The organism is Caballeronia udeis (assembly GCF_044909315.1).
Taxonomy (GTDB): Bacteria; Pseudomonadota; Gammaproteobacteria; order Burkholderiales; family Burkholderiaceae; genus Caballeronia; species Caballeronia udeis_A.
On sequence record NZ_JBIYEB010000023.1, the window covers coordinates 57,672 to 115,342 of the forward strand.

Here is a 57,671-nt window from a genome sequence, read left to right on the forward strand (position 1 = left end):
TCGGCGCGGATTGAGGTGCTGTTGCGCAGACGTCATCGAATCATGTCGGAAGGAAACATGTTACGGGTAGGCGCATTGGAGCTTGATCTTCTCAAGCGGAAGATTCGCGCCCGGCAACGCGAGATAGCACTTGAACCCACAGATCCGCGTGCTAGAGTTCATGAGGTACTTACACGGGCCATAGTCCTTGAGGCCGTGTGGGGCTTTCATTTCGATCCACAGACCAATCGTATTGACGTGCACATTGGAAAACTACGAAAGAAAATCGGTGTGCTTAGTGATAGTCCGATGACCCGCGCTATTCGAGGAGCTGGTTATCTGCTTTCGTGACGTTTAATCATATAGGCCTGCATAAATCCTCAATGATCTGAAACTGTCTTGCCCGATGGAGATTGTGGGCCTCTGGTGGGTGCTTTGCGCGAATGGAGATTGGGGAGATCGCCAATTCATGGAGGACAACAACGTCTGCATGCCAAAGTTCCAAACAAACGTAAGCGCGTCTTCCGGCTTGCACGACGACCGCTCCTAGCCAATGTCCGCGGTCAGCAGATCGAGGAATGCCCGCATCTTGGCCGACGGCAGCCGGCGCGACGGGTAATAGACATAGAGCGGTAGCTGTTCCTGAGCCCATTCCGGAAACAGTTCGACAAGGCTGCCGTCGCCGAGCCATTGCTGCGCCCCAAGTTCCATCGTTTGTGTGATGCCCAGACCAGCGGCACAAGCACTCAACTTTGTAGCGAGATCATTGACGATCAGTCGTCCCGACACGGGCACAGTTAGGACTTCGCCATTGCGATGGAATTCCCACGGAAATGGCTGACCGGTCGACGAATCCCGAAATAACAGGCATTCGTGCCGGCCGTCAGCGAGCTCGAGTGGATGCGCTGGCTGTCCGTGCCGCGCGAGGTAGCCGGGCGAACTACAGGTCAGGATGCGAGTACTCAGAAGGGGGCGTGCCACGAGCGACGACGCTTCAGGTGGGCCAAAGCGTACCGCGGCGTCGAAACCCTCCGCTACCAGATCCCCGAGCCTGTCGCGAATCACCAGTTCGACATGAAGCGACGGTTGCGCCGATAAAAACTTCTCAAGTTTGGGGGCCAATATGAAGCGGGCGAACCAAGGGTCTGCATTAATGCGTAGTCGCCCCCGGACTGTGACGGATGAGCCTGCCGTCTCGGTCGCTGCGTCCTCCATTTCGGCTAGGAGCGGCGCGACGCGCTCGTAGAAGCGTTGTCCCTCGTCGGTGAGCTTGACCGCGCGGGAGGTGCGATCGAATAGCCGTATTCCAATGCGCTGTTCCATCCGGGCCACCGCGCGACTGATCGCGGAGGCGGTTACACCGAGCGCTTCTGCGGCATGCACGAAGCTGCCACCTTCGACGACTGCAGCGAGAACGCCAATACCATTCAAGAGACGTGTATCGAAGGCCATGGTTATCCGTGAATTTATGTCACCGTGATTTTGACACGGATGCGCTTTTTGAATCAGATCAGGAACCCTATACTGCGCGAGGTCGAGTTAAAACAGGAGCTGGCTATGCAGATCAAGGGAGCAACCGCGCTAGTGAGCGGTGCCAATCGCGGGTTGGGGCGCGCTTTCGCGCAAGCACTCCTTCAAGCTGGAGCGGCAAAGGTATATGCCGGGGCGAGAGATCCCTCACGAGTCACGGATCCTGGTGTGATTCCAGTTGCACTTGACATCACAGACCCCAACGCTGTGATCGCAACGGCTCGGGAATGCAGCGATGTGACACTGCTGATTAACAATGCGGGTGTCATGTGGATGAGCCCGTTCATCGCAGCGCCGTCGATGGAGGCCGCGCGAGACGAAATGATGACCAACTACTTCGGAACACTGTACATGTGTCGCGCGTTTTCGCCGGTGCTCGGTGCTAACGGAGGCGGGGCACTGGTCAATATGCTTTCGGTCGTCAGCTGGTTTACACATCCGATGAACGGTTCCTACTGTGCCTCCAAGGCAGCTGAGCGCGCGCTGACAGATGGGCTGCGCCTGGAATTGGCAGAACAGGGCACGCTGGTCGTGGGCGTCTATGCGAGCTTTATCGAAACGGATATGGCAGCGGTCCTGGACGTTCCTAAAACAAGCGCGGATGCGATTGCACGCAGCGCGATCGAGGGCGTTGCCAATAAACAGTATGAAGTGTTTGCTGACGCGCGTAGCGCCGAGATCAAGGCCGCGCTCGCCCGCGACGCCGACGCATTCTATGCGGGCCTTGCGCGAAAGTCGTAGGCAATGCGCACGAGTGGGGACAGCCGCGGTTGCCTGCCAGGTTCTGCTTTCTATACTGCTGTTGCACCCACGATGGCAGCACTATTCGACAATTCTTCATAGGGTCACACATGTTTGCGGTTCTCGGAATAACCGGTAAGGTTGGTGGAGCAGTGGCCCGATCGCTTCTTGTGGCAGGACAGCCAGTTCGCGCGATCGTGCGCAGTCAGGAAAAGGGCTACGGCTGGGCGGAGCGTGGATGTGAGGTGTGTGTAGCGGACCTGGACGATCAGGAGTCACTGGTCACCGCGTTCCACGCCTCAAGAGGGGTCTTTATCATGCTGCCGTCGAATTTTGATCAAGCCGACGGATTTCCCGAGACGATTAGCATGGTGAAGTCCATTCGTCATGCACTCGAGGCGACACGCCCCCAGAGGGTGGTCTGTCTGTCGACAATCGGCGCGCAGGCGACACAGTCAAACCTGCTGAGCAAGCTTGGAATCATGGAGCGGAGCCTCAGTGTGCTACCGGTACCCGTCACGTTTTTGCGCGCTGCGTGGTTCATGGAGAATGCGGCGCGCGACATTCAGACGGCCATGACTACCGGAACGATTGCCAGCTTTCTGCAACCGCTCGACAAGCCGGTGCCGATGGTTTCCACGGAGGACATCGGACAGGTCGCGGCGGAACTACTCCAACGGGACGAGGCGGCACGCCGCGTTGTGGAGCTTGAAGGGCCGCACCGGGTGACCCCTGCCGAGGTCGCGATCGCGCTTAGCAAGCTGCTCGCACGGCCAGTGCGTGCCGAGGCGGTGCCAAGGCAGGCGTGGGCCGACCTGTTCCGCTCGCAGGGGGCGTCCAATCCCGATCCACGCATACGAATGCTGGATGGCTTCAACGAAGGATGGATCGAGTTCGACAGCGGCGAGTCCGCGATAAGAAAGGGTTCTATCACGATCGATCAAGCACTGAAGCGGTTGATGCAGCGAATATCACAATAAAGTTGTAACGGCCGGCAAATGAATTTTCCTTGCGTCCATACGATCCACCATCACTATTACTGTTTCAGGATTCTGCGTATGGTCAAGAAAACGCATGTTGTTTGGAAACTGATACCGTTTTCTGCGGTAGCGTTTCTGGGCTTTCTTGCGGTTGGTCTTCCGTTACCCGTGCTGTCGCTCTACGTTCATGAAAGATTAGGTTTCGGCACTCTTATTGTCGGAAGCGTAATTGGCCTACAGTCGCTCGCTACGCTTCTGACGCGCCAGTATGCCGGTCGGCTGTCCGATACACGTGGCCCTAAGCTGACTTCGCTGGTGGGGCTCCTTTTCGCGTCCGTAGCCGGTCTGTCTTATCTGGCCGCCGGCGTCCTGGTTCAGCACCCGGTGGAAAGTCTCGCACTACTTTGCGTTGGGCGTTTACTTCTCGGGTTGGCAGAAAGCCTGTTCATTACGGCATTGGCCGCGTGGAGTATAGGTCGTGTCGGTTCCGAACACGCAGGCCGAGCGATGGCATGGTCAGGCATTGCGATGTATGCAGCACTTGCTGTTGGCGCTCCGGTGGGGTTGGTACTCTATCGTGCTGCCGGCTTCAGTGCTGTTGCTGCTTGTGCGGTTCTTGCACCACTTGTTGGTGCAGCGACTGCAAGCACATGGAAAGCCTTCGCCGTCGAACGGATGGCGGCGCGTACTTCCTTTTTGCGCATGTTGCGCATGATATGGGCACCCGGACTCGGCATGGCGCTGGCGTCTTCCGGCGTCGGTACGATAAGCGCGTTTTTACCGCTGCGCTACAGCATGGCGGCATGGCCTCATGCGGGCTTCACGCTTGCAGCCTTTGGCGCTGCCTATATTGCGATGCGTCTCGTTCTGGGCGGACTTCCTGACCGCCTGGGTGGGTATCGAACGGGTCTCGCTTCGCTTTTTGCCGAGACCATTGGGCTTGGACTGATTGCATTGGCGGGTACCCCCTTGACGGCGCTGGCTGGAGCCACCATCACAGGGCTGGGTTACTCGCTTGTCTTTCCATCTCTCGGCGTTGAGGCAATGAGGCGCGTGCCGGGCGAAAATCGCGGTCTCGTGATAGGTGCATATCTGGCGTGCTTCGATCTGGGACTTGCGATTGCTGGTCCCGGCGCCGGCGCGGTTGCACGATCCTACGGCATACCCGGTGCGTTTGCGGCAGCAATGGCAACTGCACTCTCTGCGTTGATACTGATCTGCGTTGACTCGCGATGCCTGAGGAAGTCCGTGCCGATCGGAAATCAAATCTAACGCAATTGACACGATGACACGATGAAATGCAGTCGCCAACTTATGGCGTACCCGTGCCGTCATCGCTGTGAACGCGGAACTCAATATCGCACATGGTTGCAGACTGGCTTTAATCAAGGAGACTGACATGCTGAATCGACGAACGATGATCAAAACCGTAGGTGCACTTTCTCTTGCCGCCTCGGCCCTGACAACAAAGCCTGCGTTGGCGCAAAGAAATACTGCCGCACTGGCTGACGCTTCCCGCGCATCTGAATTGCCGCGCGGTGTTACGCTGCTGTCCATTCATCAGCAAGATGGCTCTGAAACACTCGGCGTTAAGACTCCAAATGGGATCCTCGACGTGGCAAAGGCCAACGCATTGCTTAACGCGGGCGTCCCCGTTACGCTAGAAGCATTGTTACGTAGCGGCGATGGAGCGGAATTGACGTCGCTGATCGCAGCCGCTGCTCGCAATCCAGCGGCTGCGTCCGTTTACCGCGAAGAATCGTCCATACGATACGGCAGACTTTTTACTTCGCCCGGAAAGATCGTCTGCGTCGGATTGAACTATCGCGAGCACGTGGAAGAAACGCACGAAGCCTTACCCAAAGTACCGATACTGTTCAACAAGTACAACAACACGCTTGCAGCACATCGATCAACAATCAGGTTGCCTCCACGCGAAGTGTCCTACCGGTTTGACTATGAGACGGAACTTCTCATTGTTATGGGCAAGGCTGCACGCAACGTGGTCGAAGCAGACGCGCTTGACTACGTTGCCGGCTACGCGGTGGGTCATGACTTCTCGGCGCGCGATCTGCAGATGGATACAGGAGGGCAGTGGATGGTGGGCAAGACACTGGATGGCTTCGCGCCGATCGGGCCATATTTTGTGTCAGCCGATCTCGTTGGTAATCCGAACAACCTTTCACTTGAAACCCGGGTCAACGGGCAGGTCCGGCAACTGAGCAACACGAGTCGTTTCATCTTCAATACGCAGACGATGATCGCATATACGTCGAAGCTATTCGCGCTCGAACCGGGTGACATTATTTTCACGGGCACGCCCCCCGGAGTTATCCTCGGCAAGCCAAAGGATCAGCAGGTCTGGCTTAAGGCAGGAGACAAGATCGAAAGTACGATAGAAAAACTGGGCACCTTGCAGTTCGATCTGGCGTAATGGCTGTACGCGAGGTGGGAAAACATCTCGCGATTTTCGCGGCTCGACGGGTGATCTGGTCGATCTCGCTCTCCGTCATTATCTGAATGTGAATTCGCGTAGGCGTCCCCCGGCTGCGAGAGGCAGGTCACGGATCCGCCTACCGGTCGCATCAGCAATCGCATTGGAGACAGCGGCAGACGTCGGTCCTTGCGACGCCTCTCCGGTACCCAGGAACGGTGCACCGGGCCGGTCAATGAGATGGACCTCGACATGCAGCGGCACCTCCGAAAACCGCATGATCGGATAGCCGCTCCAGTCGTAGCTGCGGATGCGTTCGCTGTCGTATTGCACCTGCTCATACATTGCCCAACTGGCTGACTGCAGAATGCCGCCTTCGACCTGGTTGCGTACGCTGTCCGGATTGACGATCTGGCCACAGTCGATCGCCGCGATGGCTCGTTCGATCTGCACGTCTCCGGTTTCCGGCACTACGCGAAGTTCCACGGCGATCGCCAGATAGCTCATCAGGTTCTTGTACTGCGCGAACGCGAATCCCACGCCGTGGCCGGCGTGACGCGCCCGTCTCGGGTTCCAGCCAAACTGCCGCGCTGCCAGTTCGATAACGTCGCGACCGCGAGCGTTGTCGAGATGCTGCAACCGGAATTCAACTGGATCGACCTGGGCGGCGGCGGCCAGCTCATCCATGAAGCTCTCGATCGTGAATACGTTCATGAAAGCGCCGAGTCCACGTTGAGCGGAGACGCGCAGCGGCATGTCCGGCAAGAAGTGATGCTGGATGTTGAAATTCGGGAAGCTGTAGAGCGGTATGCTGTTGCGGTCGCCACCGCCCTCCGGCATCGGGATGGGTTTGGGCGGGGCGGGCGCAAGGGGTTGCGCAAGATATTGTGCGCCGAGCAATCTCCCCGCGTTGTCGATGCGCTGATTGTGCGAATTGCTCCAGATCTCATATTGCCAATCGATCACGTGGCCAGTCGCGCTGAGCGATGCGCGTACATCGGTCACCATTGCCGGGCCGAACAGATCCCACGTATGTTCCTGCTCGCGCATCCATTGGACACGTACCGGACGGCCGGGAACGGCCCGTGCGATGAGCGCGGCGTCGGCGGCGGCATCGTCGGCGGGATTGTGGCCGTAGCAACCGGCGCCGGGGACATGGATGCAGCGGACGTCTTCCGGCTTCATGCCCAGCATCTCCGCGAGCCCGCCGCGCAGCGGGAATACGCCCTGTGCGTGCGTCCACACGGTCAGCTTGCCCCGATCAAGATGCGCGACAGCACACGATGGCCCGATCGATCCATGGCACAGATACGGCTTCGTGAACCTGCCGTGTAGCGTCCGCACGGCAGACTGCGCCGGGCCATGTTGTTCGGCTACCTGAATTTCCCGCCGTGGGAGCGTGAGCAGCGTCTCGTAGATCGTCGCTGGCGTCGGCAGCTTCGCGGACGTTTCCCAGAGAGCGCTCCGCTCGAGTGCACGCATCGCCTGGATCGCCTGCCATTCGTCCTCGGCGACCACGGCAAGGTAACTGCCGTCGCGGACCATCTTGACGACACCTGCCATTCTTTCCACCTGGCTATCAATGGAAATCAGCCTCGCGCCGTACGAAGGCGGACGCACCGCCCGAGCGTGGAGCATGCCGGGCAGGCGCATGTCCTGCACATAGCTCGCTCCACCTGTGACTTTGCCCGGAATGTCGATGCGCTGTATCGACTGTCCGATGACGTGGTGTCGAGTTGGCGCGATCAACTGTGACTGCGGTTCGGCGTTGCGGCGAAGGTCGAGACCGCTAACGGCTTCGCCGAACGTGAGCGTGCGGTTATCCGGCGCGGCAATGATCCCATTGCGGATTCGCAACTGTTCGGCTGACACCCCCATCTTCTCGCCGGCGGATTCCAGCAAAAGCACGCGTACCTGAGCGGAGACATGCATGATGGCTGTGCCGCTGTCCGCAGTGGAGTGGCTGCCCGCAGTGTAGCCCTCGTTGGGCGTCGAGCCCGTGTCGGCCGTGATCAGGTGAATATCTTCGGGACGAACCTGAAGTTCCTCGGCGGCGATCTGGATAAACCCGGTGCTGATCCCCGTGCCCAGTTCCGCCTTGCCGGTATACACGGTGATCTCGCCACGTTCGTCGATCCGTATCCACGCATCGAGTAAGGGCGTCCCGGCCAAGTTGCCAGGCAAGCCGCCCAATGCGGCGCTGGTGGCATCGGGTGCGGCGTCTTCCGTTGCCCGCTGGGCCAAGACGTCCGCAGCAGGAAACAGCGCGAAGCTCACGGTCAGGGAGCCGGCGACGAGCAGGCGTCGGCGGCCTGGGTTCGTTGGTGCGTCTGGATTGAAGCGGATACGCACGTTCATGCGTCGGCTCCCTGCGCGCGGTGTTGTTCACGCATTGTCTGCGAGGCTTCCACGATGGCACTGATGATACGCATGTGGGTACCGCAACGGCACAGGTTAGGCTGCATATGTTCGCGAATCTCGATTTCGGTAGCAGCGGGTTTCTGGCCGAGAAGCGCCTGCGCGCGCATGATCATTCCCGCGATGCAGTATCCGCACTGCGCGGCCTGCTTGTCGATGAAGGCCTTTTGCAGCGGTGACGGATTGTCTATCTTGCCGAGACCTTCGATCGTCAGTACGGGCCGGTTCTTTAAGGCGGAAACAGGTATCAGGCACGAAAACACTGCGCGCTCGCCGACGACGACCGTGCAGGCTCCGCACTGTCCGAGTCCGCAGCCATATTTCGCACCGTTGAGCTTTAAATGATTCCGTAATGCATACAGAAGCGGCATGGTCGGGTCAATATCGAGGTTGTGCTCGACGCCGTTGACTGAGAGCGTAATCATGGTTGTGAAATCTCCTTGCGGATTGTGGCGGTCGTCCGAGATACGTCCTTCCATGCAGGTCGCTGCGCATACCTGGTGCGCACGTAGGCGAGAATGTCGGCAATTTGTTCGTCACTGAGAACGTCGGCAAACGGAGGCATGTAATGTGCAGTTCCGGAGCCGTTCCACGGAATACCCTGCAACACGAGATGGATCGCATTGCGTGGATCGTCGGAGGTGAATACCGAACTAAGGCCGAGCGCTGGGCGACCGCCGATTTCGCGCATCGGTGCACCGCTCGCATGACAGCCGGCACACGACGATGCGAACAACGCGCCGCCTGTACGGATGACCCGTGCGCTTGCATCGTCCGTCGCGGAGGCTTCTTCGTGGGATAACGCAGGTTGCACTGGTGCGGGCGGCGGTCGCAACGACATCAGGTACGTGGCGATGGCCTCAACATCAGACTCCGGCGCGTTGCCCAGGTGTTGCGTGACGGGCAGCATTGGACCGGCCGCGGCGCCGTGCTCGGAGGCAAGCCCGGTACGCAGGTAGTCAACGAGCTGTGCCTGGGTCCACGGCTTTGGCGCACGTGTCAGGGCATTGAGCGGTGGCGCGTTCCAGCTGTCAATCAGGTTGCCCGCGAATGCTTCGCCGCTCTTTTCCGCACCCAACGCGTTCATCGGCGTGTGGCACGATGCACAGTGGCCAGCCCCTTCCACGAGATAGCGGCCCCGCAGCCATGCCACCGATTCCGGTCTGTCCGGCGGCTGAAGTTCGCCCGTCTTGAGGTACAGCAGGTTCCACCCGGCCACGAGCGGCCGGAAGTTGAGCGGAAAGCGCAGATCGTTCGGGTGCGCCGGCGCACTGACTGGCGCGAGTGACATTAGATAGGCATAGAGCGCGGCGATGTCGCTATCGCTCATCTTCGTGAAATGCGGATACGGAAAGGCGGGGTAGAGCAGATGGCCGTCGCGCGAGACGCCTTCGCGCAGCGCACGCGTGAATGCATCGAGCGGCCAGCGACCAATGCCGGTATTCGGATCGGGCGTGATGTTCGTGCTGTAGATCACACCGAACGGCGTATTGAGTGGCATGCCCCCTGCGAACGGCTCTCCGCGGTTGGCAGTATGACAGTACATGCAGTCACCCACTTCTGCGACCTGCGCGCCGCGGGCGAGCAGCGCCTTGTCGGCCCCTGCCGACACAGGGGCCAGCAGCGGCTCAATTGAGGGTTCCCATGCGTAACGGATTGCACATGCAAGGACGACAGCCGCCACTCCGAGCATGATCAAACCGAGCTTTCTAGCTTGCACCATCAGAACTCCCGGGCGAAGGTGAGGTCGTCTCAAATTCACGGCACGTCTAACATGACACCAGCACGATGATTAGTGTTCTTCGGAAACCCACTTTAGCGTAGCAAGCCATAGATCATGGCCGCGGTGCATAAGACTCTCATCGGTCTCGCGGAGATGAACTGCATCGGTACCCTTGCCCACTTCGTCCATCACTACACGACAGGAATTCCCCGCAGGCGCCAGATACCACGTGTGGTAGAAGCTGGGCAGGGTACCTGGTACATAACCGTACCACCCGATACGCGTGTACGGAACGAATTCGTGAATTCTGCTTTCCAGTTTCAGGCCAAATGTTGTCCAACGAAAAACGGAGTCGCGAGTGAGGACGGGACTGTCACCGATGATGCGGACATCTTTCGAATTCGGATACCACTGAGGCCATTCGGTTGCATCGACAATGTTGTCCCATACGCGTTCGCACGACGCATGGATGACGGTCTCATTATGCGAAAACAAGTCCGCTGTCTCCGGATTGAAGCCCTCGGGCCAGTGGATCTCGTGTGAACGGTGTTGGAGATCGAATTGCATCGTTTTGACGTCGTTTGGCGTCGGCTGACCAGGGGGCGACATGCTGCCCTGGCTAAATGCGGGGAATGCTGCAAGCGCGACCCCTGCAATCGCCAACAATGCGAGGGTGCGGGGACCAGTAATATCGCCTTCAGTCATGGTGTCATCCTTTCTTCGTTCTCACATAAAAGAAATGGCGGCTTCGTCGGGACCCTGCCTGGCAGTCGCGACGTGCGCCTAGCATCCCGTCAGTTTGCCTTGTCGTGTTCGGCCAAGCCGACGGTCCAACTGACCACCTCGACCCCAGTCGGGAGGAATGCCTTATAGAGCCCCTGTTTCGCGAGCCGAGCGTTAAGCTCACCAAGTGGGCGGGATTGGTCGTGCCGCAGGGAAACCTTGAGCAGTACCCTGTTGTCGAGTGTCGCTGCGGTTGAGCCGATTTTTGGTGCGGCAACGGTCTGGGCGTTCGAAACATCGCTCCAACACCAAGGACTGGCTAATGCGGAGAGCGCGCGCGGCAGCCGCGCTGAGCAGAGCAACCTGTTTGTCATCTGCATGAGATCCTCCTCGAGCGTAACCGGCGCAGATTCCGGGCACGAATCCGGCTTGCTGTGGGATCAGATACGGTCTTTGTCATGAAAGCGCTGCATCCAGTGCGGAAACGATACGTCTGGTTGCGAGACGTGATTGAGTCGGTCACGGTGCACTGGCAAGAGCACGAGTTGTGCTGCCTGCAGATTGGTCCTAAGCTGGTCTTCCGAACTTGCCCCGACCATCACGGTTGCCACCTCGTCGCGCCCGAGCAACCCAGCGCTACCTCTGCCGAACGTTATTACGCCAAGCGGGAGACGGGAAATACGCAGCCCGGAGCGGGTGAATGTGCCGTAGTTTCATGACCGAAAATGCCTTTTATGTCGAGAACAGATCACACAATACGGTTTCGACGATAGGTCGCCTAGAGCGTAAGACGTGAAGACTCTTTTCGGTCTGAGCGAGTAATTGGATGCGTGTTGATCAGTTGGCGGCCATGCGCCTGTTTTGCGCACTATGCACACGGGCTCTTTCGGTAAGGCTGCCTGATCAACGGACATGTCTTCTTCGAAGGCAACCGGACGGATGGCTCGCCTTGAGGAAATCCTTGGCTTGCGACTATTGGCCCGCACGACGCGTGCGTTTTCCCCTACCGAGCGGGCTCAATTCTGCCAACGCCTGAACGGCCAGTTTCTTGCGCCCCCCAGGCAGCTTCGCTGCCGCGCCAGCGGATCGACTTATGCACGTGTCACGACTGAAAAAATGGGCTGCCATTGTCGACCATTGCGACTTCATCTGGCGCCTTGCGTGTCCCCTGCAGTTGAACCACGTCGATACGCGAGCTTCTAGGGAAATATTGCGAATGACGTATTTACTATCGGCGCGAACATCGGTCTATGTACAGATCGCGTCCTTGCAAAACAGCCGCAGTGGCGTGTACTTAATGACAAGTGCTGGCGGTGCTGTTCCTGCTGACGGCATGAAACAAACATGCGACTATGTTCGGATTCGACGTAAGTTCCGGATGAATTACCGACATATCTCAGTGCGCCAGGACGAGTGTGTCGCGCAGATCTTAACGGTCCATTCGTTCTCGCAGCAGTTCGATAAACGCCCGCAATGCCGCCGACACGTTGCGCCGATCCGGGTAGTACAAACACAAAGCGGCCGAGGTGACCGTCCAGTCATTTAGCACGGCAACAAGCCGCCCCGCCGCGAGTTCGTCCGCGACGGGTGCGTCCCACAGATACGCGACGCCCGCGCCCGCGATCGCAGCGTCGCGCATCAACGTTGGGTCATCGACCGTCAGATCGCCAGGTACGTCGAGCGCGAGTTTCTCGCCCCGTCGCTCGAACTCCCAACGGTACAGCGTGCCGCTCGGCCAGCGCGCTCGTATGCATTGATGCGACATCAGATCCATTGGTGTGCGCGGCTTCTTGTATTTGGAAAAATATGATGGCGCTGCGACGACGGAAAAATTCAATGCACCGCCAAACGGCACGGCGATCATGTCGCGAGGTACATCATTGGCGGTACGGATGCCGGCATCAAACCCCTTGCTGACGATATCGACGAAGTGCGCCTCGGTGACGATGTCGACACTCATCGTGGGGAAACGACGCAGATATTCCAATACGACGGGAACAAGGATAGCTCGCGCAGCGCCGACCGCGCAGTTCAGTCTTAAGGTGCCTGTTGGCGTTGCGCGGCGACTGTTGACAGCGGACATCGCCTGCTGGATTTCAGACAGGGCTGGACCAACGGCTACGACGAACTGTTCGCCAGCCTCGGTAAGCGCGACGCTACGTGTGGTCCGGTTGAAGATCCGTACACCCAGTCGATTTTCGAGTTGTGCGATCGCGCGACTTAGCGCCGTCGACGACATGCCCAGTTCGCGAGCCGCCACACGAAATCCTCCAAGGCGCGCGACGGCGAGCACGACCTCCAGTTCGATCAACCCTGATTTGTACATTGTCCCGATTTTCGGATCACATCATGCAAGTTTATCCGACTTATCAACTCCGATGCAGTTGACTATGCTGAGAGCCATGAACATTTGATTGGAGCATACATGTATAGCATTGAGCGTATCTATATCGACGGCCAGTTTGTGCAACCGCACGGACAGGAGTGGTTCGACCTCTACAACCCTTCGACAGGCGACGTAATCGGTCGGGTACGTCTTGCCGACGCACAGGACACAGAAGACGCGATCGCCGCCGCGCGCCGTGCATTTCCGGCATTTTCGCGCACGAGCAAGGAGCAGCGCATTGCGTGGCTTAAGCGCCTATATGAAGCCGTGTTCGCAAATGTCGATCGCCTCACCGCCGCAACGATCGAGGAATATGGCGCGCCCGCGACGCGTGCCGGTTGGGGAGCGCGTTACGCCGCCGAGTCGTTTTTGCACATGGCACACACGCTGGAGAAGTATTCGTTCACGCGACGGATTGCGTCGACGGAAGTGGTGATGGAGCCGGTCGGCGTCGCTGCGCTGATCACACCATGGAACGCGAACGCCGGTTTTATCTGCAACAAGCTCGCAACGGCGATTGCCGCGGGCTGCACGGCAGTCGTCAAACCAAGCGAAATGAGTGCAATCCAGACGCAGATTGTCACCGAAGCACTGCACGACGCGGGTCTGCCGGCAGGTGTGTTCAACGTCGTGACGGGGCGCGGCGATGTCGTCGGTGCGGAACTGAGTGCGAGCCCGCATATCGCGAAGATCTCCTTTACAGGGTCCACTGCGGTCGGTAAGTCGATCTTGAGAGCTGGCGTGGACACGATGAAGCGGGTAACGCTCGAACTAGGCGGAAAATCGCCGACGCTGATTCTTGACGACGCCGATCTCGAGATAGCAGTGCCGCTCGCAGTCACGTCCGGATTCCAGAACAGCGGGCAGGCGTGCATTGCGGGTACACGCATTCTTGTTCCGGAGGGCAGTCTTCAGGATGTAATTCGGCTGGCGAAAGAAGCAGTGTCGGCGGTGAAGGTCGGTCGCTTACATGACGCTGATTCGGCAATCGGGCCAATGGTCAGCCAGCGGCAATATGAACGGGTGCAGGGATATATCCGGCGCGGCGTGGAAGAAGGCGCAACACTCGTGATTGGCGGCGAAGGACATCCAGACGGGCTAGCCGGCTATTACGTGAAACCCACGGTGTTCGCAGACGTGACGAACGACATGAGCATTGCGCGCGAAGAAATTTTCGGACCGGTGCTGTGCATTCTTACCTATCGCAGCGAGGAAGAGGCGATCCGGATGGCGAACGACACTGTCTACGGGTTGCACGCGTACGTGATTTCATCAGATATCGACCGGGCGCGCGCTGTGGCGTCGCAGCTGGAAGCTGGCCGCGTGAGTATAAACGGCGCGCCGCATGAACCGTTTGCGCCGTTCGGCGGTTTCAAGCAGTCCGGCATCGGGCGGGAATACGGAACATTTGGACTCGAAGCGTTTCTTGAGACCAAGGCCGTACTCGGCGCAGTAGGATTGAAGCCGCAATGAAGGAATCCATGGAACGAGGCCTTGCTGCATACGAGCAGATGCGCGGGGCTGAGCGAGCTCGGAGCATAAAGGCCTCGATCGACAGTGGAACGTTTGGTTCGTCGATGGCCGCCCTGTCGATGGACTTCGTATTTGGAAGCGTGTGGGCACGCGAAGGCCTCGATCGTCGTGCACGCTCTTTGGTGACGCTCGGCATCCTGATTGCGCTGCGCCAACGCGACGAGCTGAAAAACCACATCCGCATCGCTTTGACTAATGGTCTAAGCGTGGTCGAAATCGAGGAAGTGATGATTCAGGCGTCTGTATATGCAGGTTTTCCGGCAGCGCACACTGCCAGCAACGCCACATCAGAGGTGCTCGAAGCGCTTGAGTTCGAACGAGGCACTGTAGGAAGCGAGCGCGGCTCCAATGCAAATAAGGCCGGCGAATCGGTCAGAGTTGCCGGAGCAAAACGAGCCGATGACTCGCGATGAGCAAGCTGAAGAATCTGGAGGAGTTGTTCAGTGGACGCCATTTTGATCGGGAGATCATCATCATTCTCTGTGTTCGCTGATCGAGCAGGACCATCGCCACATCAAGTCCAAAACGAACGTGATGCCCGGTTTCAAACGGTTCAGGAGTGCCGCGCGGTTTCGGACCTTAAGGTGATGTATGGTATTCGCAAGGGTCAGTTCGACCTTACGAAGCTCGACTTCCAAGGATGCCGCTGTGCCCCTCGTATGGAATGCTGTCCACTCCAATCCATAAGGTTTCCTCTCAATGGGAAACTTCTCGACTAGCTTATCCATTTTACCGGTCGTAACGGTCGTTTTATTTGGAGTACCTCCGACGGAGAATCCGTACATCCCGCGCGATGAGACACGCAGTAGCATCAAGTCGCGCTATGCCGATGTCGCCTTTGTGATGAGCAACACCGTAATGGAGAGCCGGATGCGCTGCGAGGTGCAAGTCCGGTTGTGCGTCCACTGAAGGCTGGCGTGTCCAGCGGGAGTCAGTCCTGCGGGGATAGAAGTCAGAGGCCTCGTAGCTTGGATAGCGGGGTGGCGGGAAACCAGGACCTTGAAGCCTATCGACAGGCACTTTCTTGGGGAATGCGCGAGTCGTCGGGCCGTAACAAAAGTGAACGTAGATGTGGCCTAAAAAATTAAAAACTCCGAGGGCTGAGCCCGCAACCGTGAGCGTGAAGGCAGCATGGGTAGCTCAAATCCGACCGATACGGCTATTCCACCTCGGCCAATCCAGTGTTACGCGGTTGGGTGAATTGCTTCGCTGTTGGACATTCCAGCGAGTGCTTCAGCTTCATCAAAGACTGGATGGAAAAGAAGATTCAATGCCACATGGGTCGATCTCGGAATCGACGGGGCTTCGGTTGGGAGAGGTGGAGTAGGCGCTTGCTTTATGAAGAATTGAAGCTGTTTGATAGATACCGGGTTCGTCTAACTGCCGCGCCAAAAGGATCTCCAGCGTGATAGGTCTCGTAACCCTTGGGGTGAAGCAAAGAGGAGAGCGTAGTGCCGGAAATCGGCAAGCTGCGTTCGACGTAGCTGGAGTTGGAAACGCGACTATGGTTGCTGGATTGCGGGCCGTGGCGAAAGCAGGTGAATCACCACCGGCGCCTACCGATGCGCGGGCCAGTTCTCGACCCTACGAGGAGGAGAGGCAGGGAGATAGCTCGCAACGCCCTGTCTCTTACTCCACTCAGGATTAAGGATGAATAGAGAGACCAATACGCTTACTGTGCCATAAAATACTACGTCTACTATAATAAAGACACCGTGACTCGCGGGCTTAAATAATGAGCGAAAATGTCGACGAATTCGACAGGTATCTTGGTCATTTAGCGCAGGAGTTGGGTCATTCCGATCGGATCGCCGGCCTAAGGGGTTTTTGCACTGGGCTTGTTCTACCGTGTCACGCAGGAGCGAAGAGCCGATCGTGGCGCGTATCGACCCGATACATGAACGCGCGAAATACCAGGCGGTTCATCACTTTGTAGCCAAAGCGGATTGGTCAGATGCGGCACTGATGTAATGCGTGCGCAAAAGGGATGTTTCTGCATTGGCGACATACGCAGCCGATGAGGCTGGCTACTACTGGATCATCGACGACACGGGTTTTCCGATGAAAGGCAAGCGCTCTATCTGCGTGGCCCGTCAATATTGCGGTCAACTCGGCAAGCAAGATAATTGCGAGGTAGCGGTAAGTCTTCGCTCGCTTCGCAGCGCGGTAGCTTGCTCATTGCCATAGCTCTATCTTCCTCATGAATGGATCGACGATCCTAGTTGCACGCAACGTGCAGGCATTCCTGAAGACCAGATCTTCGAAACCAAAACTCAAATAGCGCTAGCGCAACTGCATAAGGCTATTGCGTCAGATATTCGACCAAAGGTTGTACCGACTGCCCCCAACTATGGCGACGAAACTGCCTTTCTGGATGGATTGACGCAAACGGGCTTGCTATACGCGGTGGGCATTCGGCCGGGCACTTTCGTGTGGGGACCTGGAATGGCTCCTCTATCACTCAAGCCATGAAGCGGGTGAAGTAAGCCGCCGACGCTGCTACGCCGTGCTCCAGGTTACGAGCCTCTTTCTGCCAAAGCACTGGCAATGCAAACGCCGCAAGCAGCTTATCGAAATGTCAATTGGCGCGAAGGCACTAAAACCGCATTGTCATCGCTTGTCGCTGCCGTACGTGTACGGCCTGCACACAGGAACAATTGGAGCAGTTCGGTTCACGCAGAGGAATGGCTCTTCAGCGAATGACCCGAGAGTGACGTCGAACGGATCAAATACTTTATGAGCACGCCACCCGCAAACGCAACGCTTGAGCAACTCGTGTTCTTCACAAAGATGCGCTGGAGAATCGACATGGCTTTTTGATGGCACAGTGCCTGGGTACTGGCTCCCGCGGAGACGGAAAAAACGGCGCTAAACTCTCGCTGCTCGTCCTTCCTTTGGATTATATCCCCGCGGAGGTCCAGCGCGCGCAACGCCATGTCCCGAATTCGGTCGCCACACTGCGAATATTGCTTGGACCACGACTTATGCAAAGGCTAATGCATTAAACTCGCGCGGATTGGACCTCATACTTTATGGCACGGTTAGATGCCGAGCCGTCGATATGGTTGATTTCCCGTTGCGCGGCAAGCGCGACAAAGCCTCGGCCAGGTGACACTTCGAGAAAGCAGTTGCCCGGAACGGTTTGTCGGACTCAGCGATGGAAGAGGAATCAATGCGACCTTCACCTGAAGTGTGTTACGTCGGAATCCAAAGAGAAATTCCGGTTGCTCAGACCTTCCTATGCACGATTTTTAGTGCATGGGCTGACAACCGCCACAATACGGTCGCCAAACGGTTGCGACTGATGACTGGACGCCGGTGTTTTTTTGCGCAACGGCCTGCTGCTTCATTTCTGCATCCTTCGTCCGGTAAAGAGACCGTGCAAGCAAGGACGCACTAATATGTTCAATGATATTGATCGTGTCCTCAAATAATATTGTTATCCGAATCGCTCCTGCTCTACTATCGCCTCAACATAAGATGCACGCTCAAGATTAAGCCGGTTTCTTCAGAAATATCCAAACGGCCTGGGAGCGTGCCCACAATGATGATCCGGAGACAAGCCATGCAGACACCCGCCCGCGATTTCTCGCCTTGACCCACCACTGTGTGCGGACAATTGATGCGAAATCAGGTCTCGTCGAATTCTTGAATTTCAATGAAATTTCCGGAAGTTTCGGGGATGCCGTCGCGCATCGAATGGACACGATATTCGACAGGCCAATTAGAAATCCAGCTGAAGGAGGAGATGGCAATGTTCAAGACTATGCAGGCGGGCTGCGCACTTACGCTTGTCGCCAGTGCGGTACTCTCGGCGTGTGGAGGGAGTACCAACAGCACGTCAACACCCCCCGTATCAAAGGTAACCGCCGGGAACTGCACGAGCTTGATGAATTACACCGGCAGCATACCGACCACGATCACGAGCGCAATTCAGGTTACGCCGACTGCCGGTGCGCCGTTCCAGACGCCAGTCAATTTTCTGACGCCCACGAGTCTGAGCGTTACTCAGTCGTTCTGCCGTGTGATAGGCGTGATCAACCCGGTTGCGAATTCCAGCATTAATTTTGAAGTGTGGCTACCGCTGGACAAAGCCAATTGGAATTCCAAGTTTGTTGGCAGTGCTGATGGTGGCTCTACCGGGACTATCAACTACACCTCGATGGTTAATCCACTGGCACGCGGCTACGCGGTCATGGGACATGACAATGGTCATACCAGCACAGACGTCTTCGAGCAGTCGTGGGCCTTCGATTTTTCGAACGATACCGTCAAGACCGATCAGATAATCGACTTCGGATATCGCGCTGAACACGTGGTGACAGCGGTAAGCAAAGACATCACCAACGCCTACTTTGCTGCTCAACCGGTCCATTCATATTACGTAGGATGCTCGCAAGGCGGGCATCACGGGATGATGGAGGCGCAACGCTATCCTGACGACTACGATGGCATCGTCGCAGGTTCGCACGGGGGAGACTGGCTTGGCATGATGTCTTCAGAGGCCTGGGCCGGCGTGTCGGTTCTGAAGAATAACGGTGCTGGCGGCATGACCACCGCGCAGTTGACGGCGTTTAACGCGGCTGTGATCTCTGCCTGCGACGCGAAAGACGGCATCACTGATGGCCAGATCGATGATCCCCGTCAGTGCAGTTTTGATCCGGCAACGTTGCAGTGTGGTGCTGGTGGCGCCGTTCCAGCGACCTGTCTGACACCGGCACAGGTTCAGTCCGCAAAGGACATCTACGCGGGTCCCAAGCGTCAAAGCACCGGCGCCTCGGTGTCACCGGGATATGCTCTTGGAAGCGAGGGAGGCTGGGCCACAACCTGGAATTCGACCACGAGTCTGCAGAGCGGCAGCTACTACGATTTCTTCCGTCTGATTCTCAAGAATAATCCCAATTTCGATATTCTCACTCTGAACTGGGATACAGATATTGACGCGGGCAGGGCGCAATACGGCTCGATCTACGACGCCGTCAATCCCGACCTCGCGGCATTCCAGGCGAACAACGGTAAATTGATCATGTATCACGGTTGGGCCGATCCTTTGATTTCCCCGTACCTCTCGCTGGCTTCCTACGGACGAATCCAGGACGCCATGGGCGCCAGTACGGTCAATCAGTTTGCCCGCCTGTATATGGTGCCGGGTATGGGCCACTGCGGCGGCGGCCCTATTGGTGCGGTCGACTGGCTTACACCGCTCGAGAATTGGGTTGAAAAGGGGATCGCTCCTGACGCTACGAGTACGGCGTCGACGATTATCGGATCCGGCACGATCAACGGAGCCACAAGAACCCGTCCGCTCTGTTCGTACCCGATGGTCGAGAAATACAACGGGACTGGTGACATCAATAGCGCAAGCAACTTCACGTGCGGGAGCCCTTCCTGAGTTTTCACTCCGCATCCGGCGTCTAGTCAACGCCGCCGGATGCGGCTTCAAGATGGCGGGCAAGCATTTCCCTGAAGAAGGCAGGACGTGCGGACGGTGAAGAAGCCGCTACGTCGAGACGCAAAAGTTTTTAGACATGGAGACGAAATGACTGGCGTTGAACGTTGCCTCAACGGAATTGAACGGATTTGCCGTAGCCTTACAGTCGCGCTGATTCTTACCACGATGGTAGTTGTGTTTTGCGACGTGATGCTGCGGCACTTCTTGAACCGCCCCCTGCCGTGGGCATACGACCTGGTCGGCATGTATCTTCTGGCAGGAACATATTTTCTGGCCTTGTCAGACTCATATGCCGCTCGCGCACATGTAGGAGTGGATATTTTCGTCCGGAGGCTGGGCGAATCCGCGAGAAGAATTCTGGAGATGCTTGCCAGCGCTGTCGGCATTACGCTCTTCGGTCTTATCGGTTATGCCGCGTGGCTGCGCACCGTAGTGAGTTTCATGAACCATGACACCGTCTCCGGTTTGATCGCGTGGCCAACGTGGATCTCATCCGCGATTGTGCTCGTAGGCAGTTTTCTCCTGGTCCTGAGGCTTCTCTTCCGTTTGGCTGCGCATGCCGGAAGTCTAGTGTTGGGGCGAGCGATTGTGGACGTGTTGCAAATTGACGGTGTCCGGATGGGCGAATAACCATGTTGATTTCCATAGCAATCTTGCTGTTGCTTTTTGTGTTTCTTGGCTTGGGCGTTCCGGTCGGTTTCTCAATGGGTATCGCGGGCGTCATCGGGCTGCTGGTGAACGGGGGGTGGTCGGTCCTGATTGGTGTAGTCCAAACGTCCCCGATGAGCACGGTTGGCTCATATGAACTGATTACGATCCCGATGTTTCTGTTGATGGCGGAGTTCGTTCTTCTTAGCGGTATTGCGGATGAACTGTTTTCGGTCGCGGCTGCGTGGGTTGGTCAGTATCGAGGCGGGTTAGGGATTGCGACTGCGATTACAGGCGCTGCCTTCGGCGCGCTTTGCGGCACCAGTACCGCTTCGGCAGCCACGCTGTCGTCGACGAGTTTGCCTGCGATGATCAAACAGGGTTATCAGCCTCAGCTCGCCGCTGGCGTGGTTGCGATATCGGGGACGCTGGCCATGCTGGTCCCACCGAGCGTTACATTGATCATTTTTGGGCTGTTGGCCCAGGTCAACGTTGGAAAACTGCTGATAGGCGGCATCATCCCCTGCGGCGTTATCACGCTCACTATTGTGCTCACCGTTGTGTACCTGGCATGGCGCGATCCCAAGGCGGCGCCCGCAAGTCCACGGGTCGCGATGCGAGAGAAATTTCGCCTGTTGCGCGTAGTTGCGCCGATGCTGGTTCTGATGGCAACGGTTACCGGCGCCATATATTCCGGGATTGCGACCCCAACGGAAGCTTCGGCGCTGGGTGCCACTGGCGCACTCTTCCTTGCATGGCTCAAGAAGCGGGCTACGCCGCGCCTCGTCTACACGGCAGCAATCAAGGCGGCGCACGGATCGTGCATGATCATCACGATTCTGCTCGGAGCTCAGCTCTTCGGTTACTTTTTTACGTTGACGCACGTAACGCAGGACCTGATCCAATGGGTCGGTGCACTGGATGTCAACCGCTGGGTCATCATTATCGCGATCCTCGCCATATACATCGTGCTGGGCGCGTTTATGGACCAGGTGGCTATTCTCGTGCTGACGGTGCCCATTGTCATCCCGATCGTGGTCGCTCTTGGCTTCAGTCCAATCTGGTTCGGCGTAGTCAAAATCGTGACCGCCGAAGTTGGCATGATTACACCTCCAATAGGTTTGAACTGCTTCATTGTTGCTCGCTATGCGCAGCGTCCGATAGCGGAGGTGTTCGCGGGGACCTGGCCGCATTTTCTTGCTCATATGCTGGCCATCATGGTTCTTCTTGTGTTTCCAAGTCTGATCCTGTGGTTGCCGGATCATATGAATTAGGTCTGGGGCGAAGCCACACCTGCAGCGCAGGCCTTATCAGATTGGGCACAGAACTCCGCTGAAAAAGGCATGTTGAAACGAAGGCCCGCTGGACCCGGAGCGCTCGGTCAACTCGCTATTGGAGGCAGCAATGACAGCTACCGCGCGGGCGACAGTCGATATATTCAGATTCAGGAGAATGAAATTGCAAGTGCATAAATTGGCAGCATTGTTTGGTGCAAGCTTCGCGTTGTCGGCGTCTGTCGCATGGGGGCAAACGACGCTTAGGCTGGCAGACAGCCTTCCCGCAGGGCATGTCATCGCGCAGCTTGTTACCAAGCCATTTATGGATCAAGTCCAGAAAGAGTCCGGCGGCCGCATCAGTTTCCAATACTTTCCCGGCGAGCAGCTCGGTAAAGCGAGGGATTTATTGATGCTCACCCAGTCTGGAGTTGCTGACGTTGGCTACATCAGTCCTGACTACGCTTCGGACAAGATGCCGCTTACCGCCGGGTTCGAACTGCCGGGTATCTTCCTCGACTACTGTCAGGGCACAAAAGCCCTCTGGGCTGCGACGCATGACGGTGGCTATCTGCAGAAAAAAGAATTCGAGCCGAACCAGATTGTGCCGATCGTCATGCTGATGCTGCCGGCGTACCAGATACTTCTCGAAAACGGCCGGCCTGTTGCCGGACTGAAGGACCTCAGTGGGCTGAAAATCAGATCCGCCGGTGGCGCGATGGACTTCACGCTTCAGCGCTTAGGAATGGTACCCGTCAAGATGACGCCTCCCGAAGTCTACGAAAGTATGTCGCGAGGGACGATTGACGGCGCGGTGTTTCCTTACATGAGCGCCATGTCCTACGGAATGCAGCCGTTGGTCAAGCAGGGGAGTACAAGTCATAACTTTGGAACGGTCGTGTTGACTTACTCCATAGGATTCAACAAGTGGCGGCAGTTGAGTCTCGCAGATCAAGGCGTGATCATGAAAGTCGGGCGCAGCATTTCTCTTGGCTCCTGTACCCGTTTCTCAACAGTCGAGAAGGAGTCCGCTGACGCATTCCGGGCGAAAGGAATGAAGGTCATTCCACTGAGCCCGGTGGACGACAGCCAGCTGAAAACCACCTTCGAGAAGGTCAGCGGTGATTGGGCAAAGAGTTTGGATCAGCGAGGGAAGCCGGGAGACGAAACGCTTTCGGCAGTGAAGCAAGCAATCATCGACGCGCAGAAATGATGGATCTACGCTCTCTAACGACAAAAGAAACGGGTGAATGATGGAAGGGCCTCTAGCCGGCGTGCGCGTGATTGACCTCACGACAGTAGCGATGGGACCATACGCGACCCAGATCCTGGGTGATATGGGTGCGGACGTGATCAAGGTGGAGTCTGGGTCTGGTGATGTGTTCCGGCAGGCGAGTCCCATGAAAAGCCCGAACATGGGAGCAGCGTTTCTTAACCTGAATAGGAATAAACGCAGCGTCGTTATCGATCTGAAAAGCGGACAGGGGAGGCTTGCTTTTCTCAAGCTTGTCGCTGAAGCCGACGTACTGGTTTTCAACCTGCGACCACAGTCGATGAAGAACCTTGGTTTGACCTATGAGGAACTGCAATTGGCAAACCCTCGGTTGGTCTACTGCGGGGCCTATGGATTTTCGGAGAAAGGGCGATACGCGGGAAGGCCAGCATTCGATGACGTTGTTCAGGCAATGTGTGGAATCGCGTCGTTGCAGGGCATCACAGGGCGGCACGTGCCTTCCTATGTCAACACGATCATGGCCGACAAATGTGCGGGCCTGACGGTTGCCTATTCGATCGCGATGGCGCTCTTTGAGCGGGAGAAATCGGGGCTTGGACAGGCAATAGAGGTACCCATGTTCGAGACACTTGTTTCATTCACTCTCGTCGAGCACCTGGCGGGAGAGACATTCGTTCCACCGTTGGGCCCAACTGGTTATCAGCGTGTTCTGTCCGAGCATCGCAAGCCCTACAGGGCAAAGGATGGCTACGTTAGCATTCTTCCTTATACCGATAGACATTGGCTTACATTCTTCGAAATTGCCGGCGAACAGAAGCATCTCGCAGATGAGCGCTTCAAGACAATGACAGGACGTAGCAAGAATATCAATGAGCTGTATGAAATCCTCGCTTCGGTCGTCGCAACCCGAACGGTTGATGAGTGGCAGAAGCTGCTGGGTGATTCGGACATTCCCGTTGCCCCGGTCATGTCCATTGACGACCTCATATCCGATTCGCATCTTTTTGACGAAAAATTTTTTAGTATAACTAATCATGACTCTGAAGGGAGGCTGAGAAATATTGGAATTCCCGTGTCTTTCTCAAGGACGCCAGGTTCAATTCGGCGGCCCGCCCCTCGTCTCGGGGAGCACACGGCAGAGATCGTAGGGGATCTGTTCGCTGCACCGATCAAGAAGGGTGTTGAGGAAAACTGAGGTTAACAACTCTGATAGCCAGCGTCGTCTGTTTTTGCGGGGCTCGAAGTTTCTATCAAATAAGGAAAAGAGAGGAGATGATGAAGAAGCTGATGATTGCAGGTATGGCGCTTTCTAGTGTTTCGATTGCATCCTACGCACAGAGCAGCGTTACTTTATATGGCTTGATCGACGCGGGTATCAGCTATATTTCCAACGCGAGCACGCCCACGGGTCATTCGTCGCTATTGCGATACGGTGATGGCGTAGCGTCTGGCACCCGATGGGGCCTCAGGGGTTCGGAAGACCTGGGTGGTGGGTTGAGGGCTATTTTTGTCCTTGAGAATGGCTTTAATTCGGGAGACGGAACCCTGCAGCAGGGCGGCGCGCTCTTCGGCCGTCAGGCGTATGTAGGGCTTGGCAAAGACGGCGTTGGTACATTTACGTTCGGACGGCAGTACTCTCTGACCGTCGAGACGATTGGTTCCAACTACACGATGGGCAGCCAGACGGCCGCTGGCAACTACGCATACCACATTAACGATCTGGACCAGCTTGTGACAAGCCGGGTCAACAACTCGGTGAAGTTCTTGTCTGCAAATTTCGGTGGCCTGACGTTTGGGGGCTTGTACGGATTCTCCAACCAGGCAGGCGCATTTGCGGGGTCGCCCACGACGACCGCTGGCGGGACGACGACCCAAGGCTCGTCTAGCGCTTACAGCTTCGGTATCAACTTCGCGAGAGATGCGTTTTCGTTGGGCGCTGCGTACATGAATATCCGGTTTCCGAATGGCGCCACGCCGGCGTTCTCCACAAGTATCGCGAACGTGAGCACGGGTGCTCTGAAAGGTATCGAGACTTACGGTGTCGGTAGCAAATATACATTCAGTTCGGCCGCGATTTTTGGCAACTGGACACACACGAAGCTCTCGCCCATCTCGACCGAGACCTCGACTCTCGATAACCTCGAGGCCGGTAGTCGATATTCGTTTACTCAGGCACTGAGCGCGGGCCTTGGGTACACGTTCTCCCGGCTAAAGGGCGCTACTTCCGGAAGGTGGCATCAGGTTAATGGGGAGTTCGATTACGCCCTTTCCAAGCGGACCGATGTCTATGTTCTGGCGAGTTATCAGAAAGCGTTCGGGAGTAATGTTGTAGGTGGTCAGGTTGTGCCGGTACAGGCTGAGATTGGCGATAGCACTACCTATGCTGGCAGCTCAGGGCTCGGAGCAAGCGATCAGTTTGTCGGCCGCGTGGGGCTGCGACTCCGTTTCTGACTGGCTGCAGGCCATGCCTCGAGTGATTGGATAGTTCCCATGTGGTGTCGGAGAGGCCGGCCAGAGTTTGCAATCTGACCGGCGTCGATGGAGTACCTGACGATGAATCCTTCAGTGTTGTCATGGCATTTGATGCACGATGTGAAGCTGGGTATCCTGGCCGCATTTGTTATCGTCGTCGGCAGTTCATCAGCCGCGACGCTGGGAAGCAGCGGGAGCGAGACGCCGGCAGCCCTGGCGTCTCTAGTCCAGCACGGATATGAAATTAAACGCTCATTCCCCGCTGCAGGGGGCCTGACAGGATGGGTCGTCAACGGCAACGGGCGCGAGCACATTGTGTATTCGCTGCAGGACGGTCGTCATCTCATGGTGGGCACCTTGCTTGATGAGCAAGGGCACAATCTGAACACGGACTACGAAGATCGATTTGTAAGTCACCCCGATCCCACTGCCTTGTACGACAAATTGCAACACGCGCGTTTTATCGCGGACGGACCCGACAAATCAAAGTCGGTAATCTATGTATTCCTGGATCCGAATTGCGTCTACTGTCACGCCGCATGGGTCGCGCTTCGACCATACGTTGCGGCCGGGTTGCAAGTCAGATGGGTGCCGGTAGGCTTTTTAAAACCCTCGTCTCTTGGCCGTGCAGCCGCATTATTGGAGAGCGCTGCTCCGGCCGACGCTCTCCGGTTGAACGAAGAGCGATTTAATGTGGCCACGGAAGACGGTGGACTGCCTCCGTTGATCGCACCTCCATCAGAGACGGTGAAGGTGCTACGTGAAAACTCCGACCTGATGGCGGCGTTCGGAGGGACGGGGACACCGACGATTGTGTGGAAAGACACCGACGGGAAGATTCGGATTGAATCGGGCATGCCCCCGCTTGAGAAGCTATCCTTGATAACGGGATTGGTCGCCTCTGACCTGAAGACAAGAACAAAGTAGCCAGACTGGCGCCGACAGTGTTGAGGTGTCGGCTTTCGCACCTGTCCGTCGGCAGAGGCGCTTAAGTTTTTCAGTCCTCCGGAATCGCTTCGATTGCCTGCTGGCAGAGTCTCGAACGGCTTTGAGGGCGCCACGCCAGTGCAATTTCCAGATCGAGATGGCCGTTGTCGCCCGTAACGTCACGATATACAACTCCCGGATGGGGAATGTGTTTGACCTGCGCAGGCAGAAGTGCGATGCCCATTTGCGCCGCTATCAAGCTCACCATGGTGGACATTTGCCATGCCTCCAGACCGGTTCGTGGGCTGAAGCCAGCAGCGTGGCATGCCATCATTGTTTTTGCGTGCAGACTCAGTACCAGATGCGGAGGAAACATCATGAAGGTCTCGTTCGCAAGTGATTGTAGTTCGATGATCCGCTTCTTTGCCAGAGGATGGCCCAGAGGCAGCACGGCAATCATTCTCTCGCGCTTGATTACCTTCATTTCCAGGTCGCCGGCATTGTTCAATGGCAGTCTCACGATGCCCATTTCAATTTGCTGTGCGCGGAACGCTGTAAGTTGCTCGGAAGAAGGGAGTTCACGTAGATCAAATGTCAAGTCGGGATACTTGCGCCTAAACATCGCCAACAGTTCCGGGAGCAGTCCGTAACTGACGGAGCCTACAAAACCCAAGGAAATTCGCCCGGTCATCCCGATACAAGCCTGGCGGGTGTGCGCGATGACCAGTTCATGTTGCTCCAATAGCCTGCGCGCCTCAACAAGGAATACCCTGCCGGCGTCAGTCAACGAGACCGAGCGGCTATTTCTGACAAAAAGCTCGACTCCGACCGATTGCTCAAGCCGCATGATTGCCTGACTAAGCGGTGGCTGTGAGATGTGCAACCGGTCTGCAGCCTTGCCGAAATGCAATTCCTCCGCCAGGACAATGAACTGTGCCAACGCGCGAGAGGATAGCATTGATTTCATCCATAGTATTGTTTAAGATTCTCGTAATATTAATCTTGCTATGGGCAGTGCGCTATAAGTATTGATTCGGAGAGCGTTCGCGGAAGGCTTCAGGATCACCTATATCGCAACGAATATGGAAGCCAGACGACTACGCGTTATTGATCTGGCGTTCGGCGAGTAATGTTTTGCGCTTGCCGCCCGTCAAATTTTTGAGCACCCAGCGAGAAAATTTTTTCCACGGGTTGCGACTGGTGCCGGGTCAAGGCGACCTACTGGAAGGACCCGGCTTGCGCTGATAGGGTCACGCCTGCACAGCAGGGGAAGGACACCGACACCGGATGATCAGGAAGTGCCCAAGATGTTCACGCTCGATTTCGGGGTGCTGTTCCAGTTCGGTAAGCCGTCGTCGCAGGACCCGTTGTTTGCGGGTCGTACCGCGCTGAACAACATTTACACATCGCTTGCCGCGCAATACCGGGGTGCGAAGTCGCTTCGGGTCACCGGCTACACCGACCGGATAGACTCGGATGACTACAACGACCAACTGTAGCTGTCGCGTGCGCAGACAGTCCGTGACTATCTGATTGAGCGGGGCGTACCGGGTGCCCCCATCTACGTTGCAGGCCTCGGCGAGGCAAATCCTTTCACGTCCGACTGTCTGCCGGAGGAGGTCCGGCAGCGGTACGGTGTCTGTCGTATGACCGCCGGGTCGCCATCGAAGTTGTGGGTGAAAAGCGTTGAGTGTGCAGTGGTACAGCGTGTTTCCGGGAACGAGACGTCCTGATCTGACGTTATCGCCAGACACGACCGGCAACCGACGAACAGGATTGCGATATGAACGGGAAAATGGGTGCGCCAGCAGGTGAGGGCGGTATCCATCCCATCTGGGCCAGCGTAGGACCGAGCAGTGAAATGGTGGGCATCGTGGCGAAGGTGCCTCTCAGCACCAGGCCGAATAAGCCGATCCGCACCGGTCCGGCGAATCACGACAGTTTTAGGGATGACGGCTGGTTTCGTACCGGCGATCTCGGGTATTTTGCTAATGCCGCGGGCAACGTTCGCATATCGGGACGCAAAAAGGAAATCATCAATCGCGGTGGCAAGAAATACTTTCCGCGGGAGATCGTAGACATCCTTTATGTGCATCCGGCCATGTGGCAAATGATAACCTCATCGCTGGATCGGCCGACGATAACGCGACACGCGGAATGAGTTATTGATCGGCTGTCAAACGAGTATGTATCCACGGTCGGATGACCTTATCGAAGATGGCCTTATGCGTCCAACTGCCAGAGTCTCCCATGTGTCGGCCTTCTGGGTTGACCCATGCGTCCTTTGGCGTCCCAGTCTGCAGTAGCTCGAGTAGATCAGCGAACGGAGTTTGGCTGTCCAGTACTCCGCCGATCAGAAGCATAGGTGACGTCGGTTTTCCCAAAAGTCCGGCTGCTTTCAGCGACATCGACGGCATATAGTTCAAGAGCGCGTCTACCGAGGGTTGCCCAAGAACATATAAGCGCGATGCAACGAAATCAAACAGGTATTCCTTCGTGTGAAGAGAGTTATCTTGCCATGCACGCTGAAAGTAACCGTCCACGGGACCACTCTGATACACCGCACCTTTTAGACGATTTGCCTCGACGAACGCGAGCCGCGCGGACCAATAACTACCCCAGCTCGTGCCGCGTACGACGATGCGGCTACCGTCGACGTCGGTTCGTGTCAGTAGATAGTCGATCAGACGTGAATAGACTCTCTCGGCTCCCGGGCGGGCCATAGGTGCATCGCCAGTGCCGGGCATGTCGACTGCGACGTCGGCGATGCCGTCCTGCAGGAATCCGCGCCCCTGGTTGGCGACAGAATCCTTCCATTCATCCATGCCGCCGAGGTCAAGGACGATCGGTGGCCTTGTGACACCAGGCGGTTTTTGCAGATAGGCAACGATCTGCTTGCCTTCGAATGAAATGCTGATTGTTTCGATTGGTGGATTGAGAAGCCGCCCATAGTTCGCGAACGCGCCTTGTGCTTTTGCATATGACTGCGCTTTGCCAGGCGAATTAGGGGAAGGCCAACGACCGAATGAATAGTTAAGCCATGCTGCCCGATAGTCATCACGTGCCGCGCCAGAGTCCGTTGCTTCTTCCGATTTTGCACGCCATTCGTATCGATCGCCAATCGCCATCCAGGCCGAAGCCCATTCGTCGCGATCGAGGGAATGGATATGCGAGAGCGCCTCGCGAACGTCATCCGGCTTGAGTCCGGTCAGAGGATAGGCACCTCGATCAGCGCGCGCTTGCGTTTCGGCGGCGAGCTCGGGCCAGGAACGCGTTTGCCATTGGTCCTGTGACTTTTGAGCCGTGGCACTATGTGATAGTACTAGAGCAGTCAACACCACGATTAATGCCCCGCCTCCAGGTACGCAACGATGTTTTCTGTTGCTTTCGTTCTGCAAAATCTGCCGTGTCTTCGAAGAAAAAGCATGATCGACGGGATAGCGCATGATTCCCTCTTTGGTCTTCAAAAAATAGATTCAGTTGTATTTGATGCTTGTTCAAAAAATGTTTATCCACCCGTCACTTGCTGCTCGTACTGGCTCTCACCTTCGCAACATCCTGTGCTTCGATTGCTGGAGCGCTGTTATTCCAGCCGCTTCGTACAAAACTCAACACATCGGAGATATCCTGGTTCGTGAGGCCTAGCTTGAACTTGGGCATGGGATAGGCCGCGGGCACGCCACCTATTACAAGATTCGTGGCGCCATTGAGCGTCACGTTAATAAGGGACAATGGATTGGTGCCCAACACATCCGGGTTTCCTGCCAGGGGAGCGATGAATGGAGCACGTCCCCGGCCATCAACCCCGTGGCAGCTAACGCAATAGGTCAAGTAGACGCGTGCGCCGTTCGATAACGGCGTTCCCGCGACTAAGGCGGCGGTTGCCTCACCGTCGTATCGATACGGTTCTCTCTCGTTGACGTCACCGGCGTGTGACGGAACCAATGAACGGAGATACCGTGCTATCGCGGCTTGGTCCTCATCGGACAAATACTGCGTACTCTTATTGATGACATCCGTCATCGGACCATAGGCGGAAGCGTGAACGTTCGCTCCAGTTTTCAGAAACATGTGCAGATCATTTTCCGTCCATCTACCGAGTCCCGCATTATTATCACCGGTCAGATTCGACGCGAACCATCCGTCGAGGGATGCACCGGAAAGGAAAATCTGACTCTTCTCGTCGAGTGCGAGTTCTTGCATCGCTACGCCTCGCGGCGTGTGGCAAGCTCCGCAATGCGCGAGGCCCTGAACAAGATAAGCCCCCCGGTTCCAAACAGGATCCTTATTCGGCTTTGCTCGATAGACCGTATCGTCAAGAAAAAAGAGGTTCCAAAGCTTGAGTGGCCAGCGCATATCAAGCGGCCAAGGAATATCCGGTTGTCGATTGCGCTGCTTTACGGGTTTCACACTCTTCATAAAATAAGCATACAGCGCGTCCACATCCTCATCGCTGATCTTGGAAAAGGATGGATACGGCATTGCTGGATACAAATTATGGTCTCGAGCAACTCCGTGTCGTAGCGCCCGCTCGAAATCGTCTCGCGTGTATCGGCCGATTCCAGTATGGGGGTCAGGCGTGATATTGGTCGTGTAGATAGTGCCGACGGGCATTTGCATGGGCAGGCCACCGGCAAAATCCGCGCCGCCCTGAACCGTGTGGCATGCTGCGCAATCGCCGATTTTCGCTAGATAGCCGCCGCGGGCGACCAAACGATCCGCAGGCGTAGCCGCCCTGCTTGGCAGACTTGCAGTTAGCAGCATCGCCAGGACTGACGCGAGCGGGAACCACCGGCGTATGCGCGACAGGTTGCTAGAGATTGCAGTCTTCATCGATATATTTCGCTTCGAAGGGAGGCCAAGAAAGCAGCGTCTACAGCAGCTTTTGGCCGGCAAGCGGCAATAGTCGAATGCGCTTACCGGTTGCGGCGAAAATCGCATTAACGACGGCAGGTGCAACGGGTGGCGTACCTGGCTCGCCAACACCTCCCCAGCGATCAATGTACTTGTTGCCACTTGGGATGAGATAGGTTTCGACCACAGGCATCTCGCTGATGCGAAGCGCTTGATAGTCGTGGAAGTTAGACTGCTGTACCTCGCCATTCTTGATGGTTATTTGACCCCAAAGCACAGCGCTAAGCGCATATGCGACGGCGCCCTGTAGTTGCTTTTTGACGATGCTTGGGTTCACAACATACCCGCAATCGAGCGCACATACGACGCGATGTACTTTCACCTGTCCTTCGTCATCGATCGATAGGTCGACGACGTGAGCGCAGACTGAGTCGTAGCATTCGACGAGTGCCATTCCCTGATATGTGCCGGCTTTAGTGTGCCCCCACTGAGCGCGAGTCGCTACCTCATCTATGACGGCAAGCGAGCGCGGGCTATGTGCGAGCAACTCACGCCGGAAAGCGTAGGGATCCCGGCCACTTGCAATCGCCATCTCGTCAACAAAGGACTCTCTAAAAAATCCGTTCTGACTATGATTGACACCTCGCCAGAAACCGACCGGGATCGGCAATTGCCGCATTGCGTAACCCACTTCAAAGTTGGGGACGTGGTAGTTCATGTCACCCGGCAAAAATGCCCCCATCATGTCGAAGTCCTGTCCGTGCCTAAGCCGAGAGGGCACAAGGTTGGCCAGAATAGACGTACACGACACCCGCACTTTCCATGCGAGAAGTTTTCCATTCCTGTCGAATCCTGCTACATGTCGGGCAATGGACATTGGGCGGTAGTAGTCATGTCTGACGTCCTCTTCCCGGGTCCACAGCATTTTCACCGGTTTGCCTACGGCCCTGGCAATCAAGACTGCTTGTTGAGCCCAATCTTGAGACACTCCGCGGCGCCCGAATCCACCGCCAAGATGGCATTTGTGAACCTTGATGCGCGACGGGTCCATCTTGAGTGTGTGTGCTACGGCTTGCAGTGTCCCATCGCCACTCTGAGTAGGCGCCCAAACCTCGGCGAAGTCGGGAGTTACGTGAGCGGTGCAGGTTTGTGGCTCCATTGTGGTGTGCGCGAGATATGGAACCTCATAATCGGCATGGATTACATTGAAAGCACTTGCCAGGACCTCGTCCACGTTGCCGATCTTTTGGGCAACTGCAGGATGCGGATCGTCAAGTCCCTTCAGGAAAATCTCACGGATGGATTCGTTAGATAGCGCCGCACTAGCGCCGGCGTCCCATCGGACCTCCAACGTATCGAGCGCGTGGCGGGCCTGCCACCACGAGTCGGCAACTATGGCGACGGCGGTATCCCCAACCGGCACCACATGACGTACCCCAGGCATGATTAACGTCTTTGATGCGTCGAAATCTTTGAGTCGTCCGCCCAGAGTGGGGCATGCGGTAACCGTTGCGTAAAGCATGCCGGGAAGACGCACATCGGTCGCGAAGATCGGTTTCGCCAATACTTTGTCCGGCAGATCCAGCCGTTTCACCGGCTTCCCGATCAGTCGCCATAGGTCCGGGTTTTTTAGCGTCACTTCTTGTGGAACGGGACGCCGCGCTGCTTTTTCCGCGAGTTCCCCGTAGGACAATGAACGCCCACTAGTAGCGTGAGTCACGGCGCTGTCGCGGGTCGTGCACTCCAACGCGCTGACTCTCCAACGCGCCGCGGCTTCTTCTACTAACATTTGACGCGCCTGAGCGCCCGCCTTACGCAAATAGAGATGTGACATACGAATGGACGCGCTTGATGCAGTCATCATGTCGCCCCATGCATGACCATGAGCAAGGTTTGCTTCCGGCGACACATATTCGGCCGTCACATGACTCCAGTCACAGTCGAGTTCTTCAGCGACCAGCATCGGTAATGCCGTGAAATTTCCTTGGCCCATCTCCGATCGCGCAACACGGATCGTCGTGGCCTCTCCATCTATTACGACCCAGATCCCTACCCCTGATCCCGGAACACTTTTGAGCAATGGCAATTGCGCCACCCCCGTACTCTCCGCGAGCGAAGGCAAGCCTGTAAGCACAAGACCGCCCGCCGCGGCACTGATTCCAAAGATAAAGGTCCGCCGCGAAATGCCATCGCTCTTGTTGTTCATATCAATGTTCCTTTGCCGGCCGCCCTCATATAGCTGAACAACTTCGCCACTCTGCCCGGCCGCCATTCCAGCACCATCAGGCTTGACTGATTGTATATCAATTTCTGTTTTATTGAAAAAAATATACTATTCCCGTAAAATCGCCACAGAAGCAACGCGCGCGGTAGATTTGCTGTTCCGTTGGTTTGAGAGAAAACCTGCGCGCACAAAGGAGTTCTGCGCGCTGCCGTTCTGGTTCGATCGGCCCAGAGCACGGTTCAGCTGCGGCTTGCAGGCGCATGAAACGAAGACGAAGTCGCGGGTTCCTTGCGACGAGTCAGATGAATGGGCTTGGGAGAAGTAGAGCAGAGGGAACAGGCTAGTCTTAACCTGACTGAGTGGTTGACTGATCGACTGGTCCCAAACCGGGTTTTGCAGATCGTCGGTTCTACGGGTTTGAGCCTGAACATCCAATCGTCCAGTCGTTTTCACCAGATAAGATGGCAAAAATTTCATGCATAAACTTAGGATCAACGGACGAACACAACCGGTAATTGCCTCGCCTGAAACCCCTGTTCTTTGGGTACTTCGTGACGAGCTCGACATGACAGGAACGCGTTTCGGCTGCGGACTCGGGTTATGTGGAGCTTGCACGATACATCTGAACGGAGAGGCAGTTCGTTCCTGCTGCATTTCCGTTTCGGCAGTTGAGAACAACGAGATCACAACGGTGGAGGCAATGGGCGCGAGCGATATCGGCAGGGAAATTCAGAAGGCATGGCTCGAGCATGAAGTACCGCAATGCGGATACTGCCAGTCGGGACAAATGATGAGCGCGATGGCATTGTTAATGAAAAACTCCCAGCCTTCTGATCAAGATATCGACCATGCGATGAACGGCAACATTTGTCGTTGCGGAACTTACATTCAGATTCGAGAGGCTATTCACGCAGCTGCGGCCGCACTGCGCAAATCCTAGCTAGCCTCTCAGGGTAGCTCCATCGGATCGAGCGCGATTTTTGGCGGTGAGGCAGAGAGAGGTATTGTCAAGTTGTCGAACGGCACGCTCTCGAACACGGCGTTGTTGAATAAAGAAGAAATTGAGCTAAGCACCCTGTTGGTTGCTATTTTTTAGACTTTCACGGACATCGGCATGTCGAGGTGTGTCATTCTGTTCAGTGCAGACACACTAATCCATGCCTCCGTTTTCGGTTGCGACAGCGCACGGGCCTTCATGGTGTTACCGAAAATGCGCTTGTAGCGTTGCACGGCAAGCTCAGCATAGTCGCGCAGGCTGTACCCGGTGATCTTCTGCCTGGCAAGGTGGTCCTGTTGTGAAATGACCTGGATATGGTGGTCTCGCTGAGTATCGCCAGCGGCTGAACAAACGGCGGTCTTGTGCGGTGGAACGACCACTTGAGCGTTGGGTTGATGGTTCAGAACAGCTTGTAAAACCGGTTCGCCATCGTGTGCGCCGTCACCCCTGAATGTGTCGAAGGGCGAGGTCATTGGGGTGAGCAGATCAGGCACCGCGGACGGATCACCAACTTCTGGCGTGGTGAGCTCGCAGGCAACAATTTGATGATGTTCGTCCATCGCAAGATGGAGCTTGCGCCAGGTACGGCGAGCCGCAACGTCGTGTTTCCCCTGATGCCATTCGTCTTTGCCATAGACCTTCAGTTCGGTGCCGTCAACGATCACGAGGTTCCTCCCTGGTTGCATCGCTTTTGATCAGGACGTGCTGGGGCAATAAAATACTGCGCTTGGATATGCAACTGTAGTCAGGACTGCTGATGGTAGTCTTCGCCGCGCTTGCCGCGGAATATGAATACGTGGCCGCAAAACGGATTGCGTTCGAGCACGGTTTGCACTTTCGCAGCGAGACTATTGAATCCGGCCTGGCAGCGTGGTCATTGCAAGTTCGACAGTTGCGCCGGCGTTTGCCGCCGAAATATCTAGCAGGCTTGCCGAGCGGGGCCTTGCGATGATTGATGCACCGGTGTCAGGTGGCGCGGCAGGTGCTGCTGCGGGCAAGCTGATAATTCTGGGGTCGGGGCCGCAGCATGCCTATGACGCGTGTCAAGATCTATTCGAAGGCTATGCAGCCCAAGCATATCGTTTTGGCGACGAGGCGGCCCTAGGCTCCAAGGTGAAGCTGATTAACAACCTTTTATGCGGCGTGCACATTGCTGTCGCGAGCGAAGCAATGGCGCTCGCTAAACGCGAAGGTATCAACCTACCGTTGCTTTACGGCGTAATCACGCATAGTGCAGGGAATTCCTGGGCCTTTCAGGATCGTATGCCTCATGTTATCGCGGACAGTCTCACTCCGATTACCGCGCTCAATATCTTCGTAAAGGATCTGGGTTTGGTGCTTGACATGGCCCATAGTGTGGACTTCACAGCGCCGCTGACTGAGTGCGCGCAGTGCGCAATTCTCACTGAATGCGTCCTCACCGAGGACCTCGGGGCTTCGTCCCTGAAAATTCGTTTGTCGGCGATCAAGAAGGAATGTGGCCCCTGTGGTGGAAACCGTCAATTGATTGACTGCGTTGCGTTTGAGAAAGGCATAACGCCTCCGGTTGAAAAGCGGCGGATAGCAGAGAGTACGCGACGCTCGCACTAAACGGCATTTAAGGCAGACGTGTCGCGGCAGTAGCCTAAGAGGAGTGCTCGCTTCAAGAATAGATAACGGCAGATCGGCGATGACAATAAGACCATATGAAGAGACCGCTGCAGCGATAGTGGCACATTCGACCTGGCCGTTTTCTAAAGGACGACACCCATTGCATTGGCATGGCGTAGCGGCGAGTCGGAGCGTGTGGACGACGACGCGTCGCTCGCAGCGGCAAGCCGCCCGTCAAAAATGACGGACCGCATTGATAGGTAGTCGAGTTTGTGCCCATCGCGGCGGCAAATATGCTGAAAGCAGCTTCGTAGACCTCTTGGATAAAAGACAGTAGTCCAGTTGACGAAGAGTTATCTATTCGCGACATAAATTTTGATGACGCAACGACTCCTTGAAACAAGTTAAGAATCGCCATCTGGGATGGTGAACTACTGACGCAACCTTCCATGCACCGGTCGGCAGCTAAGTGACAGGTAAGACAACGGGCGGATCGTCGGTGTCGAGAATGGCGTCGGCAATGGTGGCGTCGCCGATCCAGGCATGCCAGTGCTCAACGGGTAATTGACTCGTAATGATCGTGGCTTTATTCGTCGCGCGGTCGTCAATGACTTCTAGGAGATCGTATCGGGTCGTGCTGTCGTTGCGCCCATGCCCCAGTCGTCCAGGACCAACACATCAGTTTTGGCCAGCTGGAGTAGCCATTTGCCGAATGCCCCGCTGCCGTGCCGAATGCGTAGTTCTTCCTGCAAGCGGGGTACACGCTGATAGATGGCGGAGTACCCTCGACGACAGGCGTGTTGCGCCAGTGCGCAGGCGAGCCAGGATTTTCCGGCGCCAGTCGGACCGGTGATCAAGACACTGTGGCCAGCACTAACCCAGTCTCCCAATGCCAGGCTCATTACCTCGCACCGGTCGATCCCGCGGCCCGAGCGAGCGTCGATGTCCTCGATGGCCGCCTGCGTATATTTCAGATGCGCGTTCTTCAGCAGACGCAGCAACTTGCGGTCGTTGCGGCAATGTACTTCGCGGTCAACCAGCAGCGCCACGCGTTCCTCGAAGCTCATCGCAGCCATGCCGGGCTGGGTCAGTTGTTCTTCCAGGCCCGTCGCCAGGCCGTCCAGTTTCAGGGTACGCAGTTGCGCCAGAGTGGTGTGCATCATCATTGCAGAATTCCTCATTGGTAGTAGCCGGGGCCGCGGAGGTGGGCATGGTTCGGGCTGACCCAGTCGCCGGCTGTTGCTGGCGCGCTTTGGTCACGGTTGTTGACCAGGATGTCGCGTACGTGACGGTACTGGCAGGCGCCAATCTGCAATGCCAGCGTGCAGCCCGCTTCAAGCCTGGGCTTGCCGAAGCGCTTAGCCAGCGACAGCAAACCCAGGCAGGCGCGATAGCCGTGCTCGGGATGTTTGTTCTCCTGCATCAGTCGCGTCACCGCCTCGGCGGTGGCCGGGCCGATACTTTGTCCCCAGTGGATTAGTCGCTGCGGCGTCCATTCCATGTGTGGGCGCGATGCGCAGTGGGCGTGTGTGCGGCGGTGGTGGTGGTGAAGCCGCCGTGCCGGGTGCTGCGCGCATGGCTGGCCAACTCGCTGCCCGCGATGCATGAGCTCGACCACCGCGATCGTAATGCGCGCTTCCAGCACTTGCCCGACCAGTGCATGCGGCACGCTGTAGCGATGCTGCTCGACTTCGACGTGGTAGTCGATGTGGGCCTTGACGGTCTTGAAGTGCGCCATCTCATAGCGCTGCAACGGCAAGGGCAGCAAGGCCGGCGCGTCGAGCGCGGCAAAGGTGCTTGCACGGCTACCCGGCAGCTTCTGGAACGGCTTCTCGTTGAGCCGCGTCAGCAAACGCGCGACAGCCTGGTTCACTTCATGCACGCTGGCGAACTGCTGATGACGCAGGCGCGCCATGATCCAGCGTTCGACCACCTGGACCGCAACTTCTACTTTCGGTTTGTCTTGCGGATGATAGGGACGCGCCGGCAGAATCGAGGTGCCGTAGTGGCGCGCGAAGTCGAGCACCGTGTCGTTGCTGCGCGGTTCGTATCGATTGGCGTCCGAGATCAGCGCACCTGGGTTGTCGGGCACGATAAGCTGGGTCACGCCGCCGTAAAAGCTCAGTGCGCGCGCCGTTGATTCGAGCCAGTCAGCCATGGTCTCGCGCGGCGTGGCCAAGGCGAATGTGTAGCTGGAGGCACCCGTCGCGGCGACGAAGATGTGGGCCCGGCTGCCGTCGATCAATGCGACGGTGGGGCCGGCGTAATCGATGAACAGCTTCTCGCCTGCGCGGTGAATCCGCCGCATCGAGCGCTTGAGCTGCCTGGCGAAGCGCCGATAGTTGTCGCAGAACTGGGATTAGGCGTAGGTCTGGCGGTCCGCGTGCTCGGCCCGGCATTCCTCCCACAGCAGCATCAGCGTCATGCCCTTACGGCGCAACTCCTGGTGGAGGCGACCATAGTCCGGCTGGGACATGATTACGTGGCTTCTGGGGCGCCACCAGCAATCGCCGCTCGAGCGTGATCTCGTCAGCATCTTGCACCGTAGGCCAGTCCAGGCCCGCTGCCACGGCGAGCCCCACATACTTGGTGACGACGCCTTTGGAGATGCCCAGCGCGCCAGCAATCTGCTCGTGCGAAAGTTTGGCGTCCAGCTTCAAACGCAATACGTCTTTTATCTTACGCATATTGATCCTTGGTGCGGGCACACTGTCTCCAGACGAAAAAGCTGGAAGCGTACCCACTCAGTTGCTCATATGCGTAACATCATTCCTGCGCCGTACAACGCCATTCCGGCATCGTGACCGATGATTCCGGTAGCGTGACCAGTGATTCCGGAGGTCCTCCGAAATCGGTCACGTTCGCCCGGAATGGGCGGTCACCATGAACCAGAATGGTCGGTCACGTTCGTCCGGAATCATCGGTCACGATACTCCGGAATACTCAGCAACCATCATTGGCTGCTGGGAACGATTGGCTATGTGCGGGACAGCACGAGCTAAGCCAAACTACGACGCCAGCTAAAAAATGGCGCTGATATACCTTGCGCTACTCCAATTCAATCGCCTTCTGTGACGCCCTGCTTGACAGTTAGAGCACTCAGGGTCTTTCCTGAGGGCGCCGCATCATCGCGCTGTTATACTGATTCCATAGTGACTGAGCGCTCAGTTAAAGATAAAGTCTCATGGAGACAACTATGAATCGGTTAGTCAACAAGGTCGCATTTATCGCGGGGGGTGCCGGAGGCATCGGAGCGGCTGCAGCGCAGTTGTTCGCACGTGAGGGTTGCCAAGTCGCGATAGGCGATCGTGATCTCGACACGGCACGCCGCATTGTGGAAGCGATTAAGCAAGAGGGCGGGCGGAGTGCTGCATTCCCGCTCGATGTAACGCAGGAAAATAGTGTGCGGGCCGCGATCGGAGACGCTGTCGAGGCGTTTGGCGGGCTGGACGTGCTCTACAACAACGTCGGCGGATCGTCCGCCAACGATGGGGCGGTTACCGAAGCGCCGCTCGAAGAGTTCTGGCGCTGCATCAACGTCGATCTTTTTGGCACATGGCTGGGTTGTCGTCACGGCATTCCGGAGTTAATCAAACGCGGAGGAGGTTCGGTGATCAACACATCGTCGATCCTTGCCTTGATGGGATCGCCAAATAAGGACGCCTATACCGCCGCCAAAGGCGGGGTGACAGCGCTGACGCGCTCGATGGCAGTCGAATACGCGCCGCACAAAATCCGCGTTAATGCGATCGCTCCGGGCATCACGCGCACGCCGCGTGTCGAGCGTCTTCTCATCGAAGACGGGGTGACAGCGCGGCTCTCGCAAAACTACCTGCTCGGCATACTCGAACCGCTCGACATCGCACAGATGGCGCTTTACCTCGCTTCGGATGAATCGAGGATGACGACTGGTCAGATTCTCTCCGTGGACGGCGGCGCATCGATCGTGTGATTGTCGCTGGGTCCTCGACATTGCACCAAAGTCAAACAGGAGACATATGATGAATCTCACTCTCGGTCTGCGCCTCGGTGTAATAGGCGGTGCGCTGTCGATCTCGTTCTTATCCTATCCAGCGATGGCGGAGGACATCCTGAAATTTGGCGTAAGTTCGCCGATGTCTGGCGCTGCTGCAAACTGGGGCATCGGTTGCGACTGGGTAGGTCAAAAAGTTGTCAAGTACATTAACGATCACGGCGGCATCCGTGCCGGCGGCAAAGTTTATAAGGTGCAACTGACCACTTACGACAACGGCTATACAGCAGCGGGCGGCGCTCAGAGTGCACAGGCAATGATCAGCCGTGATGGCGTGCGCTACATCGTGCAGAGTTTAGGTACCGCACCCGTGCAGGCGACACAAAGTCTCTCAGAACGCGCTGGTGTGATTCTTCTGACTACCGCATGGGGAAAATCGATCAAAGGCCCGAAGTTTCCGCTGACCTTTACGAATTCAAACACGCCATACGAAATTTTCGGACCGTTATTCGCCTTTGTAAGGGGGCGGCATCCGGACATCAAATCTGTAGCACTGCTGAATCCGAACGATTCGACGGGTCAGCAGGCCGAAGCACAGTCGAAACAGGAATGGGCAAAGCTCGGTGTGAAGGTCGTCAGTTCCAGCTTTTACGAACGGGGTACAACCGAGTTTCAGTCAATCGCGACCAAGCTTGCTAATGCAAAAACTGATGCGGTTGATCTTGGCGGGTCTGCGCCTGGCGATGCGGGCAGCGTATTCAAGGAGCTATCCGTGCAAGGTTGGAATGGCGTGAAAGTGTATCCGGCTGGCACCGGCAGTGACACACTGGTAAAGGTGGGCGGAAAAAGTGTCGAAGGCGTATATATGGGGCAGGCTGCCGATTTCTCAGGAGCAACTGCAACCGCACTGCAGCGTGACCTCGACTCTCAGGCCAAGCAGGTGCTCCACGAACCTCTTAACATTCTTCAAATGGGGGTGTGGGACGGCATGATGGCGCTCAAAGCCGGTATCGAAAAAGCCGACAGCATCGATCCCAAGGCGGTCGCGAAGTCATTGCCAACCACGACCGTCGAAACGTCCTACGGTCCGGTTGGATATGGCGGCAAAGCGACCTACGGAACACCCCAACAGCTTCTGGTTCCGGTCATTATCACCCAAATCCGGAACGGCAGTACTTTAGAGGTGCGCCGTGTTGCATCGCCGGACGCAAACGGTTCTTGAGGTTTCACCGCAAGCGTCTAACGTGCCTCACACTACCTCTTGGATGGTGACCGCAATGGCTTTGATCGTGCAATTGACATTAAACACGCTGCAGGCAGGTTCGGTGTACGTGCTGTTCGCCTTAGGGCTGACGCTTATCTTCGGTGTTATGGGTGTGGTCAATTTTGCACACGGCCAGTTTTTCACTCTTAGTGCGCTTTTGACGAGCGTGATCGTGCCAGCGTTCCGGGAGGCGCTTGGCATGGGCGTCGCGCTTGCATTCACTCTCGCAAGTACGATTTCTATCGGCGCTGTTTTGGCACTCGCCGCACTCGTCTATCATTTTGGATTTCGACACTATCTGCGCGACACGGTGGGATCCTTCATTCTGTCCGTCGGGATATTGCTATTTCTTGAAGGTGTTTTCCTGTGGTTTTTCGGGGGGGTGCCGCGCGTGGTGCCGAATATTGCGCCAGGAGAACTGCGTGGGCTCGGCGCGGCCATCGAGTTACAGCGGCTGGTGGTGTTTGCAATTGCGGTGATCGTCACAGTGTTGCTGTATCTGATGCTCGTGTTCACACGTTTTGGCCGGGCGATCCGAGCGACTGCAGAGGATGCAGGAGCTGCGACGCTGCAGGGCATTCGCGACAAGCGCATACTTCTTTACGGCTTTATGGTCGGCTCGTTCCTGGCTGCGGTATCGGGCTGCTTGATCGCACCAATTGCTGTGATTACACCAGCTGTGGGTAACGACTACCTGGTTAAGGGCTTTATCATTATTATCATCGGTGGGTTAGGGTCTGTCCCAGGCGCGATCTTAGGCGGTCTGACGATCGCATTCATTGAGAGCGTCGTCGGCTATTACTTCGACGGCACAATGGCGACGATCGGAATGTTCTGTGTTGTCGGAGTGCTCCTTTTAGTTCGCCCTCAAGGAATGCTCGGCTATGTTCAGCATTAACCGCTCCGCCGTTCTATTGAACGCTGCACTGTTCGCCGCAGCGATCGCGTGGCTCGGCCTCTCTGAACCTTCTTATCTGACACAGCTTGTCGTGTGGTCGGCGATCAACGCAGTGCTCGCTGCCGGAATGCGCTTCGTGCTACTAATCGGCGAAACCAACATGGCATGCGGCGCGATATACGGATTCGCCGCCTATGCGACCGCGATCGCTGTTACAAATGCAATCGACGTTGTGCCGCTCGTAGTGGTCAGTGCTGCCATGGCAGCCGGCGTCCTCGGTTTGCTATTCGGTTGGGCCACGCTACGCGTAAAAGGTCCTTGTTTCATGTTGATTGGCTTCGCGTTCACGGAAGTGGTCCGCCTGTCATATACACGGATTAATTACGTCGGCGGTAATTCGGGGATAGTCGGAATCTATGCTCCTGTGCAGCTCGAACCCTGGATGCCCGCACTGTGCGTCGGCATTTGCTATCTGTTGCTAGTCGGATTTTTCGTAGCAGAAAAATCATCGTTTGGCTTGCTAATGCGAGCGGTCCGCAACAATGGCAAAGTGGTAGAAACGCTTGGTGTTAGCGCTTTACGTGTGAAGCTAGTGTGTTTCTGCATCGCGGCACTGGCAGTTGGCGCGGCCGGCTCTTTCCATGCATACAGCTATCACGTTATTAGCCCTGGAGATTTCAGCTTCCTAATTCCAGTGTACGCGCTCGCATATGCGAAGGTTGGTGGCGAACGGCATATCGTCGGTTCGGTGATAGGTGCAATCTTCCTAACTGTTGTGGCGCAGTTAGTCCAGGGTGCGGGCGCGCTGCAGTACGTGCTATTTGGTGGCGTGATCATTCTCTCCATGCTCGGGGTGCGCGGCGGGATGCTCAACATGGTTGGCTGGGTTACATGCCGTCGCCGCGGGGCCGCTCAGGGAATCGGCGTGCCCAAGGACAGGACTAGTGGAGAACTCGGATGAATCTCGATACTCCTTTGATTGAAGCACGCGGCCTGACACGCCGATACGGCGGCCTCGTCGCTGTGTCGGATCTAACCTTCGAGATCTGGCCGGGCGAAATTCTCGGATTGATCGGACCTAATGGTGCTGGTAAGTCCACAACATTTAATCTGCTAAGTGGCCATGTGAGGCCGAGCGCAGGAACCCTGTCGTTCGCTGGCGAGAATATCGCTGGCATGGCGCCGTATCAGGTCAGTCGACGTGGTCTCGTGCGCACTTTTCAGCATGACAGTTTTTTTCGTGAAATGACCGTGGTTGAGAACCTCACGGTCGCGGCACACCGTCGCTATCGCTCGCGGAAAGAGCGCGTCGATTGTGCGCGTCGTATCGCTGAACGAGTCGGTTTGGACAGGCATCTGGATGCGATCACCAGCAGTCTGCCGCACGGTCTGCAACGGATCCTGAGTATTGCTATTGCAATCACGCCGGAGCCAAAACTGCTCGGTCTTGATGAGCCGCTGACTGGCTTACACGCCGTTGAGGTCGAAAGAGTATTAACGCTGTTTAGAACGCTTTGTCGTGAGGATGGCATGACAATCCTGCTGGTGGATCACAATATGAAGGCGATGATGGGTGTGTGTGATCGTTTTGTTGTATTGCACTACGGTAAGTTGCTCGCGCAAGGTAGCGCGGATGAGGTTCGCAGTAACCCGGACGTCATCGCTGCGTATTTGGGGAGGTCGGAATGAGGACGGACGCAGGCACCCCGGCACTACTCGAAGTACGTGGGCTGCAAGTGCGCTACGGCGGAGTGACGGCAGTCGATGGTATTGATCTAAATCTGCCGCTCGGCAGCGTCGTAGCCCTGATCGGCTCGAACGGCGCTGGTAAGACCTCTGTGATGAACGCGATCATGAATCTGAAAACGGGGTGCGCTGGAACACGCCGTTTTGATGGCGAGGACATTGCATCGCTACGCACCGATCAAATTGTCGAACGTGGTGTCGCGCTTGTGCCAGAAGGGCGGCGGTTGTTCCCCCACATGACAGTGCGGGAGAACCTTGCGATGGGTGCTTATCTGCGCGAGGATCACACTGGAATTCAGCGGGACATGGACCGCGTGCTGGACATTTTCCCGGCGCTGACCGCGAAGCTGAAGCAACCGGCGATGTCGCTAAGTGGGGGCCAGCAACAGATGGTCGCAATCGGGCGGGCCCTTATGTCGTCGCCTCGGCTTTTGTTGCTGGATGAACCGACAATCGGCCTTGCGCCCGCAGTCGTGCAACTGATAGGCGACACGATCCAGTTGATCAATCGGGAAGGCGTCGACGTTCTCCTGGTTGAACAGAACGCGTCCGTCGCACTGAGCCTTTCGAGCTATGCATACGTGATCGATCGCGGGTTGGTGGTGATGCATGGATCATCCACCGACTTGAAAAAAGACAGACGCGTACATGCGGCGTATTTAGGACTATAAAAATTCGGACAACGTATTAATGTCTCCAAAAACTGATCCTGTCTGGTGGCCGAGCGCTCATGACATATCGACCGCTCAGGTAACTGCGCTGATCGACGCGCTTGGGCTAGGCACTTACGATGAGCTTTACGCATACTCCATCGCGAACCCCGGAGAGTACTGGCACCGATTGATGACATGGCTTGGCATCCAGTGGCAGGAACCATTTTCAGCGTATGTTGATCTATCCGAGGGTAAGCCATTCCCGAAGTGGTTTCCGGGTGGCAAGATAAACTGGGTCGAGAGTGTATTCGAATCTGGCGTCGATAGAGAGCGTCTACGTCGCATTGCAGTGATTGCGGAAGATGAGAGCGGTCTTATTACACAGCGTACCTACGCCGAGTTGCGGGAAGACGTACAGTCCTTCGCAGCGGGCTTGGTGGCATCCAAATTAGGCTCAGGCGACCGCATCGGGCTGTTAATGGAAAGCAGTGTCGAATCGGTTGTGACGTATCTTGCCATTTCTTATATCGGAGCAATCGCCGTGCCGCTGTTTTCGGGCTTTGGCTCCGATGCGCTAGTGGCGCGTCTGCAAGGTTGCGATGCAAAAGGGCTTGTCGCGACTGAAGGCTTCATGCGACGCGGCAAATCAATTTTGACGCATGATGCGATCGAAACGAGCGCGCGGCTATTGCCCGCGCTGGAAGTGCTGGTGATAAAGCCGATGCGGGGACAACAAGGAAACGCTCACGCGGGCGCGCTGGACTGGTATGACGTGCTTGCTGCGGGCCGCGCTGAGCCGCTTGTTCACGCTGTCCCTTCCGATGCCAATACCCCATGCATGATCGTCTATACGTCTGGCACTACTGGCAAACCCAAAGGTACCGTCCATACGCATGGCGGATTTCCTCTGAAGATTGCGCACGACGCGGCTGTCTACTTTAACCTTGGCGCGGGCGATAGGTGGCTATGGCCGGCCGATATGGGTTGGGTCGCCGGTCCGATTACGATCGTCGGCGCCTTTTTGCGGGGCGCAACGTTAGTCTGCTACGACGGTGCGCCCGACTATCCCGATTGGTCACGTCTACCACAGTTAATTCGTCGTCACAGCGTGACTCACTTTGGCGCATCACCGACATTGATTCGCTCGCTCGCTGCCCATGATTCTTCTATTACGCCTGACGACCTGGCGTCGGTTCGCCTCGCCATTACTGCCGGGGAAGTGATTGATACGGAGAGCTTTCGATGGTATGGCGAGCGCTTCGCCTGCCCGGTAATCAATTTCACCGGTGGCTCGGAAGTGTCAGGCGGCCTACTCGCGAACGTCGTCGTCAGACCAATTGTGCCGAGCGGGTTCAACGCGATCGCACCAAGTGTCCGTGTCGATGTTCGTGGTGCCGATGGCAAACCGGTACGCGGAGAAGTTGGCGAGCTTGCTGTGCTCGAGCCTTTCGTCGGTATGACGCGTTCGTTTTGGGGTGACAGTGAACGCTATCTCGCCACCTACTGGCAAACCGTACCCGACGTTTGGATCCATGGAGATCTCGCAATCCAGTTTGAAGATCACGCGTTTGTGCTGTGCGGCCGATCGGATGACACCCTAAAGATCGCCGGCAAGCGTGTTGGCCCGGCGGAAATCGAGGATGTCATCGTTGAGCTTGCTGATGTCGCAGAAGCCGCTGCGGTGGGCGTGAGTGATCCACTCAAAGGTGAGCGCCTGGTTGTGTTCGTTGTTGCCGGGAAAGAACACCGTACATCGGCATTTTGCGGCCGGATCGTAGACATTGTGTCGGAACGCCATGGGCGGCCGTTCGCACCTTCGCAAGTGCACATAGTTGACGAACTGCCCAAGACGCGAAGTGGCAAGATTATGCGACGTCTAATCAAGCGGGCGTATGAAGGGCAGCCGCTTGGTGATACGGCCTCGCTTGAAAACCCGTCGGCAGTGGAGGCGATTCGCGAGATTGCGCAATCGGTTGTAAAACCTGCATAAATTCTCTGAAATAAAGGAGCACCTTCAATGAAAATTGGGTTTATTGGTGCAGGACGCATGGGTCATCGTATGATTTCCAATCTTCTCAAGGGTGGCCATGCAGTGGTCGTTCTCGACGGTGACCGAGACGCTCGTGAACGGGCCTCCTCGCTTGGCGCGTCACTCGTGATGAATGTGGCGGATCTGGTCAGCGGACAAGACATTGTCGTCACGATGCTTCCAACTCCCGACGTATCGCTTTCAGTGTATGAGGGTCCAGGCGGCCTTCTCGCGATCACGCCGGCGAAAACGCTTCTTCTTGAATGTTCGACAGTCGATGTCAAGACCATTGAACGGCTCGGTGAGGGCGCGCGCGCGACTGGCGCGCAGCTGATTGACGCGCCGTTGACAGGTGGTATCGAAGGAGCGGAGATGGCCACGCTGACCTTCATGGTGGGTGGCAGTACGGAAGACCTTGAGCGTGCCAAACCTGCATTGCAGTCGATGGGCTCGCGCATCGTACATGCGGGTCGTTTTGGTAGCGGCACAAAACTCAAGCTAGTGAACAACATGATCTGCGCGACCAATCTTATGGTCGCATCAGAGGCTTTAACCCTTGGTCTGAAGCTCGGTCTTGACGCGCAACCGATGTACGACGTGATCGCAAACGGCACTGGCGCGAGTTGGGTGTTGAATACCTACTATCCGCTGCCTGGTGTGGTCGAAGGAGCTCCGTCCAGCAGAGGTTTTCGGAGGCCAACGTTTCCGGCTACTGGGATGGCGAAGGACATGCGCTGCGCGCTGGAGGCGGCGCGCAGCGTCGAAGCGATTACACCGTTACACAATGTTGCGGAAGGCTTGCTGAAGCTGTATTGCGAGCACTTCGACACCATGCTCGATTGGACGGCAGTTTCAACGATGTTCGGTTCGCGACGGTATTTCCCCGATCTGCCAGGCGCGGGCATGCCTTCGACCTAAATTAGCTAAAGCCAAGGCCACGTGCCATGAACGTACTGAGCGCCTCGATGACTTCCTCGGGGTTCGTTCGATCGCGCAGTGACCAGCGGCGCAGCGCGATCATCGTTGGCAAAAAAGTCACGATGTTTGCGGCGATGTTCAGATTGCCGAAATCGATCTTCGTCTGTTCGCTCGCCTTCGCGAGGATGCTTTCGAACATTGCGATAAACTCTTCGACCCTGGCAAGGATAATGTTGCGTGAGCGTTTATCGAGCAGATGGCTGTTCTGGTAGATGAGAACGATCTCATCTTGATGCTCATACATGATGCGCGCCACGGTGCGTAATGCGGCGAAAACCTGGGTTTGCGTGCCGGCCGTCTCTTCGAGGGCTTGCTTCACCTTTAGCTGGTACTCCGTGACAATTCGGTCACAAACCAGGTAAAGGATATCGTCTTTCGATTTGACGTAGTTATAGATTGTGCCTTGCGTCATGTCGGCGGCGCGACCAATGTCCCGCACAGTGGCTTCGTGAAAGCCTTTTTCGATAAACACCTTGATTGCAGCGCGAATCAATACATCGCGGCGCTCTTGGACCAGCGCTTCGTCGCGCGTGTTGGTTTGAACGGTGCGAGCCCGCGGTTTCCGGGCTGGAGCATTAAACGTTTTATTGGATGAAACTTCAATTTTCATAATGCAACTGAACAGGGGGTGAAGTTGAGTGAGCGGTCAGACAGCATAATACCAAGACAATGCGCTTATCCACTCCGGATGGTCGAAGGCTTGGCTTAAATCGTAAACATAGAACACATCTACGTGCACACTCCGCCAAATAAGCGTTGACGGGCGGATACTTCATTATATACTGAGCGCTCAGTCACCTGGTCGCCTTGTCATCGCCAATTCGCCGATATTTCGGCTCAGCGGAGATGGTTCACAACAGAGTGGTTCCGGTTATTTAAGCACTTGAAGATAAAGGAATCCCCATGAAGATCGTCGATATGCATTCGCACTGGGGCACGCGACGTGGCTATCCGTTGCGCTCGCTCGAAGAACTGGCCCAGCAGAAAAAGACTTGGAATTCGCAGCCGCATTACCACTCCGAACAGGAAATGATTCAGCATTTCCGAAACAATGACGCGCGGGTGATTCTTGACTTTGGCTTCACGAAGTACATCCCGCTTGAAGAGATTGCGCCGCTGCACGACTACGCGTTCGAGGTTCAACGAATGGGAATGGACGTGATCGCCGGGCACTGGCTGCATATCGATCCGGCTTCCGGCGCGGCAGGTGTCCGAGAACTAAGGCGTTGCGTCGAGGCTGCACCGGGTTTCGTTGGGTACGCGGTGTCAGGCTCAGGTTCTTTCCCAGCGAGTGATCCTGTGTGGTACCCGTTTTACGACCTGTGCACTCAGACCGGCACGCCGGTTCTGATTTTCGTCGGCACCACAGGGCTCGGTGCGGGATTGCCTGGCGGCGGCGGCATCTTGCTCGACGACTGTCATCCGCGTCATCTTGATTTCGTCGCGGTGCGGTATCCAGACTTGCGAATAGTGGCCGGGCGGCCCGGCTGGCCGTGGCAGACCGAGACGATTGCGGTACTTATGCACAAACGCAACATCTGGTATGAACTCCACGGCTGGTCGCCCAAATATTTCACCCCCGACCTGAAACATGAGATCAGCCGGCGATTGCGTCATCGTGTGATGTTCGGCGCCGACTATCCGCTTTATAGCTACGAACGGTTGCGTGGTGACTGGCAGGCCGAGGGCTACGCAGACGATGTACTTAAGGATGTCTTCCATCGCAATGCCGAACGCTTTTTCGCAGGGGAGGGGACAAAGTGAATCTCGAACTTAAGGGCAAGGTAGCGATCGTTGGTGGCGGCAGCCAAGGCATCGGTTTGGGTATCGCCCGCACCCTCGCAGGAGAAGGCGCGCAGGTGGTGATGACCGCGCGCCGCGAAGAAGATCTGAAGCGCGCGGCGCATGAGATCCGAGAGCTGACCGGCAATACGGTTACGTGGATCGCGGCCGACTGCCGCAAGGCCGAAGACTGCGAGCGCGTCGCCACGATCGCACGTGCGGAGTTTGGCGGCGTCGACATTCTTGTCAATAATGACGGTGCGCCGCCAGTCGGCCCGGTGTTGTCATTTGATGATGAGGCTTGGCATTGCGCTGTAGAACAGAACTTAATGTATCCGGTACGGATGGTGCGGCACACTGCCGAGTCGATGAAGCAGCGTGGAGGCGGTAGCATTCTGAACATCACTGCGATTTCAGCGATCCAGCCCATCCGCGATCTCGGCCTGTCTGTCGCCACGTGGGGCGGCGTGATCGGCTATGCGAAGACGTTGTCAATGGAACTCGCCGAGTTCGGCATCAACGTGAATACGATTTGCCCGGGCTATATCGAAACTTCGCGTCTGCGCAAAGTCTTCGCGGCCGGCGACGAACCGGACGAGGCGGTGCGTGCCCGTCTGCTGAAGGATGTGCCGCTCGGACGCGTCGGGAGCGTCGACGACATCGCGAACCTTGTGGCGTTACTTGTTTCGCCACGCGGCGCATATATAACCGGAACCGCGATTCAGGTCGACGGTGGTCTGCTGCGCGGTGTCCGCTAAGGAGCGAACAATGAAATTGAAGCCAACGCACGAAGTCGCGCCCGAGCTGCAGCAAAGCTACCGGAAAAACGGGTGGTGGGGCGACATCACGTTCAGCGACATCTTGGAAAAGCGCGTTGAGGAAATTCCGGAGTGCGTCGCATTCAAGGACGATTACCGTGTGGTGAGCTATGCGCAACTGTGGTCAGAAGTGCGCCGCTTCGCCGAGTTGCTGCGCCGGCAAGGTGTTGGCTGTGGTGACGTGGTTACGCTGCAATTGCCTAACCGCATCGAATTTCCGGTAGTGTTCTTCGCGCTTGAACTCATTGGTGCAGTCGCCAACAAGATAAGTCCCGACCTTCGCGCGGAAGAATTGCGGTATATCTTGACGTTCTCGCGGTCGAAAGCTTACGTGTGCGCCAAACAATTTAAGGGCTTCGACTATATCGGGATGCTGCGCGGATTGCGTGAGAACTTATCTGAGCCGATCTGCGTCGTGTGCGTTGATCCCATCGAAGGGGACGATGTGGTGTCGTATGCCGATGCGCTGTCGAACCTTCCCGCGTTGAGTGATCAGGACCGTGTGCGCATGGATCCTGACCAGATCATGCGCATGTGTTTCACGTCCGGTACTACAGGAAACCCTAAAGGCGTGCTGCACAGCTTCAACACGACATTATGTGCGGCGCGTTTTCTCAACCGCGACATGCACGTGGCGCAAAACGACGTTCTTCTCGCGTATCTGCCGGTCGCTCTGAATTGGGGATATCTGACGCTGCTGCAATCGGTGATGGCTGGCGCGTGTACGGTGCTACTCGAACGCTTCTCGGCGCGAGCGGCCCTCGCGCGCATCGAGTCAGAACGGGTGACGTATATTCCGACCGCACCTGCCGCAATCGTCGCAATGCTTAACGCGCCCGAGCAGCGTGTCACCGACTGCTCGTCGCTGCGCGTAATGGTCACCGGCGGCGCGTCGGCTTCACCAGACATGATCCGAGAATTTGAATCGGCGTTTCCAACCGTGCATTTGATCGAGTTGTATGGCATGCTCGAAACAGGCTTCCACTCATATACCCGCCTTGACGATGAACCATTGATGGTAATCGGGACCGTGGGGCGCTGCGTCGACGAACTCGAGGTCGGTGTGCTCGACGACGTCGGCGGACTTGTCGAACATGGACAAACCGGTGAGTTGGCCGCGCGAGGGCCATCAGTGCACCTTGGATACCTGGACAACGCGCGGGCAAATGTCGAAAGCTTCACCCCCGACGGCTGGTTTCGTACTGGCGACCTCGGCGAAATCATGGACGAGCGCGGCAATATCCGAATATCTGGACGCAAGAAGGAGATCATCAATCGCGGCGGTAAAAAGTATTTTCCGCGCGAAATTGAGGACTTGCTATACGAGCACCACGCATTTTTGCAGATCGCAGTCGTCGGCCTTGCTGATGCGCGGCTAGGCGAACGCAACTGCCTATGTGCGGTCTTACAGCCCGGTGCGCAGATCACGCTTAGTGAAGTGGTCGCGCTGCTAAAGGATCGCGTCGCAGACTATAAGCTGCCAGAGGAGCTCGTCGTGTTGGACGAATTCCCGATGACGTCTAGCGGGAAGATCAGGCGTGCTGAACTGATCAAGCAACTATCATCGCGCAGCGGCTAAAACATGCTGCTGGACGTACGAGTGTAAACGGTAGCTGGTGCGGGGCAAGAACTTTAATAGTGCAACCAAACTACGAGGGTGGATACAAGAATGCCGGAACATCAGGACTGGGTGGACGGCCGAACCGGCAATTTACCGGTGACCAGCAACGCGTTCAAGATGGCTAAATCGCATAAAAAATGCGCCGATTCAGACACTAATAATGTGCTCGGACTGCGACGAACGGCCAAGTGTCGACGTGCTGATAGATGGGCTGCGCAGAGCGAAATGGCACCTCTGGCACGGCTGCCCCTACCCCGCGCTCGAAGAGCAGCTCTTTGATGCCGCGCAGGCTCAACTGAAAGCGAAAATACCAACGCACGGTGAAACTGATGACTTCGGCCGGAAAACGATGACCGTGATAGAGCGATTTAGATTTCTTCATCGCGCTATTTTGGGCGGACAGCTCAACAACCTGATAATGCCCTTCGGTGCATGCGGCAATACCAGCGCCACCAGTTCGCCCCATGGAACCACTCGGTTCATCTCGTCGAGGAATTCTCGCTTACGCGTTCGTTTGGTCGTCAAATCCAATCCCAGATTAGCTTGTCTCATTCCGCAATCGTCGCAGCCGTACGTTTATTTGGCGAATAGCACCGGAGCCGCTGCAGTGCTGGCAAGTTCTTCGCTTGACCAACCGCCGCCCAGCGCCTTGATCAATTGCACGTTCGCGCTTAGCTGACGTGTCTGGATATCGAGTACGCCGCGCTGAGCGTCGAGCGCGGCCGTCTGCGCCTGCACGACATCGAGATAACCGACTGCGCCTTGCCGATACCGGTGCAGTGCCAGATCAACGGAATACTGCGCCGAGTTGCTGGCATCGCGTTGCTGGTCGAGCGCCGTGCCAAGGTCCTGCAGCAGCGAAAGATTGTCTTCGATTTGCTGGAACGCGGAGAGCACGACACCGCGATAACGCGCGCCGGCTTCATCGGTGGCCGCTTTCGCTGTATCGAGTTGTGCGCGGCGCAAGCCGCCATCGAAAACGTATTGCACGAGCTGCGGACCGATCGCCCAGAACAAGGTCGGTGCACTGATCAAATTCGAATAGGCGGTGCTTTGAAATCCGGCTTGCGCACTGAGCGTGATGGACGGGAAGTAGGCCGCACGCGCTACGCCGATCTTCACATTGGCTTCCGCCACGCGGCGCTCAGCTGCGGCAATGTCCGGGCGCCGCTGCAGCAAAGTAGAGGGTAAGCCGGCTGGAATCACGGGCAGGGGAATCGAGGCGGTTTGCTGCGGCAACGTGAACTCGGACGCAGACACGCCAACCAGTTCGGCGATCGCGTGCTCGATCAACGCGCGTTGGGCGAGGCCTTGCGACAACTGTGATTTCGCCGATGACAACTGCGTCTGCGCGCGCGATACGTCGAGCCCTGAAACAAGTCCTCCTCCGTGCAGCGTTTGCGTAAGTTGCAGCGCGCGCGCAAATGCGGCGACGGTGTCGGTCAGCAACTGCGTCTGCTGATCGAGACCGCGCAGGCGGACGTAGCTGTCGGCGAGTTGAACCTGAAGGCTCAGTTGTACCGACGCAAGATCGGCCTTCGATGCCTGTGCTTCCTCCTTGCCCGCTACCACGGAATCCCGCACGCGGCCCCACAGGTCGAGGTCGTAATCGACCTCGCCGCCGAGCGTGGCGGAATTGTAGTCGTTGGGGCCGCCTACACGCAATGGCCGCCTGTACGACTGCCGGTCACGTTGCGGTTCTGCGTTTACAGAGACTTTCGGGAATAGTCCGGCCGAGACCTGATCTACGAACGCCTGAGCTTGCCTGTAGTGCGCGAATGCCGCGGCAAGATCCGTATTGTTCGCGAGCAGGCGTTGTTCGAGATCATCGAGTTGAGCGTCGTTATACATCTTCCACCAGCCGGCGCGATCCAACTGATCGGCGGGTTGCGCGCTGATCCACGGCCCGACCGTGTGATATTGCGCGGTGACCGGCGTTGGGGGCACCTTGTAGTCCGGCGCGAGCGAGCAGGCCGCCAGCGCGAAGGTGCCGGCAAGCAGCGCCGGAACGTGTAACGTAGCCCGCCTAGCCATTGGCAGCCACCTTCTTGTCGGCAGCAGCGACTTGTACGCGATCGCCGTCAACAAGACCGTCGGGCGGCGTGTCGATCACGCGATCGGTTGCAACAAGCCCCGAGCCAATCTCAACCGAGTCGCCAAAATCGCGGTTGATCGTCACCTTCTTGAACACGACCTGGCTGTTCGCACCGAGCGTCGCGACCGTCAGGCCGCGAGCATCAAATACCAGCGCGCTGGCGGGAACCCGTACCGCGTTTGCCTGCACCGGCAGCTTGAATTGCAGGCTCGCAAAACCACCCGGCAAGAGCTTGCCGTCAGCGTTATCGACTAGCAATTGAACCAGCGTGGTGCCTGACGACGCGTTGACCGAATCCGCCGATGCAATCACGCGCGCGGTGAAATGCTGGCCCGGATATTCCGGCACGGAAAGCGTTGCTGTCGTGCCGCTGCGGACATCGGGGGCATAGCTTTGCGGCACCTGGACGTACACGCGCAACTGCTTCACGTCCGAGACGGTGAACAACTCCTGTCCGACGCCGCCGCTACCTGCGTTGATCAGCGCGCCGAGATCCGTGTCGCGTGCGGTCACCACGCCGTCAAACGGGGCTAGAATGCGCTCGAAGCCCTTGGTGGCGAGCAAACGATCTACGTTGGCCTGCGCGGCCGCTACGGCCGCTTTCTTCGCGGTGTAGTCGCCCGTGCGTTCGTCGACATCCTGCTGGGCGACCGAGTCGGTGCCGAGAAGTGCCTGCCAGCGTTTCGCGGTTGTGCCCGCGAGCGCCGCATTGGCCTGCGCGCTGGTCAGGTCCGCTCGTGCCTGCAGCAACTGCTGGTCGAGCTCCGGCGACTCGATCACCGCGAGCAGTTGCCCGGCCTTCACCGGTGCGCCGATATCCACATTCCAAGACTTCAGATAACCGCTCACGCGCGCGAAGATTGGCGCTCGCGAATAGGCTTCTAGATGCGACGGCAGGTCGAGCGTCGGGCCGTTTGCCGCGCTGACCGGATGGATCACGTTGACAGTCGGGATGACCTGCGCGTTGGTCCAGGTCTTAAGGTTGCGGGCATCGACGGCGCGCAGCGTGACGCCGGCGGCGACCACGAGCACGGCAACCGCGATACCGACCACGCCGATCACGACGAGTCGGCGCCGCGGCACGGGTTGATCGGTCACCGGTTCATTGGTGATAGCAGGTTCAGACGACATGAGCAGGACCTCCCGCAACGGGTGTCGGGGCAATCGCGCGGCCAGGGCGCGAGTGAATGATGCAGAAGATCACCGGGACCAGGAGCAGCGACGCGGTGGTGGCGAAAATCAGGCCGCCAATAACGGCGCGGCCAAGGGGTGCGTTCTGTTCGCCGCCTTCGCCCATCGCGAGGGCCATCGGCGCCATGCCGATGATCATCGAGAGAGCAGTCATGAGCACCGGGCGAAAACGGGTGAAGCCGGCTTCGAGCGCAGCCTTGAACGGGTCACCGTGAACGGCCAGGCGCTCGCGGCAGAAGCTGACCACGAGGATGGAATTGGCGGTCGCTACCCCCATGCACATGATCGCTCCCGTCAGTGCGGGAACGGACAGCGTGGTGTGGGTCGCGAACAGCATCCAGATGATGCCGGCGAGCGCGGCCGGTAATGCAGTGACGATCACGAACGGATCGGCCCACGACTGGAAGTTGACCACGACGATCAGGTAGATCAGCACGACTGCGCCGAGCAGGCCGAACAACATGCCGGCGAATGCGCTGTTCATGGTCTGCACCTGGCCGAGCAGCGCAACCGACGAACCCTTGGGCAACGTACCGGCATTACGTTGCACCACACGCTGGATATCAGACGCGACCGCGCCGAGATCCCGATCCTGCGTGGTGGCGAAAATCTCGACCATCGGCTGGATGTTGTACTGGCTCACGACCGCGTTGGTGTTCGTACGCTCGACGGTCGCGAGGCCACCGAGGATCTGACCACTGCTCTGCAAGCTCGATGTGATTGGCAGGTTCTGCAGCGAGGCCAGCGAATCGAGGTTGTATTGCGGCGTCTGCATCACGATCGGATATGACACGCCGTTCGCATTGTTCAGCCAGAACGTCGGCGCGACCTGACTCGACCCCGCGAGGTTCACGACCAGGCTGTTCGTGACGTCTCGCTCGTTGATGCCGAGCAGTTGCGCACGGGTGCGGTCAACGTCGACGTTGAAGGTGGGAGAGTTCTGCGCTTGCTGGATGCGCGCATCGACTACGCCGGGGATCTGGCGGATCTCACGCAGCAGCCGGTTCGCATAAGCGAAATTCGCGGACAGATTGTTGCCGCGCACCTGCAGGTCGACCGGCGCCGGCGAGCCAAAGTTCAGGATCTGGCTGATGATGTCCGCCGGCGGAAACGAAAACGTCACGCCCGGATAAAGGCGCGGCAGCTTCTCGCGCATCTGCCGCACGTATTCCGCGGTCGGGCGATGATCTTCGTTCAGCGCGATCTGGATGTCGCCGTCCTGCGAGCCGATTGTGCCGGTGTTGTTGTAGGCGAGGTTGATACCGCTGACCGGCAGGCCGATGTTGTCGACCATGGTGGAGAGTTCAGCAGTTGGAATGATCTGTCGAATCGACCCTTCCACATCCGCAAAAATCTGCGCGGTCTTTTCGACTCGTACGCCGACCGGTGCGCGTACGTGCAACAGGATCTGCCCGGCGTCCACGTCTGGAAAAAAGTTGCGGCCAAGCAAGGGCACCAGCGCGAACGAGATCAGTACGAAACCGAGGAAGCAACTGACGAACGGCGCGCGATGATTCAGCGCGAGTTCCAGCAGGCCGTGATAACCCGCGCGAATTTCTTCGAAGCGTCGTTCGAAGCCTTGCTGGAAGCCTCCAAGTGGTCCGGGGCGTTTCTTTTCGTGTGCATCTTCATCCAGGTTGTGCGGATGCAGCAGGTACTTCGCCATCGTGGGAACGAGCGTTCGCGACAGGATAAATGACGCGACCATCGCGAAGATCACGGCCTCGGCCATCGGCACGAAAAGGAAACGCGCGACGCCGTCGAGGAAGAACATGGGCACGAACACAATGCAGATACAGAGCAGCGCCACGAACGCCGGCGTGACGATCTGCGCGGCGCCATCGAGGATGGCTTCTTCTACCTGCTTGCCTTGCTCGAGATGCCAGTTGATATTTTCGATGGTCACGGTCGCGTCGTCGACGAGGATCCCCACCGCGAGCGCAAGGCCGCCGAGCGTCATGACGTTGAGCGTCTCGCCGAGCGCAGACAGGGTCGCTATCGAACCGAGAATGGCGAGGGGAATCGAGGTCGCAATGATGACGGTCGAACGCCAGCTGCCGAGGAACAACAGGATCATGAGGCTGGTCAGTGCGGCCGCGATCACGCCTTCGCGAGCCACGCCGCTGATGGCTGCGCGCACAAATAGCGACTGGTCGCCGATCGGCGCAATTTGCAGCGCGTCGGGCAATGAAGCCTTGGCATCGAGCACGTGCTGCTTGATGCCGGCGATGATGCCGAGGGTCGACACCGAACCGTTCTTCAGTACCGACATCAGTACCGAACGCTTGCCGTCCACATGCACAATATTGGTTTGCGGCGGACTGCCGTCGCGGACGTTGGCGACATCGTGGATATAAACCGTTGTGCCATTGACCGCCTTGATCGGCAGGTCGCCGAGCGCCTTAAGCGCGTAAGGTGCGTTGTTCAACTGCAGCGTGTATTCGTGATCACCGATTTTTTCCGTACCAATCGGGGTCAGCAAGTTCTGGGCAGCGAGCGCGTTG

General features: G+C 57.1%; 49 protein-coding genes and 7 pseudogenes (2 of these 56 cut by a window edge). 34 read left to right on the forward strand and 22 right to left on the reverse strand.

Annotated features, from left to right (window positions below; genetic code table 11):
* Positions 1-330, forward strand: the 3' portion of a protein-coding gene (locus tag ABH944_RS30490) for a winged helix-turn-helix domain-containing protein (RefSeq protein ID WP_404611018.1). The gene continues 171 nt to the left of window position 1, outside the view; 330 of the gene's 501 nt are visible here — the last part of the coding sequence; the start codon falls outside the window, past its left edge; its stop codon occupies positions 328-330.
* Between the two features lie 195 nt (positions 331-525).
* Here the strand turns inward: ABH944_RS30490 and ABH944_RS30495 are convergent, their stop codons facing one another.
* The gene (locus ABH944_RS30495; protein WP_404611017.1) at positions 526-1,431 is read right to left on the reverse strand and encodes a LysR family transcriptional regulator; all 906 of its coding nucleotides are present in this window, start codon (positions 1,429-1,431) and stop codon (positions 526-528) included.
* Positions 1,432-1,536: 105 nt separating this feature from the next.
* Between ABH944_RS30495 and ABH944_RS30500 the strand changes: the two genes are divergently transcribed.
* From ABH944_RS30500 to ABH944_RS30515, 4 genes are all read left to right on the forward strand, one after another.
* The gene (locus ABH944_RS30500) at positions 1,537-2,250 is read left to right on the forward strand and encodes an SDR family oxidoreductase (protein ID WP_404611016.1); all 714 of its coding nucleotides are present in this window, start codon (positions 1,537-1,539) and stop codon (positions 2,248-2,250) included.
* A 110-nt stretch (positions 2,251-2,360) separates the two neighbouring features.
* Positions 2,361-3,230, forward strand: coding sequence for an NmrA family NAD(P)-binding protein (locus ABH944_RS30505; RefSeq protein ID WP_404611015.1), 870 nt, complete (start codon positions 2,361-2,363; stop codon positions 3,228-3,230).
* A 78-nt stretch (positions 3,231-3,308) separates the two neighbouring features.
* A complete protein-coding gene (locus ABH944_RS30510; RefSeq protein WP_404659588.1) occupies positions 3,309-4,502 on the forward strand; it encodes an MFS transporter in 1,194 nt (397 codons plus the stop codon).
* Positions 4,503-4,629: 127 nt separating this feature from the next.
* The gene (locus ABH944_RS30515; protein WP_404611013.1) at positions 4,630-5,664 is read left to right on the forward strand and encodes a fumarylacetoacetate hydrolase family protein; all 1,035 of its coding nucleotides are present in this window, start codon (positions 4,630-4,632) and stop codon (positions 5,662-5,664) included.
* Positions 5,665-5,742: 78 nt separating this feature from the next.
* Here ABH944_RS30515 and ABH944_RS30520 read toward each other — a convergent pair whose 3' ends face one another.
* The 5 genes and pseudogenes from ABH944_RS30520 to ABH944_RS30540 form a co-directional block, all read right to left on the reverse strand.
* Positions 5,743-8,022, reverse strand: coding sequence for a xanthine dehydrogenase family protein molybdopterin-binding subunit (locus tag ABH944_RS30520; protein ID WP_404611012.1), 2,280 nt, complete (start codon positions 8,020-8,022; stop codon positions 5,743-5,745).
* Positions 8,019-8,507 (reverse strand): (2Fe-2S)-binding protein, encoded by a 489-nt coding sequence (locus ABH944_RS30525; protein ID WP_404611011.1) that lies wholly within the window; start codon positions 8,505-8,507, stop codon positions 8,019-8,021. The genes ABH944_RS30520 and ABH944_RS30525 overlap by 4 nt, the downstream gene beginning before the upstream one ends.
* A complete protein-coding gene (locus ABH944_RS30530) occupies positions 8,504-9,802 on the reverse strand; it encodes a cytochrome c (protein ID WP_404611062.1) in 1,299 nt (432 codons plus the stop codon). Before ABH944_RS30530 ends, ABH944_RS30525 begins: the two co-directional genes overlap by 4 nt.
* A 72-nt stretch (positions 9,803-9,874) precedes the next feature.
* The gene (locus tag ABH944_RS30535) at positions 9,875-10,510 is read right to left on the reverse strand and encodes an SRPBCC family protein (RefSeq protein WP_404611010.1); all 636 of its coding nucleotides are present in this window, start codon (positions 10,508-10,510) and stop codon (positions 9,875-9,877) included.
* Between the two features lie 119 nt (positions 10,511-10,629).
* Positions 10,630-10,815 (reverse strand): annotated as a pseudogene (locus ABH944_RS30540) (hypothetical protein); the annotation flags it as partial.
* A 625-nt stretch (positions 10,816-11,440) separates the two neighbouring features.
* Between ABH944_RS30540 and ABH944_RS30545 the strand changes: the two are divergent.
* On the forward strand, positions 11,441-11,731 hold the full coding sequence (locus ABH944_RS30545; RefSeq protein ID WP_404611009.1) for a helix-turn-helix domain-containing protein: 291 nt from the start codon (positions 11,441-11,443) through the stop codon (positions 11,729-11,731).
* A gap of 226 nt (positions 11,732-11,957) precedes the next feature.
* On the opposite strand, the gene ABH944_RS30550 is transcribed toward ABH944_RS30545, so the two are convergent.
* Entirely contained in the window at positions 11,958-12,854 is an 897-nt protein-coding gene (locus ABH944_RS30550) for a LysR family transcriptional regulator (protein WP_404611008.1), read from the reverse strand.
* Positions 12,855-12,953: 99 nt separating this feature from the next.
* Between ABH944_RS30550 and ABH944_RS30555 the strand changes: the two genes are divergently transcribed.
* From ABH944_RS30555 to dsbG, 12 genes and pseudogenes are all read left to right on the forward strand, one after another.
* Positions 12,954-14,387 (forward strand): aldehyde dehydrogenase family protein, encoded by a 1,434-nt coding sequence (locus tag ABH944_RS30555; protein WP_404611007.1) that lies wholly within the window; start codon positions 12,954-12,956, stop codon positions 14,385-14,387.
* Positions 14,384-14,860, forward strand: coding sequence for a carboxymuconolactone decarboxylase family protein (locus ABH944_RS30560; protein WP_404611006.1), 477 nt, complete (start codon positions 14,384-14,386; stop codon positions 14,858-14,860). Before ABH944_RS30555 ends, ABH944_RS30560 begins: the two co-directional genes overlap by 4 nt.
* Positions 14,857-14,934, forward strand: a pseudogene (locus ABH944_RS44650) (IS6 family transposase); the annotation flags it as partial. The gene ABH944_RS30560 and the pseudogene ABH944_RS44650, both read left to right, overlap by 4 nt.
* A gap of 694 nt (positions 14,935-15,628) precedes the next feature.
* A complete protein-coding gene (locus ABH944_RS30565) occupies positions 15,629-15,856 on the forward strand; it encodes a group II intron maturase-specific domain-containing protein (RefSeq protein ID WP_404611005.1) in 228 nt (75 codons plus the stop codon).
* A gap of 628 nt (positions 15,857-16,484) precedes the next feature.
* Positions 16,485-16,919 (forward strand): annotated as a pseudogene (locus ABH944_RS30570) (transposase); the annotation flags it as partial.
* A 1,186-nt stretch (positions 16,920-18,105) separates the two neighbouring features.
* On the forward strand, positions 18,106-19,839 hold the full coding sequence (locus tag ABH944_RS30575; protein ID WP_404611004.1) for a tannase/feruloyl esterase family alpha/beta hydrolase: 1,734 nt from the start codon (positions 18,106-18,108) through the stop codon (positions 19,837-19,839).
* Between the two features lie 147 nt (positions 19,840-19,986).
* Positions 19,987-20,529 carry a TRAP transporter small permease gene (locus ABH944_RS30580; protein ID WP_404611003.1) on the forward strand — a complete coding sequence of 181 codons (543 nt, stop codon included), beginning with the start codon at positions 19,987-19,989 and terminating at the stop codon, positions 20,527-20,529.
* Positions 20,530-20,531: 2 nt separating this feature from the next.
* The gene (locus ABH944_RS30585) at positions 20,532-21,821 is read left to right on the forward strand and encodes a TRAP transporter large permease (RefSeq protein ID WP_404611002.1); all 1,290 of its coding nucleotides are present in this window, start codon (positions 20,532-20,534) and stop codon (positions 21,819-21,821) included.
* A 130-nt stretch (positions 21,822-21,951) separates the two neighbouring features.
* Positions 21,952-23,034: a TRAP transporter substrate-binding protein gene (locus ABH944_RS30590; RefSeq protein ID WP_404611001.1), complete on the forward strand. Its 1,083-nt coding sequence runs from the start codon at positions 21,952-21,954 to the stop codon at positions 23,032-23,034.
* 40 nt (positions 23,035-23,074) lie between these two features.
* Positions 23,075-24,250 (forward strand): CaiB/BaiF CoA transferase family protein, encoded by a 1,176-nt coding sequence (locus ABH944_RS30595; RefSeq protein WP_404611061.1) that lies wholly within the window; start codon positions 23,075-23,077, stop codon positions 24,248-24,250.
* Positions 24,251-24,330: 80 nt separating this feature from the next.
* On the forward strand, positions 24,331-25,506 hold the full coding sequence (locus ABH944_RS30600) for a porin (RefSeq protein ID WP_404611060.1): 1,176 nt from the start codon (positions 24,331-24,333) through the stop codon (positions 25,504-25,506).
* 102 nt (positions 25,507-25,608) lie between these two features.
* Positions 25,609-26,454, forward strand: a complete 846-nt coding sequence (gene dsbG / locus ABH944_RS30605) for a thiol:disulfide interchange protein DsbG (RefSeq protein ID WP_404611000.1) — start codon at positions 25,609-25,611, stop codon at positions 26,452-26,454.
* Between the two features lie 70 nt (positions 26,455-26,524).
* Here the strand turns inward: dsbG and ABH944_RS30610 are convergent, their stop codons facing one another.
* A complete protein-coding gene (locus ABH944_RS30610; protein ID WP_404610999.1) occupies positions 26,525-27,412 on the reverse strand; it encodes a LysR family transcriptional regulator in 888 nt (295 codons plus the stop codon).
* A 349-nt stretch (positions 27,413-27,761) separates the two neighbouring features.
* Between ABH944_RS30610 and ABH944_RS30615 the strand changes: the two genes are divergently transcribed.
* Genes ABH944_RS30615 through ABH944_RS30625 form a run of 3 tightly spaced genes read left to right on the forward strand, consistent with a single transcriptional unit; the run spans position 27,762 to position 28,615 of the window.
* Entirely contained in the window at positions 27,762-27,953 is a 192-nt protein-coding gene (locus tag ABH944_RS30615; RefSeq protein WP_404610998.1) for a hypothetical protein, read from the forward strand.
* On the forward strand, positions 27,954-28,187 hold the full coding sequence (locus tag ABH944_RS30620) for an OmpA family protein (protein WP_404611059.1): 234 nt from the start codon (positions 27,954-27,956) through the stop codon (positions 28,185-28,187).
* 50 nt (positions 28,188-28,237) lie between these two features.
* Positions 28,238-28,615: a hypothetical protein gene (locus ABH944_RS30625; RefSeq protein ID WP_404610997.1), complete on the forward strand. Its 378-nt coding sequence runs from the start codon at positions 28,238-28,240 to the stop codon at positions 28,613-28,615.
* A 1-nt stretch (position 28,616) separates the two neighbouring features.
* On the opposite strand, the gene ABH944_RS30630 is transcribed toward ABH944_RS30625, so the two are convergent.
* The 4 genes from ABH944_RS30630 to ABH944_RS30645 all read right to left on the reverse strand — a co-directional run bounded on the left by ABH944_RS30630 (position 28,617) and on the right by ABH944_RS30645 (position 34,009).
* Complete coding sequence (locus tag ABH944_RS30630; protein ID WP_404610996.1) at positions 28,617-29,900, reverse strand: alpha/beta hydrolase; 1,284 nt, start codon at positions 29,898-29,900, stop codon at positions 28,617-28,619.
* Positions 29,901-29,973: 73 nt separating this feature from the next.
* Positions 29,974-31,287, reverse strand: coding sequence for a c-type cytochrome (locus tag ABH944_RS30635; RefSeq protein ID WP_404610995.1), 1,314 nt, complete (start codon positions 31,285-31,287; stop codon positions 29,974-29,976).
* A gap of 40 nt (positions 31,288-31,327) precedes the next feature.
* Positions 31,328-33,514 carry a xanthine dehydrogenase family protein molybdopterin-binding subunit gene (locus ABH944_RS30640; RefSeq protein ID WP_404610994.1) on the reverse strand — a complete coding sequence of 729 codons (2,187 nt, stop codon included), beginning with the start codon at positions 33,512-33,514 and terminating at the stop codon, positions 31,328-31,330.
* Between the two features lie 126 nt (positions 33,515-33,640).
* Positions 33,641-34,009, reverse strand: a complete 369-nt coding sequence (locus tag ABH944_RS30645; RefSeq protein ID WP_404610993.1) for a hypothetical protein — start codon at positions 34,007-34,009, stop codon at positions 33,641-33,643.
* On the opposite strand from ABH944_RS30645, the gene ABH944_RS30650 reads away from it, so the two are divergent.
* Positions 34,008-34,472 (forward strand): (2Fe-2S)-binding protein, encoded by a 465-nt coding sequence (locus ABH944_RS30650; protein WP_404610992.1) that lies wholly within the window; start codon positions 34,008-34,010, stop codon positions 34,470-34,472. The two genes, ABH944_RS30645 and ABH944_RS30650, sit on opposite strands and share 2 nt — an antisense overlap.
* Positions 34,473-34,624: 152 nt before the next feature.
* Here the strand turns inward: ABH944_RS30650 and ABH944_RS30655 are convergent, their stop codons facing one another.
* Complete coding sequence (locus tag ABH944_RS30655) at positions 34,625-35,194, reverse strand: transposase (protein WP_404610991.1); 570 nt, start codon at positions 35,192-35,194, stop codon at positions 34,625-34,627.
* A gap of 80 nt (positions 35,195-35,274) precedes the next feature.
* Positions 35,275-35,364 (reverse strand): hypothetical protein, encoded by a 90-nt coding sequence (locus ABH944_RS30660; RefSeq protein ID WP_404659591.1) that lies wholly within the window; start codon positions 35,362-35,364, stop codon positions 35,275-35,277.
* Between the two features lie 35 nt (positions 35,365-35,399).
* On the opposite strand from ABH944_RS30660, the gene ABH944_RS30665 reads away from it, so the two are divergent.
* Positions 35,400-36,119 (forward strand): NAD(P)-dependent oxidoreductase, encoded by a 720-nt coding sequence (locus ABH944_RS30665; protein WP_404610990.1) that lies wholly within the window; start codon positions 35,400-35,402, stop codon positions 36,117-36,119.
* A 501-nt stretch (positions 36,120-36,620) separates the two neighbouring features.
* On the opposite strand, the pseudogene istB reads toward ABH944_RS30665, so the two are convergent.
* Positions 36,621-37,285: pseudogene (gene istB / locus ABH944_RS30670) on the reverse strand (IS21-like element helper ATPase IstB); the annotation flags it as partial.
* 11 nt (positions 37,286-37,296) lie between these two features.
* A pseudogene (gene istA, locus ABH944_RS30675) lies at positions 37,297-38,827 on the reverse strand (IS21 family transposase).
* A gap of 488 nt (positions 38,828-39,315) precedes the next feature.
* On the opposite strand from istA, the gene ABH944_RS30680 reads away from it, so the two are divergent.
* The 8 genes from ABH944_RS30680 to ABH944_RS30715 are packed head-to-tail and all read left to right on the forward strand — an operon-like array spanning position 39,316 to position 47,600.
* A complete protein-coding gene (locus ABH944_RS30680) occupies positions 39,316-40,071 on the forward strand; it encodes an SDR family NAD(P)-dependent oxidoreductase (RefSeq protein ID WP_404610989.1) in 756 nt (251 codons plus the stop codon).
* Positions 40,072-40,117: 46 nt separating this feature from the next.
* The gene (locus tag ABH944_RS30685) at positions 40,118-41,314 is read left to right on the forward strand and encodes an ABC transporter substrate-binding protein (RefSeq protein WP_404610988.1); all 1,197 of its coding nucleotides are present in this window, start codon (positions 40,118-40,120) and stop codon (positions 41,312-41,314) included.
* A 55-nt stretch (positions 41,315-41,369) separates the two neighbouring features.
* A complete protein-coding gene (locus tag ABH944_RS30690) occupies positions 41,370-42,254 on the forward strand; it encodes a branched-chain amino acid ABC transporter permease (protein WP_404610987.1) in 885 nt (294 codons plus the stop codon).
* Positions 42,241-43,215 (forward strand): branched-chain amino acid ABC transporter permease, encoded by a 975-nt coding sequence (locus tag ABH944_RS30695; protein ID WP_404610986.1) that lies wholly within the window; start codon positions 42,241-42,243, stop codon positions 43,213-43,215. The genes ABH944_RS30690 and ABH944_RS30695 overlap by 14 nt, the downstream gene beginning before the upstream one ends.
* Entirely contained in the window at positions 43,212-43,943 is a 732-nt protein-coding gene (locus tag ABH944_RS30700) for an ABC transporter ATP-binding protein (protein WP_404610985.1), read from the forward strand. Before ABH944_RS30695 ends, ABH944_RS30700 begins: the two co-directional genes overlap by 4 nt.
* Complete coding sequence (locus tag ABH944_RS30705; RefSeq protein ID WP_404610984.1) at positions 43,940-44,671, forward strand: ABC transporter ATP-binding protein; 732 nt, start codon at positions 43,940-43,942, stop codon at positions 44,669-44,671. Before ABH944_RS30700 ends, ABH944_RS30705 begins: the two co-directional genes overlap by 4 nt.
* Before the next feature lie 19 nt (positions 44,672-44,690).
* Positions 44,691-46,643: an AMP-binding protein gene (locus tag ABH944_RS30710; protein WP_404610983.1), complete on the forward strand. Its 1,953-nt coding sequence runs from the start codon at positions 44,691-44,693 to the stop codon at positions 46,641-46,643.
* Between the two features lie 27 nt (positions 46,644-46,670).
* Entirely contained in the window at positions 46,671-47,600 is a 930-nt protein-coding gene (locus ABH944_RS30715; protein ID WP_404610982.1) for an NAD(P)-dependent oxidoreductase, read from the forward strand.
* 1 nt (position 47,601) lies between these two features.
* Here the strand turns inward: ABH944_RS30715 and ABH944_RS30720 are convergent, their stop codons facing one another.
* Positions 47,602-48,270 (reverse strand): TetR/AcrR family transcriptional regulator, encoded by a 669-nt coding sequence (locus ABH944_RS30720; protein WP_404610981.1) that lies wholly within the window; start codon positions 48,268-48,270, stop codon positions 47,602-47,604.
* A gap of 293 nt (positions 48,271-48,563) precedes the next feature.
* Between ABH944_RS30720 and ABH944_RS30725 the strand changes: the two genes are divergently transcribed.
* Genes ABH944_RS30725 through ABH944_RS30735 form a run of 3 tightly spaced genes read left to right on the forward strand, consistent with a single transcriptional unit; the run spans position 48,564 to position 51,839 of the window.
* Complete coding sequence (locus ABH944_RS30725) at positions 48,564-49,424, forward strand: amidohydrolase family protein (protein WP_404610980.1); 861 nt, start codon at positions 48,564-48,566, stop codon at positions 49,422-49,424.
* The gene (locus tag ABH944_RS30730; RefSeq protein WP_404610979.1) at positions 49,421-50,200 is read left to right on the forward strand and encodes an SDR family oxidoreductase; all 780 of its coding nucleotides are present in this window, start codon (positions 49,421-49,423) and stop codon (positions 50,198-50,200) included. The genes ABH944_RS30725 and ABH944_RS30730 overlap by 4 nt, the downstream gene beginning before the upstream one ends.
* A 16-nt stretch (positions 50,201-50,216) precedes the next feature.
* Positions 50,217-51,839, forward strand: a complete 1,623-nt coding sequence (locus ABH944_RS30735) for an AMP-binding protein (protein WP_404610978.1) — start codon at positions 50,217-50,219, stop codon at positions 51,837-51,839.
* Between the two features lie 292 nt (positions 51,840-52,131).
* Here ABH944_RS30735 and ABH944_RS30740 read toward each other — a convergent pair.
* The 5 genes and pseudogenes from ABH944_RS30740 to ABH944_RS30760 all read right to left on the reverse strand — a co-directional run.
* A pseudogene (locus ABH944_RS30740) lies at positions 52,132-52,263 on the reverse strand (IS6 family transposase); the annotation flags it as partial.
* Positions 52,264-52,301: 38 nt separating this feature from the next.
* A pseudogene (locus tag ABH944_RS30745) lies at positions 52,302-52,433 on the reverse strand (IS5/IS1182 family transposase); the annotation flags it as partial.
* Between the two features lie 24 nt (positions 52,434-52,457).
* The gene (locus ABH944_RS30750; protein ID WP_404610977.1) at positions 52,458-53,915 is read right to left on the reverse strand and encodes an efflux transporter outer membrane subunit; all 1,458 of its coding nucleotides are present in this window, start codon (positions 53,913-53,915) and stop codon (positions 52,458-52,460) included.
* Positions 53,908-55,107 carry an efflux RND transporter periplasmic adaptor subunit gene (locus ABH944_RS30755; protein WP_404610976.1) on the reverse strand — a complete coding sequence of 400 codons (1,200 nt, stop codon included), beginning with the start codon at positions 55,105-55,107 and terminating at the stop codon, positions 53,908-53,910. The genes ABH944_RS30750 and ABH944_RS30755 overlap by 8 nt, the downstream gene beginning before the upstream one ends.
* Positions 55,097-57,671, reverse strand: the 3' portion of a protein-coding gene (locus ABH944_RS30760) for an efflux RND transporter permease subunit (RefSeq protein WP_404610975.1). Its footprint extends 617 nt past the window's final position; only the last 2,575 of its 3,192 coding nucleotides appear in the window; its start codon lies beyond the right edge, outside the window — the gene reads right to left on this strand; the stop codon is at positions 55,097-55,099. Before ABH944_RS30760 ends, ABH944_RS30755 begins: the two co-directional genes overlap by 11 nt.

Bases quoted from the DNA above. Each gene is read 5' to 3' on its own strand.
- ABH944_RS30560 (WP_404611006.1), top strand. From the start codon at position 14,384: ATGAAGGAATCCATGGAACGAGGCCTTGCTGCATACGAGCAGATGCGC.
- ABH944_RS30615 (WP_404610998.1), top strand. From the start codon at position 27,762: ATGTTCACGCTCGATTTCGGGGTGCTGTTCCAGTTCGGTAAGCCGTCG.
- ABH944_RS30625 (WP_404610997.1), top strand. From the start codon at position 28,238: ATGAACGGGAAAATGGGTGCGCCAGCAGGTGAGGGCGGTATCCATCCC.
- ABH944_RS30635 (WP_404610995.1), bottom strand. From the start codon at position 31,287: ATGAAGACTGCAATCTCTAGCAACCTGTCGCGCATACGCCGGTGGTTC.
- ABH944_RS30720 (WP_404610981.1), bottom strand. From the start codon at position 48,270: ATGAAAATTGAAGTTTCATCCAATAAAACGTTTAATGCTCCAGCCCGG.
- ABH944_RS30610 (WP_404610999.1), bottom strand. From the start codon at position 27,412: ATGCTATCCTCTCGCGCGTTGGCACAGTTCATTGTCCTGGCGGAGGAA.
- ABH944_RS30575 (WP_404611004.1), top strand. From the start codon at position 18,106: ATGAAATTTCCGGAAGTTTCGGGGATGCCGTCGCGCATCGAATGGACA.
- ABH944_RS30535 (WP_404611010.1), bottom strand. From the start codon at position 10,510: ATGACTGAAGGCGATATTACTGGTCCCCGCACCCTCGCATTGTTGGCG.
- ABH944_RS30645 (WP_404610993.1), bottom strand. From the start codon at position 34,009: ATGAAATTTTTGCCATCTTATCTGGTGAAAACGACTGGACGATTGGAT.
- ABH944_RS30510 (WP_404659588.1), top strand. From the start codon at position 3,309: ATGGTCAAGAAAACGCATGTTGTTTGGAAACTGATACCGTTTTCTGCG.
- ABH944_RS30505 (WP_404611015.1), top strand. From the start codon at position 2,361: ATGTTTGCGGTTCTCGGAATAACCGGTAAGGTTGGTGGAGCAGTGGCC.
- ABH944_RS30555 (WP_404611007.1), top strand. From the start codon at position 12,954: ATGTATAGCATTGAGCGTATCTATATCGACGGCCAGTTTGTGCAACCG.
- dsbG (WP_404611000.1), top strand. From the start codon at position 25,609: ATGAATCCTTCAGTGTTGTCATGGCATTTGATGCACGATGTGAAGCTG.
- ABH944_RS30520 (WP_404611012.1), bottom strand. From the start codon at position 8,022: ATGAACGTGCGTATCCGCTTCAATCCAGACGCACCAACGAACCCAGGC.
- ABH944_RS30725 (WP_404610980.1), top strand. From the start codon at position 48,564: ATGAAGATCGTCGATATGCATTCGCACTGGGGCACGCGACGTGGCTAT.
- ABH944_RS30705 (WP_404610984.1), top strand. From the start codon at position 43,940: ATGAGGACGGACGCAGGCACCCCGGCACTACTCGAAGTACGTGGGCTG.
- ABH944_RS30600 (WP_404611060.1), top strand. From the start codon at position 24,331: ATGAAGAAGCTGATGATTGCAGGTATGGCGCTTTCTAGTGTTTCGATT.
- ABH944_RS30630 (WP_404610996.1), bottom strand. From the start codon at position 29,900: ATGCGCTATCCCGTCGATCATGCTTTTTCTTCGAAGACACGGCAGATT.
- ABH944_RS30495 (WP_404611017.1), bottom strand. From the start codon at position 1,431: ATGGCCTTCGATACACGTCTCTTGAATGGTATTGGCGTTCTCGCTGCA.
- ABH944_RS30550 (WP_404611008.1), bottom strand. From the start codon at position 12,854: ATGTACAAATCAGGGTTGATCGAACTGGAGGTCGTGCTCGCCGTCGCG.
- ABH944_RS30685 (WP_404610988.1), top strand. From the start codon at position 40,118: ATGATGAATCTCACTCTCGGTCTGCGCCTCGGTGTAATAGGCGGTGCG.
- ABH944_RS30755 (WP_404610976.1), bottom strand. From the start codon at position 55,107: ATGTCGTCTGAACCTGCTATCACCAATGAACCGGTGACCGATCAACCC.
- ABH944_RS30585 (WP_404611002.1), top strand. From the start codon at position 20,532: ATGTTGATTTCCATAGCAATCTTGCTGTTGCTTTTTGTGTTTCTTGGC.
- ABH944_RS30680 (WP_404610989.1), top strand. From the start codon at position 39,316: ATGAATCGGTTAGTCAACAAGGTCGCATTTATCGCGGGGGGTGCCGGA.
- ABH944_RS30545 (WP_404611009.1), top strand. From the start codon at position 11,441: ATGTCTTCTTCGAAGGCAACCGGACGGATGGCTCGCCTTGAGGAAATC.
- ABH944_RS30595 (WP_404611061.1), top strand. From the start codon at position 23,075: ATGGAAGGGCCTCTAGCCGGCGTGCGCGTGATTGACCTCACGACAGTA.
- ABH944_RS30515 (WP_404611013.1), top strand. From the start codon at position 4,630: ATGCTGAATCGACGAACGATGATCAAAACCGTAGGTGCACTTTCTCTT.
- ABH944_RS30715 (WP_404610982.1), top strand. From the start codon at position 46,671: ATGAAAATTGGGTTTATTGGTGCAGGACGCATGGGTCATCGTATGATT.
- ABH944_RS30580 (WP_404611003.1), top strand. From the start codon at position 19,987: ATGACTGGCGTTGAACGTTGCCTCAACGGAATTGAACGGATTTGCCGT.
- ABH944_RS30500 (WP_404611016.1), top strand. From the start codon at position 1,537: ATGCAGATCAAGGGAGCAACCGCGCTAGTGAGCGGTGCCAATCGCGGG.
- ABH944_RS30700 (WP_404610985.1), top strand. From the start codon at position 43,212: ATGAATCTCGATACTCCTTTGATTGAAGCACGCGGCCTGACACGCCGA.
- ABH944_RS30640 (WP_404610994.1), bottom strand. From the start codon at position 33,514: ATGAACAACAAGAGCGATGGCATTTCGCGGCGGACCTTTATCTTTGGA.
- ABH944_RS30525 (WP_404611011.1), bottom strand. From the start codon at position 8,507: ATGATTACGCTCTCAGTCAACGGCGTCGAGCACAACCTCGATATTGAC.
- ABH944_RS30750 (WP_404610977.1), bottom strand. From the start codon at position 53,915: ATGGCTAGGCGGGCTACGTTACACGTTCCGGCGCTGCTTGCCGGCACC.
- ABH944_RS30690 (WP_404610987.1), top strand. From the start codon at position 41,370: ATGGCTTTGATCGTGCAATTGACATTAAACACGCTGCAGGCAGGTTCG.
- ABH944_RS30695 (WP_404610986.1), top strand. From the start codon at position 42,241: ATGTTCAGCATTAACCGCTCCGCCGTTCTATTGAACGCTGCACTGTTC.
- ABH944_RS30710 (WP_404610983.1), top strand. From the start codon at position 44,691: ATGTCTCCAAAAACTGATCCTGTCTGGTGGCCGAGCGCTCATGACATA.
- ABH944_RS30650 (WP_404610992.1), top strand. From the start codon at position 34,008: ATGCATAAACTTAGGATCAACGGACGAACACAACCGGTAATTGCCTCG.
- ABH944_RS30590 (WP_404611001.1), top strand. From the start codon at position 21,952: ATGACAGCTACCGCGCGGGCGACAGTCGATATATTCAGATTCAGGAGA.